Below are 57,671 nucleotides of genomic sequence, written 5' to 3' on the forward strand. Positions count from 1 at the left end.
GGAGAATACGGCGTCCACATCGTATTGCCGGAAGCGCTTGACCAACCCGTCACGGAACGGCTTGTTCTGCAGGTATTCGTCTTCGTCGTCGAACAGCGTGTCCTGGTTGGTCTTTTGCAGCGGCTCACCGATGAACACGAAGCGGTGCTGGCTTTTGTCCTGCTTGAACAGGTCATCCAGCCAGCGCAGCTGCCAGCGCCAGGAGGTCTTGCCCGTGGCGTCGAGGAACACGAACAGGCTGTTGCCGGTGTGGAGCGAGTAGAAATAGGGGCCGAAGTGTTCGTAGAAGCGGAAGCTGCCGAAGTTGCTGAATTCGTTGTCGCCGAAGGTCAGCAGGTAGGGCACGTGGAGCCGGCTGAGGGTGCGGAAGATGGCTCGGTATTTGTCTTCACCGCCGCTGCTCACGGCGTTGCCCGCGGAGATCACGAAGTCCACGTCGGCGTCGTTCAGCATCGGGATGATCTTGCGCTCGAACACCCCCACCGAATTGTTGATGTTGCCCACCACCGCAAAGCTGTAGGAGTCCTGACCATCCAGGGACTGGTGCAGCCGGTCGATCTGGTCGGTGTGGACGCCTTCGTAGTTGGGCTCGAAAAAGTCCAGATAGATCTTGTAGCCGATCACCAGAATGACGGTCAGCAGGCAGAGGTAGAACAGCGCCTTGAGCGGTTTACGTTGGATCATCCCCGGTCCTTGTGAGCGCGGCATCCGCCTCCCGACGCTGGCGGCGTCCGGCCGACAGCTCCACCTGCATCAGGATCAGTCCGATGATCATGCCCAGGTAGATCGTCAGGAACCGCCAGGCAATGGTCACCAGCACCAGGTGGCCCGGACTGAGCAGCGTTCTGAAAAAGGTACCGAAAACCCCCTCGGAAATGCCAGAGGCGCCGGGGGTCGGGGCGAAATACATCACGAATGTGGTCACGAACAGCAGGCCCAGGACCGTCAGGTAATCCACATCGTACCCCAGTGTCAGCATCAGCAGGGCAGGAAATGAAAACAGGCTGATCAGGAACGTCAGGGTGAACAGCACCGACAGCGCGACACAGTGGCGTGGCCCCCTGAGATAGACCTTGAACGCCCGTGAGAAACGGGTCATCTCCCGCTTCATATGGAACTGCCAGCGCTTGTGCCGGCGCGGGCCGATCAGGTGAGCCCGTCGCAGGCCCTGCAGTACCTGTGTCAGCAGCAGGATCAGCCAGCGGGTGCGCCAGAGCACCACCGCAAAAAAGCCCAGGTAGAGGGCAATAAACACCGCCAGCAACTCGGAAACCCGGCCGATGATGGCGCGGCCCTGCAGCGCATCAAGCCAGAGCAGGCAGGCCGGCGTGACCGTAAAGATGAAGGCGATCGCCAGCACGGTCCGGATGGTGGTCGCCGCGGTGGCCGTCCCCAGCCGGACGCCGTGTCGCCGCAGGTACCAGATCTGTGCCACGCCGCCGCCGGTGGCCATGGGGGTGACGTTGGAGAAAAAGATATTGATGAAAACCAGCCGCACCATGTGCCGGAACGGAATCGTGTGCCCCAGGGCCCGCAGCGTGTAGTAGAGCCGAAGACCATCCGACAGCCAATAAACCAGCAACAGAAGGAGCGCCCCGACCAGGAACCAGGGATTGAGCAGCCGCTCGTCGAACTGGAAATTGCGCTCGGCGAACTGCGAATAGATGGTCCAGGTCCCGGCTATGCTGAAGAGAAGAAACAGCAGCGTGAAGCCGGCCAGACGCCATCCGGAACCTTCGGGTTGTTGTCGGGACTCGGCCATGAGGGCTCTCTGTGTGGGTGCAGCGGAAGTGTACTGCGAGTGCAGGGGGCACTGGCAAGTCTCTGAGACATCAAGAAATGTGGAGCATGTGCTGGATTCGGGCGGGAACGACCGGCGTGCGCCATCACGAAACCCCGGCCGGTGCGGATCCGCCGATGGCGCCTGAGCCGGTATGGCGCTGACAATCAGCAGGTTACAAAACTGTCAGGCGCACCAGGCCGGCTTCTGGCGTCCCCCTTGCATAGGTCGCTTCGGGGCGGTGGGGAACCACCGTGGGAAACACCGATCATCAATGGATGAGATCACGTCCCGGCACCACGGCTCGGGGCGTTTATGAGGAGAAAGGCCATGTCACGGCTGGTTATCTTTACCGACCTCGACGGCACCCTGCTGGATCACCATACCTATACCGCAGAGCCGGCGCGTCCGGCCTGGGAAGCGGCCGAGGCGGCCGGTGTTCCCTGCGTCTTCAACACCAGCAAGACCCGGGCGGAAGTCGAACAGCTGCAGGAAAAACTGGGCCTGCACGAACCCTTTATTGTCGAGAACGGCGCGGCCGTCTGGTTCCCGGGGGACACGGAGTTGCCGCTGCCGCCCGACGCCCGGCCCACCGATGGCCTGTACTGCAAATTGTTGTCGATTCCCCGTACGGAAATTCTCGAGATCCTGGCGCCGCTGCGCCACCGCTTCCGGTTCCGCGGCCTGTCCGATATGGGTGTCAACGAGCTGATGGAGCGCACAGGGCTGGAGCGCCAGCAGGCCATCCTGGCGTCGCAGCGGGAGTTCAGCGAGCCGCTGGTGTGGATGGATACCGAAGATGCACTAAAAGAGTGCGTCGAGGCGCTGGACGCGCTCAATCTGCGCCTGGTGCGCGGCGGCCGTTTCCATCATGTGATTGGTGCCTGCGATAAAGGGCAGGCCATGAGTTGGCTGCTGGCGGTCTACCAGAATGCCTTCGGAGACGCCATAACCTCCATGGCGCTGGGGGATAGCGAGAATGATGTGGACATGCTGTCGGCCTCGGACATCCCGTTTCTGGTGCGCTCCCCGGTGCATGCACCACCAGAGATCCCGGATCGGCCCGAAGTGTGCATTACCTCTCACTGTGGCCCCGAAGGCTGGGCGGAAGCGGTGACTTCCGTACTGGAGCAGGAGGGCATTGGGAGCCTCTGATTCCCTCCTGAGCCGCCTCTGTAAATCCCGGAGGGCGCGCCCTGAAGGCCGCATCTGCGGCGTTGCAGCTCTTGCCAAGGGCTAGGGCCATTGGCGGCGAACTGCGCCTTGCAGCTACAGCCTTCAAAACGCGCAGAGGCAACTCACGAGAAAACCAGAGGCTCCAAACAGCGCCGGAAAAAAACATCAAGTAAGGCGCTCGACAAAGAGGATAAGGCTATGGGTGATTTCTACCAGAACGGCATTGTGACCACGCTGCACAACCTGTCACGTCGCCCACTGGAGGATCTGGAAGCGGAGTTGGTGAAGTTCTCGAAGGTGCGGCCGATGGCGCTGATCCTTCCGTGCCTCTACTCGGAACTGGAAACCGAGGCCATGCCCCGGATCCTCGAACACCTCAAGCAGGTGCCGTATCTGAGCGAGATCGTGATTGGCCTGGACCGGGCTAATGAAGCGCAGTACCACCACGCGCTGGAATTCTTCTCGGCCCTGCCACAGCGCCACAGGGTCCTTTGGAATGACGGCCCAAGACTGCGCCAGATCGACAAGGAGCTCAAAGGCGAGGAGCTGGCACCCAACGAACCGGGCAAGGGGCGCAACGTCTGGTTCTGCATGGGGTATGTGCTTGCGTCCGGTCGCGCGGAATCCATTGCGCTGCACGACTGCGACATCGTCACCTACGACCGGGAACTGCTGGCACGCCTGATCTACCCGGTCGCCAACCCCAACTTCAACTACGAATTCTGCAAGGGCTTCTACGCCCGGGTGGCCGAGGGCAAACTCAACGGCCGGGTCAGCCGGCTGCTGGTGACACCGCTGCTGCGGGCCCTCAAGAAGGTACTCGGTAATCTCGACTACCTGGATTACCTGGACAGCTACCGGTATCCGCTGTCCGGCGAGTTTTCCTTCCGCAAGGACGTCATGACCGATATCCGCATCCCCAGCGACTGGGGTCTGGAAATCGGGGTGCTCAGCGAGATGAAACGCAACTACAGCACCAACCGGCTGTGCCAGGTGGACATCGCCGATTGTTACGACCACAAGCACCAGAACCTGTCGCCGGAAGACGATAGCGGTGGCCTGTCCAAGATGTCCATCGACATCTCCAAGGCGATCTTCCGTAAGCTGGCCACCAACGGCATCGTGTTCAACCAGGAGTCGTTCCGGACCATCAAGGCGACCTATTTCCGCATCGCCCTGGATTTCGTGGAAACCTACCGCAACGACGCTGAGATCAACGGCCTCAAGTTCGACGTGCACCAGGAAGAACAGGCGGTGGAGCTGTTCGCCCGCAACATCATGAAAGCCGGCGTGTACTTCCTGGAAAACCCGATGGAAGCCCCGTTTATCTCCTGCTGGAACCGGGTGGCCAGCGCCTTCCCGGGTGTGATGGACCAACTGCACGATGCCGTCGAGAAAGATCTGGAGGAACACATTCCCAAGAGCAACGCTCGACGGTCCTGAGGATGAATGAGCAGAAGGACTCACCCATGAACGACCCAGAGGCCCTACCTTCGCTGGCGCAGCGTGTTCAGGCCCACTTGCAGTGTCTGTATCCGGCGGAGGATATCGACGCCCTGGCGACCCGCTGTATCGAGGTGTTCGGCGTGGCACCGGACGCCCCGACGCCCGGTCCCCATCGCAACAACTGGGGGCCCGGCACGGCGATGCTGATCACCTACGGGGATTCGGTGCGCCGGGACGGGGAAGCGCCGCTGCAGACCCTGACGCAATTCTGCCGGGCCCATTTCGCCGGCATGATCTCGACCGTCCACGTGCTGCCGTTCTTTCCGTACAGCTCGGACGATGGCTTCGCGGTGATGGACTACACCACGGTGAATCCGTCGCTGGGGCAGTGGGAGGATCTCACCGAGCTGTCCCGCAGCTTTCAGGTGATGACGGATCTGGTGATCAACCACTGCTCCAGCCGCAGCCTCTGGTTCGAGAACTACAAGGCCGGCCGGGATCCCGGGAAGCGCTACTTTGTTGAAGTGTCGCCGGACGAGGACCTGTCGGACGTGGTCCGGCCCCGAACCTCGCCGCTTTTGCGGGCGGTGGAAACGGTCGGCGGTGAAGGGCACGTGTGGTGCACGTTCAGCCACGACCAGGTGGATTTGGATTTTGCCAACCCGGATGTGCTGCTGGAATTCCTCGGCATCATCAAGCTCTACATGGACCGCGGCATGCGCTGGTTCCGACTGGATGCGGTGGCCTTCCTGTGGAAAACCATCGGCACCCCGTGCATCAACCTGCCGGAGACCCACGAGGTCATCCGACTGATCCGCCTGCTGGTGGAACACCGGGATCCGGACGCGGTGATCATCACCGAGACCAACATCCCCAACCAGGAGAACCTGACCTACTTCGGCAACGCCAACGAAGCCCACATGATCTATAACTTCTCGCTGCCGCCGCTGCTGCTGCACGCCATGCTCAGCGGGAACGCCCAGCACCTCAAGCACTGGCTGATGACCATGCCGCCGGCGCAGCAGGGCACCGCCTACCTCAATTTCATCGCCTCCCACGACGGCATCGGCCTGCGCCCGGTGGAAGGGCTGCTGACCGATGAAGAGCGGGACCGGATGATCGACACCCTGGTCCAGTCCGGTGCCCGCATCACCGCGCGGACGGGGGCCTCCGGCGAAGTGCGGCCCTATGAAATCAACATCAGCCTGTGGAACGCCATGGCCCGGACCGAAACGTCTGGCGAGAACGACGGCCTGCAGTTCGCCCGCTTTATCTGCGCCCACGCCATCATGATGGCGCTGGAGGGCATGCCCGCGTTCTACATCCACAGCCTGCTGGCCACCGAGAACGACGAGGCCCGGGTGGAACACACCAGCCAGAACCGCTCCATCAACCGCCACGTGTGGGATGCGGACGAGCTGGACAAGCTGTTGGAAAGCGACACGCACCACCGGGACGTGTTCAAGGCCCTGCGCCGCCTGCTGGCCATCCGCACCCGGCAAGGCGCGTTTCACCCCAACGCCACCCAGTACACCCTGCACCTGGGCGATGGGCTGTTCGCCTTCTGGCGGCAGAGCATCGACCGCCGGCAGAGCATATTCGCCATCCATAACATCAGCGGGCAGGCGCAGGTATTCAATCTATCGGAACTGAACCTGATCGTGACGGATCAGTGGAAGGATCTGGTGAGCGGGGAGTCGTTCGAGGACCGCATGAAGCCGGTGACATTGGAGCCGTATCAGTTTATCTGGTTGAGTAATCGGGATTGAGGCGGGGTTTTCAAGAGATCCCTGAATAATGTAGCCGACGCTTCAGCTTCGGAGCAGGCCCGCGGCCTGCCGGGATCAACGATCAACCCGGGGCACCTTCGGCGCCTCAGGGCGTAGGTTGGGCTGACGCAGGAAGCCCAACAAACCCGGCTTATGGCCAATCTCATCCAATCCAGTGGCCGCCAAGTCGGTTTTAGAAAACCCAGGCTACAAACATTCTCGCCTTAACGGCAAAGTCCGATGTCCGATCATTGTTGGGCTTCCTGCGTCAGCCCAACCTACGTGTTCCGCTGAAAATGTAGCAGATGCTTTACCTTCTGAGGCGCCGCAGGTGCCCCAGACGAAGCACGGCAGGCCTCAGGCCTGCTCCGAAGCTGAAGCGTCGGCTACATTTCATGGAGTCGATACGGGGTCTCAGTGCCCATAAACCATCATATTCGTATTGCTGATCACAAAATCCTCAAACTGCACGGTGCCGATACTGGTGCCGCCCACCTTGAACACGGGCATGTCGATGTCGGCGCGGAACTCCACGTCGTGGATCGATAGCCCTTCGTGACCGCTGCTGCCACTGGTGCCCTGGGACAGCTTGGCGGTGGCGCTGGCCATGCCGAAATGCCCGGCCGTATCCTCACCCCAGCGGTTGTGAATCTGCAGGCCCTCGATGCCCACGCCGGCAAAGTTGAACAACAGGATGACGTCGCCCACATCCCAGTCCAGGGAGCCGTCGGTGATCTCGAAGTGGGTGTCCAGCTGCAGCTCCGAATCCGACACCGTATCGCCGTTGGCCAGCGTGTGGGTCGCATCGCCGGCATTGCGGATGACGATGTCCGTCGGCCCGAGATAGCCTTCCAGATGAATGTTGGAGAACAGCGTCGTGCTGTCCACCGGGCCTTCGGCTTTCACCGAGCCGATGTCCAGGGCGAAGTCCACCGAGTGCAGGTAATCGGCCAGGGAGGTCGGGTCGCCGCTGTCGACCGGGCCCAGGTGAATCACCGCATCGCCCGAATTGAACTGCTTGCCGAAGCTGCCGCCAACGGCGTACTTGGCGAGGGCGTCGGCTACATCCGGGTTGCTGGTGTCCAGTTGGCCCGCATTGGCGCGCCGTGCGATTTCCGAGAAACCGTGTTCCAGCACTTCGCCGTCGCCGGCCACATCCACGGTCAGCTTCATGTTGTCCATGGCGGAGCCGTCCATATCGGACAGCGACAGGTCGTAGATGCTCAGGGCGCCTTCGTCGATGTAGGAAAATCGATCCAGGTCGATGCGGGTGGCCAGTTCGATGGTCACCCCCGACTGGCCGGTCACCTGGCTCATGCTTTTGTCGTCGAGTGCTTCGATGTCAGCCAACGTGTAGGGCGAGATGACGAACAGGGGCAAGCACAGGGCTGTACGCTGCAGTCCGGTCATGATTCTTTCCTTGTCGCGGCGTCTTGTGCGCCACGTTTTTATCGTTGTTGTCCGCGCCGTTCAGGCCGACGACGCGAAGGTTCCGTGTTGTTGTCTGCATTTGCGCCGGACTGCGGGCTCAGGGCAAATGACACAGAGTTACATTAAAGGGCAGGGTGTGTCGGGTCTGTGACCGGATTCACGTCCCGGGCACGGTTTGAGGATCGATGGGCACATAGCGGCTGATGATGCCGTCCAGCTCGCCGGATTGCCGCAGATCGAGCAGTGTCTGGTTGAAGGCCTCGACCAGGGGCGCCCATTGTGGGGCAAACATCAGGCGGTAGTCCGTGACGTCCAGTTTTACCGGTTCGATGTGGAAGGCATTTTCCCAACCATGCTGGCGGATCAGCCACTGGCCGGCGCGGGCGTTGGCAATGCCGCCGTCGAAATGGGCACCGGCGTTGAGTCGCTGCAGCATCTCCAGTGTATTCGGCACATCGACGCGCCGAATGTCGCCCGCCTCGAACAGCGGTTTCAGGGCCGGGTGGTGGTAGCCCAGGTTCGCCAACAGGGTACGGCCTTTGAGGTCGTTGATCGTGTGGGCATCGATGGGCGCGTTGCGGGCACTGAAGATGACATCGTGGGCTTTCACGACGCCATCGGTAAACGCAAACCGGTCGGGATCCGGCGTCCATTCAATGGCTCGCATGGTGGCATCGAGGCGACCGGTTAACAGGAAGTGGTTGACCCGCTTCGTCGGAATCTGGCGGGTTTCCAGGGTCAGGTTCTGGCGTTTGGCCAGCACCTGCATCACGTCCCACATGATGCCCGAGACCCGGCCGTCTGCATCAATGATGGTGTAAGGCGGGTAGCCGCCCGGCGCAATGTTGAAGCGAATGACTGGCGGCAGTCCGTGCGCATGCTCTGCCGGGTCCATGGCCTGAACGACGTTGATCCCGAGCATCCAGAAGCCGATGACAAGCAGGAAGAGCCGGATCTTGATTCGGTGACGACTGCCGTGCATTAAAGCCCACTTGTTGCCGGTTTAAGGGAGCCAGGAGTTTTGCATAGTGCCAACCGGGCCACAGGTCTAATATAGCTAACAGGGGAGGACGTAAGAGGCCCAGACGACAAAAGATTGCAAAATCTGATTCCACGGCCGTCGGCCACAGGGCATCCGGCCAGGGCCTGGGCGCGTATCAACCGCCAGGAGGAATCGCCATGAGCCTGAGATTATTTGCCGGCCATTGTCCCGGGCGCGCTGCCTGGCTGGTCATCCTGATGGTCCTCATCACGGCCCCGGTCGCCTTACAGGCCGACGACACCGCCGCGCGTGAAGCCGTTGAGCGGGTCATCCGGGCCCAACTGAAGGCGTTCTCCCGGGACGATGACGAAAAGGCCTTCAGCTTTGCCTCGCCGGCCATCCAACGAGGGTTCGAGAGCCCACAGGCCTTCGGTGATATGGTTCGTGAGCGCTATCCGGCGGTGTACAGCGCCAAGACAGTGAGGTTCCGCGAGCAGGTGCCGCACGAGGGTTTTGTCGTGCAGCGGGTCCAGTTGCGAGGCCCCAACGGCCTTTACTGGGACGCCTACTACCGAATGGAACGTCAGGACGGCGGGTGGTGCATTGGCGGTGTCGTGCTGGAGCAAGTGGCCGGAGGCATCTGAGGGGTAAACGCGCCTTTTTTAGTGGCGACCTACGTGGTTGCCGGCGTGTCTTGCTCCAGGGCCTGGCGAATCAACGTTTTCTGGTGTTCGGCAAACTGGACGATCTGTTCTTCCGCGGCATCGGTGTTCCGCGCCAGAACCGCCTGGGTGAGCCGGGCGAAGAACGCGGCCGTACGATCCAGATCCTGGCGGTAGCGGTCGGCACAGAAATAGTAGGTGCGGCTGACCGCCGGTTTGAAGTTGGCCAGAGCCTCGGTCAAATAAGGGTTGCGAACCACCGCGCAACAGGCATCCATCACATCAAAACTCGCCTGGACCACCGCCAGGATGTTCGGCGGCTTGGCGTATAGCCGCGTCGTTGCCTGCTTGATGGCGGCCAGCAAACCATCCCGATCCCCTTCTTCCCAGCGTTCGCAGAGCCGCCGGGCCAGCATGATCAGTAAATGCATATACACGTCATAGAGTTCGGCGGCGTGGCTGGCGTCCAGTACCGTCGCTGACGCGCCCTTGCGCGGCGTGATGTCCACCAGATGCCAGCGTTCCAGGGTATACAGCGCTTCCTTGACCGATGCCCGGCTGACGGCCAGGTCACTGGCGATGGTGGCTTCCTGGATGCGTTCGCCCGGCTGGATGTCGCCGGTCATCAGGCGTTCGGCCAGGTAGTTGGCGATCTGCTCGGCCAGCGTGTTGGGGGCCTGGAAATCCATAGACGTTGTGTTGCCCTTGAAGAGAGAACGGCCGTCCCGGCAGGGGCGGAAGTCACCATCCTACCGTGCAGCGGGGCCAAAAGGCAGGCCCCTCGGGCCATGTGGCTTTGATCGATCATATTTTGCCCGCTTCGTTTGACTATTGCTATATTGTCAGACAATATAGCAATCAAGGTTGAGCGACGATCTCCCATCACCGAATAACAGTGAGCGTCGCTGGCCAACGGATTCCAACAACAAACCCGTCACCACACGGAAAGGGATCGCTCACGACAAAGCGGCCCCGACAAGCGAGGTAAAGACGTGAGTACACAACAAGCCACCCTGGAACAGTCACCCACCCGCCGGCGGCTCCTGTTGCGCCTGAAGAAATACAGCTTCGTGATTGCGCTGTTGCCCCTGGCGTTGCCTCTCCTGCTGCTGAGCGCGGGCGAAGCCACCGGCTGGATCAACCTGTTCGCCTGGGGCGTGCCGGTGGTCGTCTTCGGCATTATTCCGCTGCTGGACTTCATGCTGGGGCAGGATGCCCTGAATCCCGACGAGCAGGCCGATGTCCCGCACATGAACAGCGAGGCGTTCTACCGTTTCCTCACCCTGGGCTGGGTGGTCGCGTTCGCCGCCATACTGGTCTGGGGCATGCAGGTGCTGGCCAGCGGCGTGTTTTCACCGGTTGGGATGATCGGTTGGACCGTTTCGATCGGCATTGTCGGCGGGCTGGGCATTAACGTGGCCCACGAGCTGATTCACAAGGACGCCCGGCTGGAGACCTGGGCCGGCGGGCTGCTGCTGTCCCTGGTGAGCTACGCCGGCTTCAAGGTGGAGCACCTGCGCGGGCATCACGTGCACGTGTCCACCCCTGAAGACGCGTCCTCGTCACGCTACAACCAGTCGCTCTACCAGTTCCTGCCGCAGGCCTATGGCCGCAACTTCATGAACGCCTGGCGGCTGGAGGCGAAGCGCCTTGAGCGCAAGGGGCATTCGCCGTTCAGCTGGCGCAACGAACTGATCTGGTGGTACGGCATCACGCTGCTGACGCTGGTGGGTTTCACGGTGGCGTTCGGCTGGCTGGGCGCGGCCTTCTTTATCGGGCAGAGCTTCATTGCCTTCACCCTGCTGGAAATCGTCAACTACCTGGAGCATTACGGTCTGCACCGCCGCAAGCTGGAGAACGGTCGCTACGAGCGCACCACGCCGGCCCACAGCTGGAATTCCAACTATTTCCTGACCAACGTGTTCCTGTTCCATCTGCAGCGCCACAGTGATCACCACGCCTATGCCAAGCGCCGCTACCAGGTGCTGCGCCATCACGATGTCGCGCCTCAGCTGCCGGCGGGCTATGCCGCCATGGTGGTGCTGGCGCTGGTGCCCCCGTTGTGGATGCGGATCATGAATCCGCGGGTGGAGGCCTACTACGAGGGCGAGGAGCATCAGTTGGCTTGAGCCGAGAGGGGCCGGTAGGTTGGGCTGACGCAGGAAGCCCAACATCTCAAGCCTGCAGCTAACGCCTGGTTGACGTGATTCGATGCGGTATCCAGCTTTTGTATTCTTTCCAGAACACCGGGTTATGATGATTTTGTCCGGCAAGGTTCATGTTGGGCTTCCTGCGTCAGCCCAACCTACGTGGCCGCCCCATGGGCGGCTCCGAAGGCGCCCGACTTTTATCCGGAAAACCCCGGCGTCGCCTTTTAATTCAAGCCCGGTTGCAATCGTTCAACCATCCTTCTTCTCATCCTCGTCCTGATCTTCCTCGAACAGCCGCTGCAATTCCTCGGCGGCATCCCGGGACGACTGCAGGATCTTGGCGGCATCGTGATGCAGGCCTTTCTCGTGCTGGCGGACCAGGTTGCGTTGGTCGGTGTCGCGGAACAGGCGCACGTACTCCTGGGCCTCTTCACGCTCACGCCCCAGGCTGACCAGCATCTCCTCCGCCATCAGCAGGGCCGAGTGGTAGGTTTCCCGCACCAGCCAGCGCACCCCGGCATCCATCAACAGATGGGCATGGCGACGGTTGCGGGCCCGGGCAAGGATGCGGACGTCCGGAAAATACTGGCGGACCAATCGCACGGCGCGCAGCGAGGCATCAATGTCATCGATGGCGAGAATGAACACGCTGGCTTCGCCCACACGCGCGGCGCGCAGGACGTCCAGTTGGGACGCGTCGCCATAGTGGACCTTGTTGCCAAACCGGCGCACGACGTCGACCTGGTCCGGATTGATGTCCAGGGCGGTGAACGGGATTTTCAGGGACCGGAGCAGACGGCCGCTGATCTGGCCGAAACGCCCGAAGCCGGCAATCACCGCACCGGTTTTTTCATCCTCAATGGTGTCGAACGGCGGTCGGGTGTCGCTGGCAAAGCGTTTGACCAGCGCCTCGAACACAAACAGCGCCAGCGGCGTCAGCACCATGGAAATCGTCACCACGGCGATCAGCTGTTCGTGGAGCTGCCGATCGATCAACTGCAGCTGCGTCGCCAGCGAGAAAATCACGAAGCCAAATTCACCGCCCTGACTCAGCAGCAGGCCCAGCCGCATGGCGCTGATGCCATTCAGCTTACCGCCCCAGCGACCGATCGCCGCGATCAGGATGGCTTTGATCAGCATCAGCAGAGCCGCGCCGGCAATCAGTTTGAGCGGTTCGGCCAGCACCGCACCCAGGTTCAGCGTCATGCCGACGGAGATAAAGAACAGCCCCAGCAGCAGCCCTTTGAACGGCTCGATGTCCGCTTCCAGCTGGTGGCGGAATTCCGAGTCCGCGAGCAGCACGCCGGCGACGAAAGCGCCGAGCGCCATGGACAGGCCCACCGACTCCATCAGAAACGCCGTGCCGGTCACCAGCAGCAGCGCTGCGGCGATGGAAATCTCCCGCACCCGGGTGGCATGAATAAAGCGCAGCGCGTGGCGCAGCAGGTAGCGGCCGGCGATCACGATGGCGCCGAAGATCAGGGCCGCGCGGCCGACGCCGTAGGCGATCTCCTGCCAACTGGCGGCTTCGTCCGCACCGCCGGAGGCGAGGAACGGGATGAACGCCAGCATCGGCACCGCCGCCATATCCTGGAACAGCAGGATGGTGAACGACAGGCGGCCGTGGCCGGTGGCCAGCTCCTTTTTCTCCGCCAGCAACTGCAGGACGAACGCGGTGGAAGACAACGCCAGGCCACAACCGAGCACCACCGCCAGGGTGAGCGGATACCCGGCCAGCATGATCAGCCCGCCGATGCCGACAATGCCGCTGACTACCTGTATCGTGCCCAGTCCGAAGATGGGTTTGCGCAGGGCTTTCAGGCGCGAGAACTGCAGCTCGAGCCCGATCACGAACATCAACAGCACGACCCCGAATTCGGAGATGTGCAGCATGTTGTCCACATCGCCCACCACACCGAGTCCGTGGGGGCCGATCAGTACACCGGCCGCGATATAGCCCAGCAGGGCGCCCAGGCCGGCGCGTTTGAACAAGGGTACGGCGACCACCGCCACGAGGAAGAGAACAACAAGTTGGCCAAGAGGGTTCATGGGTTTCCTTACTGCCGGCAAACCGGAATGGCGGGTATCAGGAGGCACTACGGCTTGAAAGTTTAGCCGACGCGCCCCATGGTTAATGTAGTGGTAAACCGCCTTGTTGTGTATCAGGGCGCCCCGGAATACAACGCGCACGCAAGACGCCGACTGACGGCGTCGTCCAATTTTAATCCTCGAAACGTATAACGAAGTCTTGCTTTGAAAGCGAGTTCGTTCTCATGCGTCACTACAGGAGCCATGACATGACCCCCCATTTTGAGGAAGCCCCCGGTCTTTCCACCGAAATTGATCCGGCGACCGACGGCTATGTGTTCAACCAGACCATGATGCGCATCAAGGATCCTGAGCGCAGTCTGGATTTCTACACGCGCGTGCTGGGCATGCGCCTGATCCGCAAGCTCGATTTCCCCGAAATGCAGTTCACCCTGTACTTCCTCGGCTATCTGGATGACCGGCAGGCGACCACCGTGCCGCAGGGCGATGGCCATCGCACCACCTACATTTTCGCCCGCGAAGCCATGCTCGAGCTGACCCACAATTGGGGCACCGAGGACAAAGAGGATTTTGAATACCACAACGGCAACGACGAGCCCCAGGGCTTCGGCCACATCGGCATCGCCGTGCCGGACGTCTACCAGGCCGCCGAGCGCTTTGAATCACTGGGCGTACCGTTCCAGAAACGTCCGGACGACGGCAAGATGAAAGGCTTGGCCTTCATCCGCGATCCGGACGGTTACTGGATCGAGATCCTGCAGCCGAACATGCTGGAGCGTCAACGCAAGGAAGCGCAAGAGGGCTGAGGCCCGAATCACAAGAAAGGCCGGGCATGTCCCGGCCTTTTTTGTGGGTTATCGGAAGGGAAAGCGTTCACCCCGGATTATCGTGGGTAGGTTGGGCTGACGCAGGAAGCCCAACATTCGAGGCTTGCGACCGCCTCCAGGCAGAATCGATTTGACTCGGTACGCCGCTTTACGCTCGTTCTGGACTCCCAGGATCGACGATGTTGTTCGGCATATTTTGTGTTGGGCTTCCTGCGTCAGCCCAACCTACCGAGGCCGGTCACTCGTCCCGAGCCGGCGCTCCATTTCTCGACGCCACCAACACCGACACCGTCAGCACCACCGCCCCGATGATCCCAAGGGTGCCCAGCGACTCTCCAAGGATCATCCACGCCAACAGCGCCGCAAACAGCGGCTCCAGCGTCACGATGATGCTGGAGGTGGTCGCCGGTGTGGTCTCCATGCCCCGGAAGAAGCAGACATAGCCCACGCAGGTCGGCACGATGCCGATGTAGGCAATCAGCAGCCAGTCGACTCCATCCAGGGCGCCCAGTCCGTCGAGGCTGCCGGTCAGGTACGCGATGGGCGCCAGCACGATGGCGCCGGTCGTAAAGCAGATAAAGGCCGTCCCGAACACCGATCCGCTGCCGGACACATGCCGGCTGGTCAGGGTGAACGCGGCATAGACCGCCGCCGCCAGGACGGCAATCATCACCCCGCCCAGACGGGTGGCGTCAGGGTTGCTGATATCCCCGGAGACCAGCATCAGGGTGCCGACAATCGCGCTGATCAGCGCCAGAACGGTGGTCAGTGTGGGACGCTCGCCCAATAGCGGTGCCGCCGCTATGGCGACAAGAACCGGCGCCAAGCAGAGCGTGATCAGGGTGGCGATACCCGCCCCGGTCAGGTCGACGGCCCACAGGTAAGCCCCCTGATAGCCCGCCTGCAAAAAGCCCAGCCCCACCAGTCCGATGAACAGACCCCGGCTAAGACGGAACCCGCCGGGCTTGCGCGTGTGCCACATCAGTACACCAAAAAACGGGCAGGCCACGCACAGGCGCAGGAAAGCCAGGGCCAGCGGCTCCAACTCACTTCGGGTAAACAGGGTTTTGGCGGCAATGCTGGTGGTCGCCCAGAGCGCGGCCGCGATGGCGATCAGGATGGCACCGCGCACGGCGGCATTCTTCGAGGATAAAACGGTCATGACTCAAATCTCGTCCGGTTCAGAAAGAAAAGGTAAAGAGACAACAACCGGACAGGCGGGTGCGGCGCTTTACGTTCTGTTAAAGAGCGAGTCGCTGCGTGATCCAGTCCATACCCGGTTCAGGACCGGACAGGCGGTGGTGTGCGTTTTCCGAAAAGGTGGGTCAGTTTCATCATGCCGCGAGATTAGCGGGAATCGGCGGGTGTGGCAACCTGCGGGGGCCGGCTCCCGCAGGGTCAAGCCGGTTGCGGCTTACTGGACGGTGATGTGGCTGCGGTTGCTGTCCAGTGTGGCGGCGCCAATACCGTCCACCTTGTCCAGGTCGGCGACGGTCTTGAACGGGCCGTTGGCCTTGCGGTAATCGATGATGGCCTGGGCCTTCACTTCACCGATGCCATCCAGTTGCTCGGACAGGGTCTTGGCGTCGGCGGTGTTGATGTTAACGGTGGTGGCTGCCTTGTCCGTGGCGGCACTGTCGGCCATGGCGGCGCCGGAAAGCAGGGTAGCGAATACGAAAAAAGCTGAGATGAGGAATTTCATGAAGTCTCCATGGGTAGTTGCAGTTTGTTGTTCAGCGAAGAACGCACAGCGTGCAAACCGGCCAGGATCGCAAAGCGCAGCCATCGTCGGTGCTCCGGCAGGGAGCTGACGAGGAGATGGTCAGGAAGTGAGTGTCGGTTAGAGAAAAAAGACAGCTGAGATGGAATCCGTGAGAAGTGTTAAGTCACGGATGCGGGCCCACAATCCTTGTGCACCCGTTCCGTGGCTTAAAAGCCCTGATCCGTTGGGCTGAAATATCCCTATAGCGCCTGATCCTTCAGGCTGAATCCGTCCCTGAGCGACCTGATCCTTCAGGTTGTCCTTTCCCTGTGTGCCTGTTCCGTCAGGCAGTAACTTCCTTGTGCTGCGTCCGTGCAGTTCTGCGTCCTTGCTGAAAACAAGCTTACTGGATCGCGGGATTTGGCAAATCGGACATTCACGCTCGCGCGTGTGCGAAATGGATTACACGCACGTAATCGTTTGGAAAGGTCGGTCGTCAGATTCCCTCAGGCCTTGCGTGACGCGGCGTTCAGGTTTGTCAGCAAGTCATCGCCGGACAGGTTTTTCAGGGTGCCCGCCTCGGCCTGGCGGACCAGATCCACCAGGCATTGATTCACCGGCGCAGGGCGCCCCAGACGCCGGGCCAGCTGGACCACTTCGCCATTGATCCAGTCCACCTCCGTGCGTCGTCCGGCCTGCAGGTCTTCCCACATGGACGAGCGCGCCAGCGGGTCGATTGAGAGCATCGCCTGGGCCAGCCGCTGGAACAGCCAGTCGGGCAGCGACATCACCATGGGAATCAGCGGCATGGGGACGGCGGCCAGTTTGACGGTGGGAATATTCGCCGCCCGCAGCAACGCCAGCGTTTCCCGCTGGGCCCGTGCCAGGCAGAGGCGGTAGGCCCGTTGTGAGAGTTCCGCCTTGAGCGGCAGACCCGACAGGGCATTGATCGGATTGTTGAGGTTGAGCAGCAGCTTCGACCACAGCACCGCCCGCATATCGGACTGCAGGCTCAGGGGCAGGCCCGCTCGGGCAAAGGCATCCTCCATGGTCGACGTGATGGCCGGATGCCGCGCCGCCATCAGTTCTCCTTCCGTACCGTGGTGGAAATGGCCCGGCGAGCGCTGCAGCACGTTAAAGGGCACCATGCCCGGCAGCACCACCTGCTCCGGCAGCAACGGCGCCAGCCGCTCGGCATTGGAAATCCCGTTCTGCAGGCTGATGACGACGGTACCAGGGGCCAGATACGGCGCCATGGCCTGGCCGGCTTCCTCGGTGGCGGCGGATTTGACGGTGAGCAGCACCAGATCAGCGCCGGCGACAGCTGCCGGATCGGTGGTGTAATGCTCGGGCGACAGCGTCAGGGTGCTGTCGACGCCCTGGTAGTCGCTGACGCGCAAGGGGTGCGTCTGGAACAGCGTGGCCAGCCGGTCGCGGCCGATCATCACCACATCGGCGCCCCCGGCCAGCAGGCGACCGCCCAGGTAGCAGCCAATGCTGCCGGCGCCGAAGATTGCGATGCGGGGAGTCTGGGCCATGAACGTCTTCCGGTTATTGTCGTGCCCGACAACATAGCCGGAATTGTCACCGTCGTCTGTAAACCGATTGACAGTTGCCGTTCAGTCCGGCTTTTTCGGGCGCTGCTGGGCCGCCGCCTCGCGAATCTTTTCCATGGTGATTTCCCGCACGGCGGCCTGGCTGGCCCGAATATGCGCGGTCAGTCTGGCGGCGGCTTCGGCCGGGTTGTTGTTGGCCAGGGCATCGAGGATCTCGGCGTGCTCTTCGTAGGTGGCGTCCACCCGGTCGCTGCGGGTGAAGTCGAGTCGGCGGATGACGCGCAGGCGCTCGGTGATTTCCTGGTGGATGCGGGTCATTTCCTGATTGCCGGCGGCCGCGACCAGGTCGCAGTGAAAATGTTCGTCCAGCGCCCGAACGGTGCTGCCGAAGGCCCGTTCCGATGGGTGGTCCGGTCGCCAGACCGCATTGAGCTGGCGCAGGACGGCCGGCGCTGTGGTCTGGCGGCATAGCTTGTGAACGGCCGCCCGCTCCAGGGTGATGCGCAGGTCGTAGAGTTCATCCACCTTGCGGGAATCCAGCGGCTGCACCTGCCAGCCGCTGCGGAACAGCACCTCCACGTAGCCTTCCCGCTGCAATCGGTAAAGGGCTTCGCGTACCGGCGTGCGACTGGCGGACAGCCGGGTCGCCACGTCCCCCTCACTGAACTTGTCGCCGGGAATCAGCCGGAATTCGAAGATGTCTTCCTTCAGTGCCTCATAGACCCGGTCCGCAACGCTGCCCCGTCGACGTGGTGGGTCATTGCCCGTTTCGGTTTCACGTGTCTTTGCCATAACGACCTCAGGCCGTGGTCTGTTTCAGGCTTTCGACATAGGCGCGCCAGCCCCCGAAATGGGTGACGTCCAGCGCTCCTTCGAAGCCATAGCCTTCGCAGACGAAGCCGTTGACCCAGGTGCCGTCCGCCAGTTCCACGTTGCCGATCCCCAGGGGCGGTGGCACCAGATCCACAAACGAGCCGAAGGCGGCCGCCGGCACGCGCCACACCTCCACGATAATGGCCGCACCGTCGTCGGCCGCCACCCGGCGCAGGCCGGGCTTGGCCGGTGTGGTGCCGGGCAGCGCATAAAGCCGGTAATTGGAGGTGGTGGTGGTTTCTGCGATGCACTCCGCCTCGCGCTCCAGCAACTGCCCGTTCAGGGGCATGCCGCTCAGGTGGGCGCCGACGACCGCCACATCGATGGTCGCTTCACCGTCGGCGGACGTTGGCAGCGTTTCTTTGGGGCGAGGCCGACCGGTGGCCCCCAGGGTTGTGGGATGGCTGTTCAGCCAGCGTATGGCGAGCTGCTGCAGGTCGCTGTCCCGCCAGGCGCCGCTGATCAGCGTCAGTCCGAAGGGCTGGCCGTCGGTACGGAAACCGGCGGGAATGGCCAGGGCGCTCATGTCCGCCAGGTTCACGAAGTTGGTGTAAGTGCCCAACAGGCTGTTCACGCCCACCGGATCGGTCGCGACTGCTTGCCGGGTGGGTGTGATCGGCGCGGTCGGCACCAACAAACCGTCCACATCGCTCAGCAGGTGATCGATGGCCTTGAGCAGCGCCTCTCGCCGGTAGATTGCATTGAAGGTATCGGTGGCCGAGAAGTGTTTTGCCTTCTCAATGATCCCGCGCACAACCGGGTTCATCCCATCCGCATGCTCTGCCATAAACGATTCAACCGCCGCATGACGCTCGGCCACCCACGGCCCTTCATAGAGCAGGGCAGCCAGCTCGAACAGAAGGGAGAAATCCATCGGCACCAGCGTGACGTCCAGCGCACTCCAGCGCCGCAGCAGGGTGTCCCAGGCTGCGGCGTTGCGGGCATCGCCGAACCAGTCGGGATCGGCGGGAACAGCCAGGCGACGGATCGGGCCGGGGTGTCGCAGGGCCGGCGTCGATGCAAACGCGGGCGGCGCGCTGCGGGAATAGGGATCGGCAGGCTCCTCGCCGCGGATCAGCTCGAACACCTCACCGGCATCGCCAATGGTCAACGCAAACACGGAGACGCAGTCCAGCGACCGGCAGGCGGGCACCACGCCTTCAATGCTGATGGCGCCTTTGGTGGGCTTGAGACCGACAATGTTGTTGAGCCCCGCGGGCACCCGGCCAGAGCCTGCGGTGTCGGTCCCCAGCGAAAACGGCACCAGCCCGCGGGCCACCACCGACGCGGAACCAGAGCTGGAGCCACCGCTGACAAACTCGGGATTGAAGCTGTTAGGCACCTCACCATAAGGCGAGCGGGTGCCCACCAGACCGGTGGCAAACTGGTCCAGATTGGTCTTACCCATAATGATCGCGCCGGCCGCACGCAACCGGCTCACGGCCGCGGCGTCCTTCTCCGGCGTGTAGGCGAAAGCGGGGCAGGCCGCGGTGGTGGGGAAGCCGGCCACATCGATGTTGTCCTTCACCGCGCAGGGGATGCCATACAGCGGCAGCCTTTTCCGATCGCCGCCCGCCCGCTCCAGGCGATGCGCCAGGTCTGCCAGCGCCGCCTGCAGCTGATCGTGGGTCAGTCGGCTGATCCAGGCCGGATCGTCGTCGGCGAGCTGGTCCAGCAGTCGGTGCAGCAAATCCGCCGGTGTCTTCTGGTGCTGGTAGGCCTCACGCCACTCGGCGAGCGTCCATCCTCGAAGGTCGGTCATGGGAACATCCTTTGTGGTCAGCGGAGAGGGAGGCGTGGCTCCCTTGTATACAAGAGCCTTTCGCAAGCCGCGTGCCATTCTGGAGCCATGCTCGGAAAGCCTTGAAAAACAAGCGGCTGGCGATTCGTTGCACGGGATGGTGCGCCGACGCATGCACTGCACGTGAGCAAGGAGTGATCACCGGCGCCATCACGGTGCGTGTCAAGGGGCTTAGGCGGCCGTATTCGAGATGATTCAGTAACCCTATACCGATATTGAAGTTTTCGGCCTGCAGCCCGGAGACCGGACTTTCGGTAGCGTTGCACTTAAATGGTGCGCAAATGGGCCGCCTGTCTTCAATCGGGGCGCCTGCAGCGTTGCGGGAGCAGGGGTTGTCTGCCTTGTATACTAGTTAACTTACTGAAATGTAATCGATAATTGGGTGCTGGAATGCTGGATGCACTGCCGTGGGATGCGTTTGAAGCATTGGAAAACCCAACCAGGATAAAAGGACGCATTCCATGAAAATCAAAAAGCAAATAACAGCAGGTTTATCTGCGCTGGCTCTTACTCTGACCGTTTCCGTTTCTGCCCCGGTGGCTGCGGCCGACGAAGGCCCGATCAAGATCGGTATCCTTCACTCCCTGTCCGGCACCATGGCCATCAGTGAATCCACCCTGAAAGACACCATGCTCATGCTCATCAAGGAGCAGAACGAGAAGGGCGGCCTGCTGGGTCGCAAGCTCGAGCCGGTGGTGGTGGATCCGGCCTCCAACTGGCCGCTGTTCGCCGAGAAGGCCCGCGAGCTGCTGGCCAAGGACAAAGTCGACGTCATCTTCGGTAACTGGACGTCCGTCTCCCGTAAATCCGTACTGCCGGTGGTCGAGGAACTGAACGGCCTGCTGTTCTACCCGGTCCAGTACGAAGGTGAAGAATCTTCCGAAAACGTGTTCTACACCGGTGCCGCGCCCAACCAGCAGGCGATCCCGGCGGTGAATTACCTGATGAACCAGGTCGGCGTGAAGCGCTGGGTCCTGGCGGGCACCGACTACGTCTACCCGCGCACCACCAACAAGATCCTCGAGGCGTACCTGAAGGATCACGGCGTGGCCGATGAGGACATCATGGTCAACTACACGCCGTTCGGTCACTCCAACTGGCAGTCCATCGTCTCCGACATCAAGACCTTCGGCAGCCAGGGCAAGAAAACCGCCGTGGTCTCCACCATCAACGGCGACGCCAACGTCCCGTTCTACCGCGAGCTGGCCAACCAGGGCATCAAGGCCGAGGACATCCCGGTCGTCGCTTTCTCCGTGGGTGAGCAGGAACTGTCCGGCATCGACACCGGCCCGCTGGTCGGTCACCTGGCCGCGTGGAACTACTTCATGAGCGTCGACACCGACGCCAACTACGACTTTATCGACAAGTGGGTCGCCTACACCGGCAAGGAAGACGCCGTGACCAACGACCCGATGGAAGCGCACTACATCGGCTTCAACATGTGGAAGGAAGCGGTCAAGAAGGCCGGCACCACCGACGTGGACGCGGTTAAGGACGCCATCATCGGAGTATCCGTACCGAACCTGACCGGCGGCTACGCCACCATGATGCCGAACCATCACATCACCAAGCCGGTGCTGATCGGCGAGATCCAGGACAACGGTCAGTTCTCCGTCGTCTGGCAGACCCCGTCCACCGTTGCGGGCGATGCGTGGTCGGATTACCTGCCGGGTTCGAAGGACCTGATCAGTGACTGGCGCAAGCCCCTGCACTGCGGCAACTACAACGTCGTCACCAAGTCCTGCGGTGGCAAGTCTGAAGTCGCTGCCGAGTAAGGCACCATCCGGTGCGGGTGTCCTTCGGGGCACCCGCCCACCTCAAGGCACAGGGCGGGCGTTTCCGAAAGGGACTGTCGTCGGGTTGTCACAGCCCTTTTTCGAAGCGTCGCCGCCTCAAGGATTCACATTGGATAGGACGCAACCATGAGCATCATCCGATCGCTCAAACAGCTGCTTATTGTCTGCCTGCTGTCGTTGCCGGTGCTGGGGCACGCCCAGGCCAACGACGAGCAGGCTCAGTCGTTACTGACCCAACTGGCGGACGCTTCCTACGCCCAGAAAGGGAAGATCGCCGGTGAGATCGCCCGCAGTGGCGACGAGCGGGCCCGGGGCTGGCTGGAAGCCTTCTCCGCCGGCAAGCTCGCGAAAATAGAACCTTCTAAAGGTGACGCTGAGGGCTCCGGCAAATTCGTCATCGTACTGTCCAACCGCGGCCGCAACTGGAAAGTCCAGGATGCCCTGACCGGCGACGACCTGGGGGAGATCTCCCGCCGCGATCTGGATACCATCCGCGTCAACAACTCCCTGCGCAGCGAGATCGACGGCATCCTCTCGGTCATCGACCTGACCGTGAACGACGCCGACAAGCGTCTGGAAGCGGCCCGGGGCCTGCGCGGCAACGTTGATGAGGCCATGGCCAAGAAGCTGACCGAGCTGATGGCCAGCGAGGAAGACGCCGACGTCAAGGCCACGCTGAACGAGGCGCTGGCGATCTACAAGGTGGAAGAGCAGGGCGACCTGAGTGCGGTGAAGACGCTCTCCGGCAGCCTCAACTCTGAAGCCCGCGCGGCCCTGAACAGCGCCACCTACAGCGACGACCCGGCCCTCAAGAAAGCGGCCGAGGACGCGCTGGCCTCCATCGAAACCAAACTCAAATGGAATCGCGCGGCCGAGACCCTGTACTTCGGCCTGTCGCTCGGTTCCGTGCTGGTGCTGGCGGCCATCGGCCTGGCCATCACCTTCGGCGTCATGGGCGTGATCAACATGGCCCACGGCGAGCTGATCATGCTCGGCGCCTACACCACCTGGGGCATGCAGCAGATGCTGCCGGGCCAGCCGGGACTGGCGCTGGTCCTCTCCATTCCGGCCGGCTTCCTGGTCTCTGCGCTGGCGGGCGTGGCCATCGAACGCAGCGTCATCCAGTTCCTGAAGGGCCGCCCGCTGGAAACCCTGCTGGCCACCTTCGGCATCAGCCTGGTGCTGCAGCAACTGGTGCGGACCGTCATTTCCCCGCTCAACCGCACGGTGGTCACGCCGGACTGGATGAGCGGCTCCATCATGGTGAACGAGGCCCTGTCCCTGACGCTGAACCGGCTCTACATCATCGGCTTCGCGCTGGTCGTGTTCGTCGGCCTGATGCTGATCATGCGCAAGACCCGCCTGGGTCTCGAAGTGCGCGCCGTCACCCAGAACCGCGCCATGGCCCGCTCCATGGGCATCAAGGCCACCAAGGTGGACATCATGACCTTCGCACTCGGCTCCGGCGTCGCCGGGCTGGCGGGCGTGGCCCTGTCGCAGATCACCAACGTCGGTCCCAACCTGGGCCAGAACTACATCATCGACTCCTTCATGGTCGTGGTGTTCGGCGGCGTCGGGAACCTGTGGGGCACGCTGGTGGCCGGTCTGTCGCTGGGCACCATCAACCAGTTGCTGGAACCTTGGGCGGGCGCCGTCCTGGCCAAGATCCTGGTGCTGGTCTTCATCATCCTGTTCATTCAAAAGCGCCCGAGGGGACTCTTCCCCCAGAAAGGCCGCGCTGCGGAGGGTTGAGGCATGTGGTTAACGAAACCCTTTAATGAGCGGTCTACCCAGATCTTCCTGGGCGTGCTGTTCCTGGCCGTTATGGCCGTTTCCGTCCTGCATCTGGTGATGCCGGAAGGCAGCGCCCTGTACGTGAGTTCCTACACCGTCACCCTGCTGGGCAAGTATCTGTGCTACGCGCTGCTGGCGGTGGCCGTCGATCTGGTCTGGGGCTACCTCGGTATCCTCAGCCTGGGCCACGGCGCCTTCTTTGCCCTGGGCGGCTACGCCATGGGCATGTACCTGATGCGCCAGATCGGCGATCGCGGCGTCTACGGCGACCCGACCCTGCCGGACTTCATGGTGTTCCTGAACTGGGACTCGCTGCCCTGGTACTGGTACGGCTTCGACATGGCCTGGTTCGCCTTCATCATGGTGCTGCTGGCCCCGGGCCTGCTGGCGCTGGTGTTCGGCTTCCTCGCCTTCCGCTCGCGGGTGACCGGCGTGTACCTGTCGATCATCACCCAGGCGCTGACCTTCGCCCTGATGCTGGCCTTCTTCCGCAACGAGATGGGCTTCGGCGGCAACAACGGGCTGACCGACTTCAAGGACATTCTCGGCTTCGACCTGCGCACCGACGCCGCCCGCCTCGGCTTGTTCATCGCCACCGGCATCGCGCTGGCGGTGGGCTACGTGATCTGTCGCGCCATCGTCACCTCCAAGCTGGGCCGCGTCAGCGTGGCCTGCCGGGACGCCGAGGCGCGCACGCGGTTCCTCGGCTATCGGGTGGAGCGGGTGCAGCTGTTCGTGTTCGTGGTCTCCGCCATGCTGGCGGGTGTGGCCGGAGCGCTCTATGTGCCGCAGGTGGGCATCATCAACCCCAGCGAATTCTCGCCGCTGTTCTCGATTGAGATCGTGGTGTGGGTGGCCCTCGGCGGCCGCGCGACGCTCTACGGGGCGGTCATCGGCGCGATCATCATCAACTACGCCAAGACCGTGTTCACCGGCATCCTACCGGACGCGTGGCTGTTCGCCCTGGGCGCGTTGTTCGTGCTGGTCACCGTGTTCCTGCCCAAGGGCATCGCCGGCCTGCTGCCGGGCCTGAAGAAGAAAACGGATGATGAATCCGAAGCACCCACCAGCGGCAAGGAGGCCACCGCATGAGCATCATGAGCGAGCTGACCCACCGCGACCGGGTCTTTGATTTCCTGACCCCGACGGCGTCCCCGGTGGACGTCCGTCACGGGCCGATCCTCTACCTGGAAGACGTCACCGTCAGCTTCGACGGCTTCCGGGCCATCAACAACCTGAACCTGACCATCGACGACGGTGAACTGCGCTGCATCATCGGTCCCAACGGCGCGGGCAAGACCACGATGATGGACATCATCACCGGCAAGACCCGCCCGGACATGGGCTCGGTCTGGTTCGGCAGCCGTCACAACCTGCTGACGATGAACGAGCCGGACATCGCCAGCCTCGGCATCGGCCGCAAGTTCCAGAAGCCCACCGTGTTCGAGGCCCTGACCGTGTTCGAAAACCTCGAGCTGGCCATGGCCACCGACAAGCGGGTGCTGCCGACCCTGACCGCCCGACTCACCGGCGAGGCCAAGGCCCGCATCGACGAAGTGTTGACCACCATCGGCCTCACCGACCTGCGCCACCGCGAGGCGGGCATCCTTTCCCACGGCCAGAAACAGTGGCTGGAGATCGGCATGCTGCTGATGCAGAAGCCGCGCCTGCTGCTGGTGGACGAACCCGTCGCCGGCATGACCGAACAGGAAATGGAGCGCACCGCCGAACTGCTCACCAGCCTGGCGGGCAAGCAGTCCGTGGTCGTCGTCGAGCACGACATGGGCTTCGTCCGCTCCATCGCCCGCACCGTCACCGTCCTGCACCAGGGCAGCGTGCTGGCGGAAGGTTCCATGGACGACGTGTCCAACGATCCCAAGGTGATCGAAGTCTATCTGGGGGAGGGCGCCTGATGCTCAAGATCGAAAAACTCAACCAGTTCTACGGCGAGAGCCACACCCTCTGGGACCTCGACCTGGACGTGCCCCAGGGCCAGTGCACCTGTGTCATGGGCCGCAACGGCGTGGGCAAGACCACCCTGATGAAATGCGTCATGGGCGAGGAAAGCGTCAAGGACGGCAGCATCCTGTTCGCCGGCGACGTGGAATTGACCCAACGCAAGATCGAGGACCGCTCCCGTCTGGGCATCGGCTATGTTCCTCAGGGGCGGCAGATTTTTCCGCTGCTGACCGTCGAGGAAAACCTGCGCACCGGCCTGGCCGTGCGGCAGGACGGCAGCAAGACCATCCCGGAACGGGTCTATGAGCTGTTCCCGGTGCTCAGGGAAATGAAAAACCGCCGCGGCGGCGACCTCTCCGGCGGCCAGCAACAGCAGTTGGCCATCGGCCGCGCGCTGGTGATCGAGCCGCGCCTGCTGATCCTCGATGAACCGGGCGAGGGTATCCAGCCCAACATCGTCGCCCAGATCGGCGAGGTCATTCGCAAGCTGATCGAGGAGGACGGTCTGACCGTGTTGCTGGTGGAACAGAAACTGCCGTTTGCCCGCAAGTACGCCGACCGTTTCGCCATCATGGACCGGGGCCGTCATGTGGCTGACGGCGAGATCGCCGAGCTGTCCGACGCACTCATCAAGCAGCACCTGACCGTATGACGATTTTTGCACCCCTGAACACGCCGCTGCCCAACGACCGCGAGTCCGCCAACGACTCGGGCCACCGCTTCGATACCGGGCGGCGCTGGGCGGCGTCCATCGAACTGGGTTTCGAGGCCCGGCGCGAGTCGCTGCAGCGCATCACCCGACTGGTCCGCCGCCGCCACTACGGCCCGCTGCGGGTCCAGAAGCCGTTCTACCCGGAAGGCCGTGACGGCTGCTGCCACGTGTACCTGCTGCATCCGCCGGGCGGACTGGTAAGCGGCGACGCGCTGTCCATCACCGCCTCCCTGGCGGAAGGCGCGCACGCGCTGCTGACCACCCCGGCCGCCGCCAAGCTCTACAAGGCCGACAGCCACGGCGTCGCCTGGGCGCAGCACACGCAGCTGAACGTGGCCGACGGAGCCACCCTGGAATGGCTCCCCCAGGAAACCCTCGCCTTCGACGGCTCCCGGGGCGAACAGACCACCACCATCGACCTCACCGGATCGGCCCGCTGCATCGGCTGGGAAGTGCTGGCCCTCGGCCGCCCGGTGGGGGATTTGCCGTTCGTCAGCGGCCATCTGGAACAACGCTTCCGCCTGACCCGCGACGGTCGCCCCCTGTGGATCGAACGCCAGCCCATGGACCCGACGCATCCCCGGTTCAAAGGCCATTGGGGGCAGGGCGGCAGCACCGTCCAGGCCACGCTGTGGGCGGTGGGTTTAGAGGATGAAAACGAAGCCATCGACGCCCTGCGCGAGCAGATCACCGCGTCCCCGAGATGGGCGGTCACCCGCCGCCGGGGCGTGTTGCTGCTGCGCTACATCGGCCACGAACGCAACGAAGCCTGGGCCATTTGCCAGCTGGCCTGGGAAATCCTGAGACCGAGATTGACGGGTCAGGAAGCTCATATACCGAGAATCTGGATGACCTAGGAACGTAGGTTGGGCTGACGCAGGAAGCCCAACAATAGGCAGGCACCGGACGTTCCCGTTATCGAGGACGGGCCTGGAGCCTGGCTTGACGATCATTGGATTGGACGAGATTGGCCGCTAACCCGGTCTGTCGGGCTTCCTGCGTCAGCCCAACCTACGAGCTGGGCCATTTGCCAGCAGGCCTGGGAGATCCTGAGGCCGAGATTGACGAGGCAGGAAGCTCATATACCGAGAATCTGGATGACCTAGGAACGTAGGTTGGGCTGACGCAGGAAGCCCAACAATAAGCAGGCACCGGGCGTTCCCGTTATCGAGGGCGGGCCTGGAGCCTGGCTTGACGATCATTGGATTGGATGAGATTGGCCGCTAACCCGGTCTGTTGGGCTTCCTGCGTCAGCCCAACCTACGAGCTACCAGACACTCGAATGGCACAAGGCTGAAGACATGCATCCCCTCTCCCCTTGAGGGAGAGGGCCAGGGAGAGGGGTAGGCGCCAAAGGCGCCTGATAGAGATTCGGAGTTAACCGCTCCCCCCTCTCCCCAACCCCTCTCCCTCCAGGGGCGAGGGGCTAACGACCCGAGACCGATAGCTCGGGGATAACAGGAGGGGATGTCGGTTGGGTGGCGCAGGCATGAGAAAGGCAAGAGGTTGAACAGATGCATTCCCTCTCCCCTTGAGGGAGAGGGTCAGGGAGAGGGGTAGGCGCCAAAGGCGCCCGATAGAGATTCGGAGTCAAACGCTCCCCCCCCTCTCCCCAACCCCCGCTCCGCGCCCCGGCCCATTGCCGGAGGCAACGGGCGTTCCGGCGGGCGAAGCGTTGCTTCGCTTGATCCGCCTTCACCCCACCAGGGGCGAGGGGCTAACGACCCGAGACCGATAGCTCGGGGAGAACAGGAAGCACGATCCAATGTAGCCGACGCTTCAGCTTCGGAGGCGTCGCCAGACGCCCGGCCAACATCCGGCGGCCCCATGGCCCGCTCCGAAGCTAAAGCGTCGGCTACACCAGAAAAGACATAAGAACATCGCAAACAACGGAGTTACGACGATGGAGCTCACCCCCAGAGACAAAGACAAGCTGATGCTGTTCACCGCAGCACTGCTCGCCGAGCGCCGCAAGGCCAAGGGCCTCAAGCTCAACTACCCGGAATCCGTGGCCCTGATCAGCGCCGAAATCCTCGAGGGCGCCCGCGAAGGCCGCACCGTCGCCGAACTCATGAGCCTGGGCACCGAAGTGCTGACCCGGGACGACGTGATGGAAGGCGTCGCGGAAATGGTCGACGAAGTGCAGGTCGAAGCCACCTTTCCGGACGGCACCAAACTAGTCACCGTCCACAACCCAATCGTCTGAAGGCCGATGAGAAGCTACCTGCGTTGCCATTGCGGCGTTAAAAGAAGACTCAAAATGCTCATTTATTCGCACATAAACTGCGCTTTTTCGCCTTCTTTTGCCTTGCACTGGCAGCCTCGCCAACGCTTCTCACCGGCCTTTACAGGAGGCTTTTTATGATTCCCGGCGAATACCACATCAAGGACGGCGACATCGAACTCTGTGCCGGCCGCGAGCGCATCACCGTCGAGGTGGGCAACACCGGCGACCGCCCGGTGCAGATCGGCTCCCACTACCACTTTGCCGAAGCCAACCCGGCGCTCACCTTCGACCGCAATAAGGCCACCGGCTACCGGCTGGACATCGCCGCCGGCACCGCGATCCGCTTCGAACCGGGCCAGACCCGCGAAGTCACCCTGATTCCCTACGCGGGCAAGCGCGAGATCTACGGCTTCCGGGGTGAGGTCATGGGCAAGGTCGACGATAAGGCATGAGCTTTAGAGACGGGCGGGCAGTGGTGATCGGGACCGTCGGCAGCAGGGATGCTGCCGTCGAGCGTCCAGGGATGGACTTGCAGCGTGTCCCGAGCACCACTGACCGCACGGCTCCGGCACAAGTTTCAAGGATATGAGGCAGACAATGAAAATCAGCAGACAAGCCTACGCCGACATGTACGGCCCCACCGTGGGCGACCGCGTGCGGCTCGGGGACACCGAACTCTGGATCGAGGTCGAGAAGGACCACACCCACTACGGCGACGAGGTTAAATTCGGCGGCGGCAAAGTCATCCGTGACGGCATGGGCCAGAGCCAGCGCTGCGACGACGCGGTCATGGACACCGTCATCACCAACGCCCTGATCCTCGACTGGTGGGGCGTCGTCAAAGCGGACGTTGGCCTCCAGAAAGGCCGCATCGCCGCCATCGGCAAGGCGGGCAACCCGGACACCCAGCCGGACGTCGAGATCTTCATCGGCCCGGGCACTGAAATCATCGCCGGGGAGGGCAAGATCCTCACCGCCGGCGGCATCGACCCGCACATCCACTTCATCTGCCCGCAGCAGGTGGAAGAGGCCCTGATGAGCGGCATCACCACCATGCTCGGCGGCGGCACCGGGCCGGCCACCGGCACCAACGCCACCACCTGCACGCCGGGGCCGTGGCACATCGGCAAGATGCTGCAGGCAGTGGACACGCTGCCCATGAACATCGGCTTCCTCGGCAAGGGCAACGCCTCCCTGCCGGAAGCGCTGGAAATTCAGGTGGAAGCAGGCGTGATCGGTCTCAAGCTGCACGAAGACTGGGGCACCACCCCGGCCGCCATCGACAACTGCCTGACCGTCGCCGACAAGTACGACGTGCAGGTGGCCATCCACACCGACACCCTGAACGAATCCGGCTTCGTCGAAGACACCCTGGCCGCGTTCAAGGACCGCTGCATCCACACCTTCCACACGGAAGGGGCGGGCGGCGGCCACGCGCCGGACATCATCACCGCATGCTCGAAAGCCAACGTGCTGCCGTCGTCCACCAACCCGACGCGGCCCTACACGGTGAACACCATCGACGAGCACCTGGACATGCTGATGGTCTGCCACCACCTGGATCCGAACATCCCGGAAGACGTGGCCTTCGCCGACTCCCGCATCCGCCGCGAGACCATCGCCGCCGAGGACATCCTCCACGACATGGGCGTGATCTCCATGATCTCCTCCGACTCCCAGGCCATGGGCCGGGTGGGCGAGGTCATCTGCCGCACCTGGCAGACCGCCCACAAGATGAAAGTCCAGCGCGGCCTGCTGCCGGAAGACCAGGAACTGGGCGCCGACAACTTCCGCGCCAAGCGCTACATCGCCAAGTACACCATCAACTCCGCCATCACCCACGGCATCGCGCACGACGTGGGCTCGGTGGAAGTGGGCAAGCTGGCGGACCTCGTGCTGTGGAGCCCGGCCTTCTTCGGCGTGAAGCCCGCCACCATTATCAAGGGCGGCATGATCGCCGCGGCGCCGATGGGCGACCCGAACGCCTCCATCCCCACGCCGCAGCCGGTGCACTACCGCCCCATGTTCGGCGCCTACGGCAAGGCCGCCAGTGCCACCCGCCTGACCTTCGTCAGCCAGGCCGCACTGGACGCCGGCATCGACAAGGCGCTGGGGCTGGACAGTCCGCTGTCGGCCTGCAAAGGCGTACGCCAGGTGCGCAAGAGCGACATGAAACTCAACGACGCCTGCCCGACGCTGACCGTCGACCCGCAGACCTACGAGGTCCACGCCGACGGCGAGCTGCTCACCTGCGAGCCGGCCACCGAGCTGCCGCTGGCCCAGCGTTATCACCTGTTCTGAGGACGCCCGCATGATTGAACTGACACAACGCATCGCCCCGGTCGAGTCGGCGGAAATCTTCGACAGCCTGACCCTGCCGTTCGAGCTGCGCATCCGCGGCCGCCTGCGGGCCACCACGGACAACGGCACCGACGTGGGCCTGTTCCTGGATCGCGGCCCGGTGCTGCGGGACGGCGACTGCCTGCAATCCGCCGGCGGCGAAGTGGTCCGCATCCGCGCCGCCGACGAGCCGGTGGTCACCGCCCAGATCCCCGCGGGCCTGCCGCTGGCGCGCCTGTGTTACCACCTGGGCAACCGCCACGTGCAGCTGGCCATCGGCACGATTGATGAGACGCTCGATGGGGGCTCTGGGCAGTCCGGCTGGGTCCGCTTCCCGCCGGACCACGTGCTGGAAGAGCTGGCCGAACGCCTCGGCGCCACCCTGAAGCACCATCAGGCCCCGTTTGATCCCGAGCCGGGCGCCTATTCCCAGGCGGGGCACTCGCACGGTCACTGTCATGGCCATGGGCATAGCCATAGCCACGGAGAGAGTCACGGCCATTCGCACGATCACGACCACGGTCACGATCACCCGCACAGCCACGGACACGGGAGCGATCATGTCCACTGAGGCATCGCCCATGGCGGATCTCAGCCTGCTCGGCCTGCTGCAACTGGTCAGCCCGGCGCTGCCCATCGGGGCCTTTGCCTGGTCCCAGGGGCTGGAAAGCGCTTTCGAGCTGGACTGGGTGCGCAATGAGGCCGACCTGGGCCAGTGGCTGGCGGGCGTGCTGGACGACGGCCTGACCCGCTGCGAACTGCCCGTGCTGGCACGCCAGCAACAGGCCTGGGCCGACGGCGACACCGCGACCCTGGCGCAGTGGAACGACTGGCTCCACGCCACCCGGGAAACCGCCGAACTGAGCGACGAGGACATCCGCCTGGGCTCGGCGCTCACGCGCCTGCTCACCAGCCTGGCGCTGATGCCGGAAGACGGCCAGATGCCCCACGAGCCGGGCTACGTCACCGTCTTCGCCTGGGCCGCGCACCAGCGCAGCGTGCCCGTGCGCCAGACCCTGCTCGGCTTCGCCTGGGCGTGGCTGGAAAACCAGCTCGCCGTGGCCTGCAAGGCGCTGCCGCTGGGGCACACCGCCGCCCAGCGGCTGACCGAACACCTGCGCCCGGCACTGGTAAATGCCGTGGATAACGCTCTGGTGCTGGAGGATGACGAGCTGGGCCCGATTCTGCCGGGTTTGGCACTCGCGTCCGCACACCACGAAACACAGTATTCGAGATTGTTCAGAAGTTAGGAGGACTTCGACTGAGGTGCGCAGACAGGCACCCAGCTTCCGGGACGCGCTGTACATACGTCCCTGTACGCTACCCACAGCATCCCTGCTGTGGGATGTCCCGGAAGCTGAATGCCTGACTGCTTCGACGCCCGGTGGAGGCCTTTGAAAACAAACAACGATGAGGAACACACCATGAAACATTGTCTGCGAGTCGGGGTCGGTGGCCCTGTCGGTTCCGGTAAAACCGCCCTGCTGCGCCAGCTCTGCCTGGCCCTGCGCGACCACTACAACATCGCCGTGGTCACCAACGATATTTACACCCGGGAAGACGCCGATTTCCTGCTGCGCCACGAAGCCCTGGAAGCCGACCGCATCCTCGGCGTGGAAACCGGTGGCTGCCCGCACACCGCCATCCGCGAGGATGCCTCCATGAACCTGGCGGCCATCGACGACCTCCAGTCCCGCCACCCGGACCTGGAACTGGTGCTGGTGGAATCCGGCGGCGACAACCTCTCCGCCACCTTCAGCCCGGAACTGTCGGACCTCACCCTGTACGTCATCGACGTCTCCGCCGGCGACAAGATCCCCCGCAAGGGCGGGCCGGGCATCACCAAGTCCGACCTGCTGATCATCAACAAGATCGACATCGCCGAACAGGTCCACGCCTCGCTGGAGGTGATGGATCGGGATTCCAAAAAGATGCGCGGCGAGCGGCCGTTCGTGTTCACCAACCTGTATGACGGGATAGGGCTGGAGACGATCATCAGCTTCATCCTGGAACGCGGAATGCTTCCGGAACGTCGCCCAGAGAACATTGAAGCCAGCGCCTGAGACCGGCCCAAACCAAACGAATTGGATTGCAGTTAAACGGAGATAACCATGACACGACTCACCAAAACCCTGCTCACCGCCGGCCTCATGCTGACCGCCACCGCCGCTTCCGCCCACCCGGGCCACGGCCAGGGCGGCTTCACCAGCGGCCTGCTGCACCCCATGCTGGGCCTCGACCACCTGCTGGCCATGGCCGCCATCGGCTTCTGGAGCATGCGCCAGAGCGGCTGGATGAAACGCGGCACGCCGCTGTTCATGATCGGCGGCATGTTCCTGGGTGCGGGACTGGCCTTCGCAGGCCTGAACATCCCCGGCGTCGAAACCGGCATCGCGCTGTCCGTCATGCTGGCGGGCGTACTGATCGCCACACTGGCGAAGCTGCCAACGGCTGTGGGTGGATCGCTGGTGGCGGCGTTTATGGTGTTCCACGGCTTCGCACACGCGGCTGAAATGCCGGCCGGGTCGCATTTCCTGGCTTACATGGCGGGCTTTGGCATCGCGACGCTGGCGATTGCGTTTGCAGGTCGTGGCCTTGGTGCATTGCTGATGAAGACCGACAACCGTGTGTCACAAGCAATTGGCGCAGCCCTGGCAGCAACTGGAGCCTTCCTGGTAGCTTGAGGTTAGCCTAAAAAGCCTCTCTCCCCTTGTGGGGTGGAGGCGGATAGACACGAAGCACCGCTTCGTCCGCCGGAACGCCCATTGCCTCAGGCAATGGGCCGGGGCGCGGAGCGGAGGTTTGGAGAGAGGGGGAGCAGGCGCCAGCCTGCCCATGAATCCCCAAGTAAAAGGGCGCGAGCTACCCAACTCGCACCCATTCTTTTTGCCCCAAATCAATTCCCCGGAACTCGTTCCTCACAAAACCTGCAGCAATAAGCTACCCTTCCAGAATCATTCAATTAGCTCCCAACCTTGTTTCACATCATTTTTAAGACGTGAGCGCCAAAGGTGTTTTAGGGTGAAACAGACGAGGCACGGAGTGCCCACTGTCTGAGGATAAAAAAATGGACTTTGCTCCCGTCTTACAACCGTTAATCCACGCCCTCTGGTACCTCATCCCGCTGGCCATCCTCGGCGGTATTATTAAGTCGCCACAGTTCAAAGGCTGGGTCGGCGAAAGCCTGGTTAACCTCTCGGCACGCCTGTTTCTCGACAAGAACACCTACCACCTGATCCGCAACGTCACCCTGCCCACCGAAGACGGCACCACCCAGATCGATCACATCATCGTCTCGCCCTACGGCGTGTTCGTGGTGGAAACCAAGAACATGAAAGGGTGGATCTTCGGCAGTGCCAAACAGCGGTACTGGACGCAGAAGATCTACAAGCATTCGCAGAAATTTCAGAACCCGCTGCATCAGAACTACAAGCATGTGAAAACGATCCAGGCACTGCTGGGGCTGGGCGATGCGCAGGTGCATTCGGTGGTGGTGTTTGTGGGGGATGCGACGTTTAAGACGAAGATGCCTGCAAATGTGACGCGGGGCGGTGGGTATTTGCGTTTCATCAAATCATATCCGGATTGGATACTGACGGCGGAACAGGTTAAAAGCGTATTGGAGACGATTGCTTCTGGCCGATTGGCGTCTTCGTTGAAGACTTATCGCGAACATTTGAGGCATGTTCAGCGTCTCGTAACACAGAAGAATGGCACGACGGACTTCGGTGGAGTCACTCCTGAGGACAGGTTGGTTCAAAGGAAAAGACCATCGCGGAGTCGTTGGATAATCAAGCCCATTCAGGCTTCCCAGCCCTCGGAAGCGACATATTCGGAGTTGCCGAAAGTAATAAGCAGTGCTTGCCAAGCGGGGGTTGCTGCTGAGCGTGCATTTTCGCGTCAGTACGTGGAGGTGGAGGGACTCGGAAAATGGCGGTCAGAGCGGCGCTTGGTGGAATGTATTAATCATAGGGTGCGGGCGGAAACTCAGTCCCGTGCAGGGTATTTTGGCCTTAAGTCAGTTCAACGACGTTATCAACTTGATGTTTTCTGATGACAGTTAAGACATAGTTCTGTTCCGGTTTTTCGCAGAATTTCAATAACTTCATTCATTAAATAATCAAATTCGAGCACTATAGAAAAGAGGGTTTAAATATGAGTTTGGACGTTTTAAGGAATAAATTGGTTCAACGATTTGATGAATTCGACCGAGGAGACCGTGGCTGGTTTGCTATAACTCGAGTACATGTCTCATCGTCTTGGTTAAAGGCGATAGCTGAATATATAGAGTATCGTAGCATGGGGAATCCCATAGAATTTGACGAACGGGATTATCAGCAGTTAGCGACCATTATAGAAACCGATAATGATAACCCTGGTCAGCAGCTTCGCCGCCATCATCTGTTGGTGATGGATAAGCCACTTCGTCTTTTGCGACGCGAGAACGGCCAAAGTTGGCAAGTTATTTCTCTAACTGAAAGAGGAAGGGCTCTCGCTTTAGCAGATGATCCAGCTGAGGTTTTGGAGGAAGCACTCACAGAGATTCGCTTCGCCGTTGAACCATGGTCACCGACTAGTCGAGTTGAGCAATATAGTGAATTCGACGTCCAGATCTATGAAGCTACAAAGCGAGTTCTAGAACGGACAGATGGATATATTGACCGCAACGAGTTCGATTTCTTCGTATCGAGAATTAAAAGGATGTCTGAAGTTAATTGGGCCTCCAGAGCTATTTCTCAATATCGAGAATTATCCGAGGAACAACAGCAGACCTTGCATGAATTGGTTCGGGATAGAATTCCGGGAGACAAGGCATATTACAATTGGCGCGATGTAGCGCTACATACATTTTCGCTTTTCTCTCTTGGCACAAGCATGGTTCGAAATAGGACTCATCTTTTTCTAACTTCCCGTTGGGCTGACGATTTCTTGATTAGTACTCGTTCTGGAGTTTCAAAGATCAGGATCCCCGATCCCGCTAGCTCAGAACATTTACTTGTTCCTCCCGCCGCGCCAGCAAGTAATGATGGGTCTGATGCAGAAAGTTTTGTGGCAAAGGTCTTTCGCTCGCAAGGTTGGACTGTGGCGTTTTATACAAATCGTCGGGGTTTCGGTTTCGATCTATGGGCGAGAAAAGAGGATAAGGCGATGGTGATAGAAGTTAAAAGTAGCGTAGGAGATCTTGGTTCAGTGAATTTGACCTCTGTTGAATATCAAGCTGCAATTGAGCATGGTGAGAACTTTGCCTTAGCATTGGTTGAGAACTTGGAATCTGAGGATCCAAATCTTTCGATAATTATGAACCCGATTAGCAGCCTAAAGATCGTCGAGCGCCAAGAAGCTACATACTCAATTTCTCGAGTTGAATGGTTAAGGGTGTTGAGTGGGGAAGTCTGAAGATGGGGGGGTATCTCCAGACTGTACCCATATTTTGGCAAGCTTTAAATGAGATGCTAATTAAGTTTTTTCAAATAGCAAGTATTGGTGATGTGTAACTGTCCCCTTGTCACGGATTCCGTGGCTTTCACAATGTTCAACGCTTTCTGAAAACCAATCCTCAAAATGCAGAAAGCGTTCGCCAATTTGTTGAAGTGCTGCAGCCATATCGCATTTAGTGCTTTTCCCAACATGAATCGCAAACAAGCCACCACGCTTGAGACGCTGTTGCGCTTGCCTAAATATGTTTTCATATATCGCAAAGCTTTTCTTTTGACGTTCGTCAACGAAATCCGCAGGGCGAGTTAGAAAATCTTCTGCCTCCCAACCGGAAAACCAGAGTCGCATCCAGTTTGCTGTGTGAAAGCGGGTACTATCGAAGAATGGAGGTGAAGTAATAATCGCATCGAGCTCGTCGACGGAATCTGGCCAGACTTTTGTCACGTCCTGATAGAATGATTCACCATACGTTGTGGGTATATCTTCCGCCGCAGATATGCAGCGGTTTACTTTTTGGCGGAGGCGTTCAATTAAGCTGCGATATTCCGCTTCGCCCGTAGGAGAAAATGGTGTAATTGGGTGTGAACGTCGGCTAAGTGCATAGGGGCGATTGCCATGAAGAATATGCAGCATAGAAGCGAACACTATAGCGGATGAGCCTGACTTGGGCTTGTTTTGAAGGAAATAGTCGCGGGCAATAAGAATCTCTTGAAGAGTATCCTCGTGAAAATACGATTCAAGCGCTCCGTTGAAGCGGATCGCCTCAATGTTTCTTGTTGAGCGTTTTTTATTTTTTTCACTTTCGATCAGCGATTCCAACTTATCGAGAAGGAGTTCGACGCTTTCCCAGTTAATTTTCTCTAGCTTGGCGCGAGATATAGCAACAGCAGCGGGACTGATGTCGAAGCCAAAAGCTGTATGTCCACGCAATCTAGCTTCGAACGGAATTGTTCCTACACCGGAAAAGGTATCTAGTACTCTTCCTCCACTTTCAGGCATCAGAGCGTCAATAAGTGAGCGTGCGATCGCAGGCTTGAGCTTCCCTTGGTAAGAGCACATCGAATGCCAGGAATGCCCCCAGTTTCGACGAGCCATCAAGCCTTGTTGATGAGGAAGCGTTGTCTTAAATTTCTTCCAACCGTCGAACCGAGCTGAGGTGTCGGATAGAGCAGGGTTAATTGACTGGGAAGCAGTCTCATATTTAAATACTTGCAATGTTTGGCTTAAAGGTCGCCCGTCGCGCGATTGACGTTCTCTTAGAGTTATTGTTTCGTTCAGCTTGAAGCGAGTGCCCTCTAACATTTCGGCGAGTATGTTTTGTGTTGGAACGTGAACACCACTGTAGACAGAGTCGCCCAAATCAATTGCTATGATTCCCCCTTCTTTAAGAAGCTTTGGTAGATTCGAGAGTACATCATGCATGTCATAAAAATAGTTCTCGACCATTGCAGGGATGCGCGAGTCGTAAGCAACTTCATTTAACGTGTTTACTGTTTGTTCGAGCAAGGGCGAGTGGAATCGCGCTTCGATTTTTCGTGCTTCGATGAGCTTGCCTTTGGTGACATCATTGATTCCACTTGTGATTGCTGCATCACGGTACTTACGTAGATCAGCTTTAGTGGCGAGATGGCGTAGGAACCAAAGTTCGATCTTTGTGTTGCGGAAGTAGTTAGTACCATTGAGGTAGGGCGGCGACGTGATTATGGCATCAACTTTTGTCGACAATGCCGTATGGATTGAGCGCGCGTCATCTGCTACAAACTGTGTGCGGCCGGGAGCAGCAATCGCATCGATTAGATCGCTAGCAATAAGGTTTAGGCTAGATGAGAGCTCTTCAAAAAAACTCGGTATTCCTTTCGAAAGCTCCTTGTCATTCATAAAACGTAGATCGCCTCGGCGAACTAAGAATGAGCACGGTACTAAGCAGCGCAACACGCCGACGACAAAAAAACGGCCCAAGACTGGGTCATCTTTTTCAAATCGATCGGCAAGGCTTCTTGCCTGCAAAACAGCTTCATAGGATTCTTCAGAAAAGTAAGGGCGGTCTCCAAAGGCTGTCGAAAATACAACGCGCAAACTCTCGTCGGACTTAGTTCTGCTTATTATGAGTCTTGCATTTTCGGCGATTTCGTGAAGTCGAGAGGCAATGCGATGGCGCTCTTTTGTACTGAGAGTTAGAGCAAGAGCTTTGGCTTCAATCACATACTGACAGGCGGGATTGACCTCTGAGTAATACCCAACTCCGCCGCGCATTGCAGCGACCAGTGCTGTTGTGCCTGAACCACAAAATGGATCAAGAATATCTCGGGCATCTGGAGAGAAGGTTTCTATGATTTTCGAAACAAACTCTGGAGAGTACCCTTCTAAGTATGGGTACCATTCGTGAAGCGGACTCCCGCGCCCACCGCGGAATGTTGATTGAATTTGGAAGAATGCATCATCCTTCTTCGGTTCCAAAAGGGCTCGTTTACGGAGGAGGTCGCGGACATATGCCGTCACATGTCGGTTCGCTTTGGCCGCGGCTAACTCAATATCCACATACTGATCGTGTCCAATGAGGCGTCGAACAGTGTGGCTGCTAAGCGGTTTCACAAAATCAAAAAGCTGCCTGTCTTCTTGAGAGAAAGGAACTGTCAGGCCAGATTTGGTCTTTCCGGAGGATGGGTAATCGGAGAAATAAATAGTCTTTGATGTCTGCATTAGTTACCCCTAGTTTTCAGAAGAGTGTAACTACCATAATCAGGCCTGGCAAGTCGAGAAAAAGAATTGGGCGGTAAATGGGGGTAACCCCCCCCCGAAAAAATGATGGCGGCGGGGTCAGAGTGCATAGTTAGTGATCAACTCTGACTCCATAGCCTCGTAGACAGAAAACCGAGTCTGATCGTTTTTCCGCCACTGATCATTGAAGCAGCAGAGCTTCACTCTGCTGCTTCCGATTCATAATTTTCCTCATCTTGCTCTTTAGCAGACTGCCTCTTTTCGATCTTCGGAGGCGGCGGTGTCCAGGCCTTCAACCACTGGCCGGCTTCTTGATAGAAATGCGGCACCGCCTTCTCAAGCTCTTCAACGAATACCTTTCGCCCACTGAACTTCCCTGCCAAGTCGACCTCATACACCACTTCGAATGTTGTGGCGGTGGTGTTTGATGTTTCGGATTCGATGAGTTCTGGGGCTTCTCGAAGATCCTTTAACGGCTGGTATGTGGCTTCGGCTTTCCCTGGGCGAGTTGCCCTAATGAAGAATCCAGCCGCATTGGTCTTCTTGAGCTGGCGCAGCAGCCAGTTAGCTCTCGCTTTTGTACTCTGTTTGTCTTTAGGGGCGGCGAGTCGCATGGAGCAATAGATCATCCGCCGTTGGAGATCGGCGGTCACTTCGAGATCCGCAGCGGTGTTGATGATGCTGAGTGCACATTGGAGAGAGGGGGCTTTGCTGAAAGCTTCTGCGTCATCTTTAACGCGCTTTGCAGGATCAAGGCGGTGATCGTTCTTCAGTTTTAGCGAGACATCGCTACCGGTAAGTCGAGACATGATTAGGCACAAATCACGCTGCTCCTGATGCCAGGCCGCGATGGTGTTTTGTACTTCGTCGCTCGTTTTGGCCAGCGAGGCGTTGCTTTTGACCTTGTTGACCACGTCCTTCCACTCTGCATTCATTTGATCGAAGTGGCTGATGCCGGAGCGATCGCTCTCGAAGTAACGCTGGATTTCGTTGAGGATGAAAATCTGATCCTCGTCTTCAACGCCATCGTTTTTCAGGAGCAGGGCGCATTGGGTTCTCACAAAGGCCCAGGACCAGTGGAACAGACTGACCGATTTCGTGGCGTTCTTCGGTAATGAGACCGGGTGATGCGTTGGCAGGGCAGAGAACTGGTTGGTGATGGTAATAACGGCGTCGATTTTGTGAGCCTTCGCCTGCTGAAGATATCGAGATATTTGCTCTTCAGTAACGGACTCGTTCCCGATCTTCGCCTCAATGAGCGCTCGCCATTCCTTCTTGCCGGTTCTGAGAATCAGAAGCCCGTCGGGTCGATCTTTAGGTTTGGGCGCTTTTTTGTCAGCGCTCTCGAAGACGACTTCGGTCCACGCCTCCAGCGTTGCCCGAGACCCAACTCGAATGCCAATCGACTTCAGTAGAGCTTGCCGGAGTTCGTAGACGGCTCGCATGCCCGCCAGCAGCACGGATGCAGATTTTTGTTCTCTTGCACTATCAGCAACGATGGGGATGAGACGGGCGGGTTCACCGCTTGCTAGGAATTCGGGACGGTCAGACACAGCGCGCTCCTTTTTGTTATTGATACCTTCCTAGTGTGTAGCCTAGTACGGCATTTGAGCGTTTGCTTGGGTTTTGAGCTGTTCAGTGAAAAGGATGTAAAACCGCGAAATGAGGTTTCTCCTGCTTCTAGGAGGATAAAAGCCTCAAAGTTCTGAACTGTTGAGGCTTAATTGATGGCCAGACCCCGAGGTTACTTACCAACGGCATAGGTCGTTGCTGCAACGGCCGCAGTCGCGGCGACCAGTGTCCAGAACCAGTTCCCGTCGGTGGCTTTATACGTAAAGTAAGCAGCGGTTGGAGCAGTGATGCCGCAGGCCGCAATTTGATGGCTCTTGGGCTCCAATCCAGCTACTCGACGAGCAAATGCTTCACAGTTTGAGCTGAACAAACAGTACTTCAACTTGCCGATGTGTTGCCGTGCTCTGAGAACAATGATTTCGGGGGGCAGCATTGATTGGAAAGAAGCTCTGGATACCGGCTTGTTTCCAACTGCTTCATTCCAAGTGCGTTCTTGGACTAAACCCTTCGCAGCGGAGTTGTCAATAACCATCGGTGCACCAGTCTCGTCATACCTATCCGACACGATACCGTAGTGTGTGTAGGTTGAATGTCGAACGGCGATGATAGAGCCCGGTTTGTGCGAATTTTGAGTCATGTTTTTTTACCTTTTTTGCTGTAAAATATGCCTATTAAGTTAATACGCGCCAATTTTATAAAAATGCCTCACAGGCAAAGATGCCTGTGAGGTTAGGTCGATTGTGTATCAATTGGAGGTTACGTGCAAGCAGGATCTACATACGCGGCTGTGGTCGGCGCAGTAATTGGGAAACTTAGGTCCGAACGAGCAATTGGTCAGGGCGATTTAGCGGCTGCTGTGGGGGTGGGGCAGCCAGCTTGGTCACGTATAGAAAAGGGAGGCAGTGCATTGACGGTTGACCAGTTGGCTAGGGCGGCAGCTGCGTTGAACTGTTCACCTTCTGATGTCCTCCAAATGGCCGACAAAACTGTCTTGGAGATGAAGAGTCAAAACTTCCAAGTTTCCTATGATAAACCGAAGAGAGGATCTCCGGAGAAAGACAATACCGGCCTCCTGCTCTTGGGAGGAGCTGCGCTCGCTGCTTTGATAATTGCCGCAAATAAGAACAGTTAACGGATAACCGGGACAGATCTATTTTCGTTGCCGCCACCTTTGGTATTGCTCAGAGGCCCGCCGACGAGCGCAACGCCCATTCTCTGTTCTACATGGCTGATCGTGGCCCGTACCCCGGCAAGCGCGCACAACCCAACGGCGTGGGCGGCCCGGCTGGAAACACCTCGCCGCCGCCCGGGCAAATTCGGGCTGGCCGGGCCCGCTAAATCCGGTACCCTTGAGGCATCAACCATTCCCCGCCAGGGACGACGTCGAGCCATGTGCGAACTGCTGGCCATGAGCGCCAACACCCCCACCGACCTGTGTTTCAGTTTCACCGGCCTGACCCGTCGTGGCGGGGCCACCGGTCCCCACAAGGACGGCTGGGGTGTGGCCTTTTACGAAGGGAAGGGCGTTCGGGCCTTCCACGATGTGGATGCCAGTGCCAATTCCCGCATCGCCGAGGTGGTCCAGACCAGCCCGATCAAGAGTGAGGTGGCCATTTGCCACATCCGCCAGGCCAATGTGGGGGAGATCTGTCTCGCCAACACGCACCCGTTTATCCGCGAACTCTGGGGGCGGTACTGGGTTTGTGCCCATAATGGCCAGATTACGGGCTTCCGACCGGCGCCGGGTTACTACGAGCCGGTCGGCAGCACCGACAGTGAAGCGCTGTTCTGCGATATTCTGAATGACCTTCGACGCGACTGCGACCGTGACACCGCCACCGAGGTGATTGTCGGCCGGCTGGTGGAACGGGCCCGGGGTTATGCCCGTCAGGGGGTGTTCAACCTCCTGCTCAGCAACGGGGACTGGCTCTTTACGTTCTGCAGCACCAAGATGGCGAGCATCACCCGCCGCGCGCCCTTCGGCCCCGCGCGACTGAAAGACGCCGATGTCATCGTCGATTTCGAGTCGGAAACCACCCCTGACGACGTGGTCAGTGTGATTGTGACCGAGCCCCTGACCACGGATGAGATCTGGGACATCTACCGGCCCGGTGAGTGGCGCCTCTGGCGCCAGGGCGAAGTCATCATGCAGGGAAGCGCAGGCCCCAACTAAAAGAGCGCCTGTGCATCGGCGGAGAATGATTTACGAATTAGCAGCGAGAATTTGCCTGAATTTTTGGAGGGTATGGACATAGACTTCAGGTACCATGACCAAGAAAATTTATGGATGAGCTTGTGCCCTTCTAAATTTGTAAAATTCCAAATTATTAGTTTTCCAGAACAAGGATCGTTCGATGCAGACATATGCAAGCACAGCTTGGTGCGGCGATAGACCTTTCAGTTGTGAATTTGCAGTTAGGCCTCCTCACGAAGAACGTTTGCCGGTTCCGGGTAAAGCCTGGCGGGTTACCAAAACGCTTCTCATGATTCTTCTAATCGCTGCACTGGTTGCCAGCATCATCCTCTTTGGTATGGCTGCGTTCGGTTCAGGTCTGAGGCTTTCTGTGATGATTGAAGACCCGCTATTTTCGGCGCTCTACGTGCTAATTGCCGCCATCGTCATGGTTGATGTTGTCGTCAGAATTGACGACAAAAAACAGAGCCAGTTACAGGCTAACGGGTTTCAGAGGCGTGCCAGTCATCGCCTTAAGTCGGAAGCAGCGAGATTGGAAATTCTTGATTTCGAGTGCCGGCCTAGCTCTAGATCTGCTTTGTTGTTTTTTCGTAGTGGTGATGTTAGGCCAAGCAAATGGCGAAAGTATATCAGTGGATTGTCCAACTTTAAGGGCGTGAAGTGGGATGAGGAGGAGCTCGCATATTTCTCACCTTCTTCCTTCCAAGGGAAGATGACTGGAGTACTATTCGTATGTTGGCCGATTATTGTTTTGGGTTGGCCGATCATCGTCCTGCATTTATTTTATCTCGATGTGGATGACATTAACGTTATCGGTTATGCCATTTTCTTTCTTCTGAGCGGAGGAGGGGTTTTTCATTCATTAATTTTCAAGAAACACTATCATGATCATGGTGGCACTAAGAAATTCGCGCTGAATCGGCGAACGGGACTGGTTACTTTATATGAGAGCGGTGAAGAGGTTTTTTGTCATCGATTCATTGATTTTAACTGCTATTTTAAACAAGAGTATTTCGGTGGCCGAACTGGGTGGGTGAGAAGTTTACATATGGCTTATCGAAATGAAGATTATCCCTATGACCATGTCGTGAATTTGGCGACATTCGTGAGCAATACGTCGGCCCGTGCCTATTTGGAGGTTTGGGAGATCATCAAGTGCTACATGAATACAGCGCTTCCACTTCCGGAGTCTCTGTTTCTGGCCTCAAGAAGACCGTTTGATCCCACGACCGCCGCTTACGATTCAGAGCATGAGACTTCCCCGCTCGTCACTTCAAATATGAGTGATAGCGAGTTTCAGCACCTTCTCCGTAAAGTTGATGATGTAGATAATGAATGTCGTCAGACCGCATATTAATTGACTAGTCTGACGCCTAGTTCCGCTACATTAGAATCCAGAATCCGCGCAAATGATAAAGGTGTCAGAACGCATATTTATTGCGGTATCAGAAACAGACAAAAGCCCCTCCTTTTGGAAGGGCTCACGGAGTGTGTGACTGCCAGTCGTCAATTCCGAAAAAGCCTGCCAGTTGGCTGGCGACCGTGTCGGGGGCCTCTTCCGGCGGGAAGTGCCCGCACTGCTCGATCACGCCGCCCTCAACCCGGTCGGCGATATCCCGCATCGTAGTGTAGAGCCGGTTTCCAACACCGCCGTCTGCACCCCAGGCCATTACCGGCATGGCCAGCTTTTTGTCGGCGCGCTGTCGGTTCTGTTCGAGTCCCCCGGCATTGAACAGGGTGCGGTAGTAGGCAAACGCGGCCCGCATGGCGCCCGGCGCGCTGAATAGGCGCGTGTATTCATCCAGGTCCTCCGGGGTGATGGCGGCGGGGTTGCGTGCCTTGGTTCTGAACAGCCAGTCGAGATAGGGCCGCTCGCGCCCACGGATCAACAGTTCCGGGAGGTCGTCCAGCCGGTTGAAGCCGAAGTGCCAGGTCCGCACATTGGTGGTCTCATCGGGAATGCCGCCGGGGCCGGCCGGGCTGATGCCGGGCAGGGCTGCATCGTAGAGCGCCAGTCGGCGGATATCGTCCGGCCAGTCCGCGGCCCAGGCGTAGGCGATCCAGGCGCCGATATCGTGTCCGGCCACATTCAGGGCGCCGTTGTCGGTCAGTCCCAGGTGCCCGGCAAACCGGTGCAGGTCGTGGGCGACCGTTGCCAGGTCATAGCCGCCGAGTGGTTTGTCCGAGTCGCCGATGCCCCGCGGGTCGACGGCAATCACCCGGTGGCCGCTTGTCGCCAGCCTTTCCATGACATGGCGCCAGGTGTACCAGCTCTGCGGCCAACCGGCGATCAGCAGGATGGGGTCGCCCGCACCGCCTTCGACATAGTGCAAGCGGATATCATCCAGAACGGCGTAGTTGCGGCTGAAGCGGTTCCAGAAAGAACCGGGGTCAAACGCAGGCAAGGGGGCTGTGGCGTGCGCGTTTTGCTGAATCTGTTCAGTCATGGGTAAAAGCCTCTGGTCTGGAAAGGTGCATCAAGCGGGGGATGGCGCCCGGCGTCGAAGACGCCACAGGGCGAGCAGGGCGAAGGCAATCAACACCATGATGGCCGCCGTAAAGGCGATGCCGGCGTCCCGCAATCCAAATGCCTCGACGGCGAGCCCGAGACTCACGATCGGTACCGAGATGGCAATGTAGGCAATCACGAACAGGAGCGAGGTCACCTCCGCCTTTTTCCCGGACGGGCTGGCGCCGGCCAACGCCGCGATACTGGCAGCAAAAATGGCGCCCTGGCCGGCACCGGCAATCAGCGCGGCCGCGATCAGTGCCAGCAGGGCGCTGCAGGCAATCGACAGCCCGAGCAGCCCGACACCGATGAGCAGTGCCACGCAGGCCAGGGGCAGGCGCATCGAGTCCGGTATGCGACGCTGCACCGTCTGGCCGGCGAGGGAGGCGGCAAAGACGGTGAAAACCACCACGCCGATACCGGCCCGATTGGTCAGGCCCAGAACCTGACCCATGACCGCCGGAGCCAGCGAGGTAAACAGGCCGAGTACCGCGAAGCCGGCAAAGCAGCCCACGGCGGCCGGCAAGAACAGTGGGCGAACTTCCGGCGGCAATCCCAGGGGCTGCCGACGCAGTTGCAACCGGGGCGGCGGTGTCACGGTTTCGGGCAGCCGCCACAGCAGCACTGCGGCGACCAGGATCAGGGCCAGGTGCAGCAGGTAGGGGAGGTGAAGCGGCCAAAACGCATATTGGGAAAGCAGGCCCGAGAGCAATGGCCCCATTCCCAGGCCGCCCATATTCGCGACGCCGGCGGCCAGTGTTGCCCGGCCGCGTTGTTGCAGGGGCGCCAGCTCGATCACCGCTATGGTCGCCGTCGCGGTGAACAGGCCCGCAGAGATGCCCGACAGCAAGCGGGCCAGCAGCAGGATCGGGAGCGAGCCCTGGTACAGGAACAGCAGGGCGCTCAGGGCGGACGCGATCAGGCCGGCGAAGAGTACCGGACGGCGCCCGACCTGGTCCGACCAGGGGCCGGTGGTCACCAGTGCGCCCAGAACCCCCACGGCGTAGGTGGCAAAGATGATCGAGACGGTGAGATTGCTGAAGCCGAAGGCTTCCTGGTAGAGCGGATACAGCGGCGCCGGCACGGTGGTGCCCGCCATGTTGATGGCGAATATCAGCGCCATCAACAGAAAATAATGCGATGGGAGTGGCTGCGACTCTGTGTCGTCGGTGTGTCTGTTATCGACGGGCATACGGCCTGTTTCCTGTCAGGAGATCATCGTTGGTTCGATGGTCTGGTGTGCCACCGGTCAGGTGGCTGTTCGGGTGAGGTGAAGTGTCACCGATGCGCTGCCTTGCCGGTAGACGGCTGACGGGAAAGACTGTTATACACTTGGCGTATGAGCCAACTGAATAGCCTGACAATAGACCGTATAGAGCTGATGCGGACATTCGTGCGGATCGTCGATAGCGGCAGTCTCTCGGCGGCTGCCCGGCAGCTCGGCACGACCCAGCCCACCATCAGCCGCCGCCTGAAGACCCTGGAGAAACTGCTGGGAACCGAGCTGATCCTGCGCAGTACCCACGGCCGGAAGCTGACCGACGATGGCGAGCGCTGCTATGCCCACGCGAGAACGCTGATCGAGCAGTGGTCCGAGCTTGAAGACGGCCTGCGGGGTGCGGGAGAGGAACCGATGGGGCGCCTGCGGGTGCGCGCTCCCCATGCGTTTGGCCAGGATCAGATGATCCGGCCACTGAGCCGTTACCTGCAGCGCTATCCCGGGGTGTCCATCGACTGGATGCTGAACGATCATTCGCCCGATTTTATCGCCGACAACATCGACTGCGCGATCCATGTGGGCAGCGTGACGGACCCTTCGGTGATCGCGGTTCTGCTGGCGGAGGTGCCGCGTATTGTGGTTGCGGCGCCGGGGTTGCTCGAGCAATCCCCGCCCATAGAACAGGTGCGGGATCTGGAACGGCTTCCCTGGGTTGCCTTGAGCACCTATTACCGCAACGAGGTGACCCTGGTCGATCGGCGGGCTGACCGCTCACAGCAACTCAATATCCGGCCCCGGGTCAGTACCGACAGCCTCTATGCCCTGCGCCAGAGTGCGCTCGAAGGCTTGGGGGTCGCAATCGTGTCGACATGGATTGTGCAGGAAGACCTGGAGGCCGGGCGCCTTGTCCGTATCCAGCCCCAGTGGTGTGCGCATCCGCTGCCCATTTATCTGCTGTACCCCTACGCCGCCTATTACCCGGCCCGGCTGCGCACCTTTATCGACCTGATGCGCGAAGTCATGCCAACGATGGCGGGCACACGCCCACCGGGTGTGTAGAGACGGTTTTTGGTAAGAAGCCAATCATCGAGTGACGATTGGCTTCTTACCCCTGCGCGATGTCCAGAACCTGATGACGAAACCATTGGTGAGCCGGGTCGTCCTTCATGCGTGGGTGCCATAACGCGTAAAGCTCAATGGCTTCCATCTCGAGCGGCGGCGTAAACAAATCCAGCGTTGACTCGAAACGGCGTAGAAACCGGCTGGGCAACGTACAGAGGTGATCGCTGTTGGCGATGATCGCGGGAGCGAGCGCGTAGCTCTGTACGGAAAGGCTGACTCGTCGGGAGCGACCCAGTTCGTCAAGGGAGCGATCCACACTACCCGCATAGCCATGGCCGCTGTTTGACACCACGACGTGTTCGCAGCGGCAGAACTCGTCCAGCGAGATCGGGTGAGTGCCTCGAGGGTGATGGCGGCGCTGGGCGGTGACGAACCGATCTGTAAACAGCTTTCGAGCGATCAGCCCTTCATCCGCCATTCCAGGCGAACCGATGACCAGGTCGATCTCGCCCCGGTCGAGCTTCTGCGCCATGGTCTCTGGATCGGGCAGCACGAACGTCATCCGGATGTTGGGCGCCGTGCGGGTTAAAGCGGGGACCAGGTCCGGCCCCAGCATGATCGCCGGGTTGTCATAGCCGGCGATGACAAATTCGCGGTTGCTTTCAGCGGGGTTGAACGTTGGAGCATGGCCAACGAAATCGCGCAGATCGCTCAGCAGTTGGGGCAGCGTTCTCCCCAGCTCCTCGGCGCGAGGCGTCGGCACCACACCACGGCCAGCCACCGGGACAAACAGCTGATCACCGAAGAGCCTGCGCAGACGGGTCAGCCGTCCGGAAAGAGCCGGCTGAGTGATACTGAGCCTTTCTGCGGCGTGGCTGACATTGCGTTCCTCCATCAGGGCTTCGAACGCTTTCAGCAGGCCAATATCCATTTCATTCAGGCGATCGGGCATGTCGATGCTCTCTCCGTTTGTGGCCATGACAGGGCCGTCCTGAGGCTATCAATCCAGGTGATGCAAGGTATAACGCGGGTTGTTTTCTCAGCAAGCTCAGTCGTCTCTATGATCGGTTGCTGACATGCACCCAAATCAGGAAACGGAAAAATGGCTGTACGTTCGTTCATGCTTCTCACATTGGTGTTGGGCCTTTTTGCAACCGGGTCGGTTTTTGCGGCGGAACCATTTTCGCCGGGAATAACGCAGCAACGCCAAGGTGTCGACACCTACGCTTTCAAAATCGGTGATGTTCGCGTCACGGCATTGTCCGATGGCTCGGTGCCCCAGGACCTTCACAAGCTCCTGCATGGTATCTCCGATGACGAGATTGATTCACGACTGGCGTATGCGTACCAGACCAACCCGGTCGAAGTGTCAATCAATGCATTCCTGCTGGAGATCGGCGACAGACTTGCTCTTGTGGATACCGGTTCCGGTGAGCTGTTCGGCCCCGGTTTCGGAGGCAACCTGATTGATAGCCTGCATTCCGCGGGATTCAAGGCCGATGACGTGACGGATGTCCTGCTCACTCATGTCCATTCCGATCACATGGGCGGACTCACCCGAGAGGGTCAGATGGTCTTTCGTAACGCGACCGTTCATGTCGGCAAGCCGGATATGGACTTCTTTCTGGATCGCAAGAACGCGGAGCGATCCGGCTATGACATGCACTACTTCAACCAGGCTATCCAGATCATGACGCCCTATGTTGATGCCGGGAAAATTGATGCCTTTGACAAGAGCACCGAAATCCTTCCCGGGGTCACCGCTGCTTTGCATCCGGGGCATACCCCGGGCAGCGCGTTCTTCAGGTTGGAGAGCAAAGGGCAGAGCGTGACATTCATTGGCGACATCATTCACGTGGCCGCGGTGCAGTTGCCGGATCCCTCGGTGACTATTGCCTACGATGTCGATCCGGATAAGGCCATTGCCGTGCGCTCCAAAGCGTTCTCAACTTTCGCCAGGCAATCTGAATTGGTCGCCGTGCCCCACATGCCCTTTCCGGGTGTTGGCCACATTCGTAAAGCGCGGGAAGGCTACGATTGGGTGCCCATCAATTATGGCAACCGTGATTCCAGGTAGTCGATCGAACCGGATTCCCCCGTTTGGCGGGGGACATCCAGGACGCCGGGGCCTCTGCCCCGGCGTCCTGGATGGAACAAACCCCGGCGAAGCCATCATTCCCAGATCCCTGCCGTCTAGGGGGTGTTGGGGCGGTCTTTGAGGTCGACCATCGGTGCGGTGAAAAGTTGACCGTTCTTCGTGATGACATGCCAGACGGTTCCCGTGACGATCACATTCTCGTGGTCGGGTACGTGAGGCGTCATCACGTCTGATGTGGTCTCTGTGGGAAACCCGGACCAGCGGTTATTCAGCTTAGACCTTCTTCATCAAGTGCACGGGCTACGGAGGGCAAACGCTTCATACGTGAATAATAGCGTTGCAGCCCTTGCGAGAGTTCGAGCCCTGTTCTCGAAGACGCCATCAGGCTCCAGAACAAGTAGAAATCGGCAATCGTAAGCTGCTCGCCTATGAGATAGTTTTTATCGCCCAGTTGGTGGTCTAGCAGGGAGAACGCTTTTGCCAGCTTTTCTCGAGCCCGTTCTTTTTCAATTTCCGGAAAGTTCCTGAAGAAGGGGGCATAGCTGCCATGGATTTCGGAAGACATAAAAGCCAGTGCTTCCAACGTTCGCCATCTTAAGAGGTTTGTTTGGGGAAGCAGCTTGCCGCTGATCTCCGCAATATATTGAAGGATAACCATATTCTCCGTGAGTATTTCTCCATCGTCGAGCTCAAGTGCCGGGATGTAGCCTTTGGGGTTGATTGACAGAAAATCACGGTGGTCTTCGGTTTGTTTCTCAGGGGTGATGCTGATCAGCGTGTAGTCCAGGCCCGCTTCGATAAGTGCCATATGATCGGCAAGGCTGCAGGCGCCCGGGAAGTAATAAAGAATCATCGTGGTCTCCATATCATGGTCGTCGTCCCCATCGGTTCAGTTTGAGGACGCTTCGTGAGTGGGAAACTCAAAGGTATGGAGAGCCATAAATCCCGTCAAAGCATATATTTAGGAGTAAGTCCTATGAATATGACTGCCTCAAAAGCGAGTGCTGAATGCAACGGTATAAAAGAAATGCTCAGCCGGGTCGGCAAGAGATGGACCGTTCAAGTGGTGGCGACCCTTCATACCGGCCCGCAACGCTTTAACGAGATCGTGCGGAAGGTCAATGGCATCTCGCAACAGATGCTGACGAGAACGCTTAAATCCCTGGAGCGTGATGGCCTCCTGGATCGAGTCGTTCTTACAGGCTCGCCACCCGGGGTCGAATACTCCCTCACTCCACTCGGCTATTCCTTGGCCGAACACTTGCGGCAACTGGCCGAATGGACGATCACACATCAGGAAAGGATCGAGAGGAATCGTCTTGAGTACGACAACTGCGGGCAGGCGTAGCAGGGCTCGCTGACCAGGGGCCAAGACTGCAGAACTGGTGCGGATTTATTTTTCACCAAAGGCGTCACTTCGTCGTTGTCCCCGCCAGTCCCTCCCTCCTGCTGAATTCCACCTGAACCCCAACATCTGTCGGGTACCGACGTGTTCCGGACATCGTTATGTTTGGCGGAATAACGAATGCTGTCAGGGAATACTCGAGAATGTTGTTGTCGCAAACGTGGTTCAGGGGTTTTTGCGTGGTGTTGTTGGCCGCGGTATTGAGTGCGTGTGGCGGTGGTGGATCGGGCGGCTCGTCGGATGCGTCCACGTCGACCCCGCAGGCTGCACCGACCGTGAGTTTGAGCATCGAGTCGGTCAAGACGTTCCGGTTTGACTGGGCGGATGTGGCGGGTGCGACGGAGTACCGGTTGCTGGAAAATCCGGACGGCATGTCCGGGTTTACGCAGGTGGGTGAGGCGATCGAGCCAGGCGCGGAGACGTTGGGGCTGACGGTGCCGCTGTATGCCCGGGTCAATGCGCAGTACATCCTGCAGGCCTGCAATGCCGGGGGATGTGTGGATTCGGACACGCTGTCGGTCAGTGGTCACCTGGTGTCGGGGATTGGCTACGTCAAGGCGAGCAATACCGATGCCGGTGATCTCTTTGGCGTTGCGGTCAGTTTGAGCGCGGATGGCACCACGCTGGCGGTTGGCGCCTATTTTGAGGGCAGCGCGGCGAAAGGCGTGAATCAGGATCAGGACGACAACTCGGCCGATAACTCCGGTGCCGTGTATGTGTTTGCGCGCGAAGCCGGCACCTGGTCGCAGCAAGCCTATCTGAAGGCCTCGAATACGGACGCCGGTGATGGCTTTGGCTACGCGGTCAGTTTGAGTGCGGATGGCGCCACACTGGCGGTTAGCGCGATGGGTGAGGCCAGCGCCGCGCAGGGCGTGAATCAGGATCAGGACGACAACTCGGCCGATGGTGCCGGTGCTGTCTACGTGTTTACCCGGGAATCCGGCACCTGGTCCCAGCAGGCTTACCTGAAAGCCAGTAATGCGGATGCCTCCGATGCCTTTGGCAACTCGGTCAGCCTGAGTGCTGATGGCGCCACGCTGGCGGTCGGGGCCTTTCATGAGCGCAGTGCCGATCGCGGTGTGAACGCGGATGAGAGTGACAACTCGGCCGTCGAAGCGGGGGCCGCGTATGTGTTTGTCCGCGACGCTGACAACTGGTCTCAGCAGGCCTACCTCAAGCCCAGCAACATGGATGCCCATGATGCCTTCGGCGCGGCTGTCAGTCTGAGTGCGGATGGCAATACGCTGGCGGTCGGAGCGGAGCAGGAGGCCAGCGCTGATCGAGGCGTGAACGCCGATCAGAGCGACAACTCGGCCGAGCGGGCCGGCGCCGTATATGTGTTTGTCCGCGACGCCGATACCTGGTCGCAACAGGCTTATCTCAAGGCCAGCAATGCGGACACCTATGATTACTTTGGCACGGTGGTTAGCGTGAGTGCGGATGGCAACACGCTGGCAGTTGGTGCGAATTGGGAAGAAGGCGGCACGACCGGTGTGAATGCTGATGAGAGCGACAATTCCGCTGACTCATCGGGCGCCGTGTACGTCTTTATCCGTGATGGCGACACATGGACCCAGCAGGCCTACCTGAAGGCGAGTAATACGGACGCCGATGACGAATTTGGCGATGCGATCAGTTTGAGTGCGGATGGCGACACACTGGCGGTCGGGGCGAATCAAGAGGCCAGCGTCGCGACGGGCGTCGATAACGACCAGAACGACAACTCGGCCTACTATGCTGGCGCCGTGTACGTCTTTACCCGAGAAGCGGGCACCTGGTCGCAGCAGGTTTACCTGAAGGCGAGCAATACGGATGCGGGGGATTCCTTTGGCAGGGCGGTCAGCCTGAATTCGGATGGCACCACGCTGGCGGTAGGCGCGTACAGTGAAAGCAGCGCCGCGAGGGGCGTGAATGACGACCAGAGCGATAATTCCGCAGGCGGAGCCGGCGCGGCTTATCTTTTTTGAGGATGGGGCAGGCCCCCGGTAGCGGCTGCCCGGTAGCAATGAGTCTGACTCGGGAATACTTTGGCCCTCACGCTGTGCGTTGAGGGCTTTTTTGTGGGCCATGCGTGGGCTCGGGTTGCTGGCCTCCATGCGCCTTATACCGGCAGGTGCCGGCACCTTTACCCTTCCCGGAGATCATGGCGCGTTCGCCTGTGGTGAGCTCCACGGCAAACATGAAGCGGTTACTGGAGGCGGCATTCACCACCAGCGCCCGATTGCGGTTCGCATCAACAATGATGGAAAGTGGGTCTATGATGTCATGACGATGTGTTGACTGCGCCAGTTCAGGAACGTCGTATCGCTGGACAACAAAAACAGGGTGGCCGATCTCCGGGCCGCCAACCGCGAGATAAGGAGAACGTGATGCCATCAGCCGAAGCCTTCAAAGCCGCACGCCAGCAGTTGCTGGACCTGCGCGAAGATTACGACCGCGCCTACGAGACCTTCAAATGGCCAGAGCTGGACCAGTTTAACTGGGCACTGGACTGGTTTGATGATTACGCGAAAGACAATGACAAGATAGCGCTCTGGCTGGTGGATGCCGACGGCACAGATCAACGCTACAGTTTCGAGCAGATGCGGCAACGCTCCAACCAGGTGGCGAATTTCCTGCGCGGTAATGGGCTCGGTCGGGGCGATACGTTGCTGATCATGCTCGATAACGTCATCGAACTCTGGGAAACCATGCTGGCGGCCATCAAGCTGGGTGCGGTGGTCATTCCTGCCAGTACGCTGCTGTCGCGAAAGGATCTCGGAGACCGTCTCGCGCGCGGCGGTGTCACCCACATCCTCTCCGCCGACGACTACGTCCAGAAATTCGAGGGCGTGGCCGAGGGCCTGACCCGTATCGTGGCCGGTGAGGCAAGCGGATCCTGGATGGGCTACGACGCCTCGTATCAATCGCCTGTCACATTCCAGCCGGAGGGTGTGACCCTCGCTACGGACCCGATGCTGCTTTATTTCACGTCGGGCACAACGTCGCAGCCCAAGCTTGTGTTGCATACCCACCAGAGCTACCCCGTGGGGTCGTTGTCCACCATGTACTGGCTTGGCCTGCAGCCGGATGACATCCACTTCAACATCAGTTCGCCGGGCTGGGCCAAGCATGCCTGGTCCAATCTGTTCGCGCCGTGGGACGCCGGCTGTACGGTCTTTATCTACCGGCAGCCACGCTTTGATGCGCCCGCCACGCTGCAGGTGATCGCCGACAAGGGCGTGACCTCCCTGTGCGCACCGCCCACGGTCTGGCGCATGCTGATTCAGGAGGATTTGTCAGCCTACGACGTCAAGCTCCGGAGTCTGGTGGGCGCGGGCGAGCCGCTCAACCCGGAAGTCATTGCACGGGTTGAGAAATACTGGGGACTGAGAATCCGGGACGGCTATGGCCAGACGGAGACCACGGCCCAGATCGGTAATCCGCCGGCCCAAAAGATGAAGTCCGGCTCGATGGGCCGGCCATTGCCCGGCTACAAGATTGCCCTGCTCGATGCCGACGACAACGAGCAGAACGAGGGTGAGATTGCCATTGATGTGCGCCAGCAGCGACCGCTTGGCTTGATGCAGGAGTACCGCGACGACCCGGCACGCATGGCAAAGGCGCTGCACGACGGCTTTTATCGCACCGGCGACGTGGCCAGCCGTGACGAGGATGGCTACTACTGGTACGTCGGCCGAGCGGACGATGTGTTCAAGAGCTCGGACTATCGGGTCAGTCCCTTCGAACTGGAGTCCATCCTCATTGAACACGAATCCGTAGCCGAGGCGGCGGTCGTGCCCGCACCCGATGAGGTGCGGCTGAGTGTGCCCAAAGCCTATGTCGTGTTGCGCCGCGACTACGAGCCCGGCCCGGAGGCGGCAAAGGCCCTGTTCGCGTTCGCCCGCGAGCGCATGGCGCCGTATATGCGGATCCGGGAGCTGGAGTTCGCGGAGTTGCCCAAGACCATCTCCGGCAAGATCCGTCGTGTTGAGCTGCGCGCCCATGCCGCGAGCGGGGACCGCGGAGACTTTGCCTATACCGAAGCCGATTTCCCGGATTTGAAGGGCTGATCCGCGAGAATCAGGGCCCCGAGTCCCCTTCGAAAGAGGGGCCGGGGCTCTGCGCCGGATCGTCCTGTGTGGCTTGGCGACTCAGGACAGAACCTGCCCGCCATCCACTACCAAGGTCTGGCCGGTCATCCACCGCGCCATATCGGAAGCCAGGAACAGCGCCACGTCGGCGACTTCCTGCGGGGCCATGGCTCCCGCCAGGCTAACGTCCTTCAGGCCCAGTCACCCAGCCACTTCTTCTTGGCCTTTTCCACTAAATCCCGGGCGTCGTGGTTCCAGGGGTGGAAGTTGCGGCTGTAGAACCGGAAGTAGGAGGGCAGCAACTTGCGGAACACGCCGGGTTTGCCCCACATGTAATTCACGGCGCCCAACCAGGATTTCACGTTGCCCAGTTGGCCGTCCTCTTTCATCAATTGCACCACGTGCAGGGTGCTGAACAGCGGGAACATGATGCTGACCTGCATCATCTCCGTCACCCGGACAAACTCGCTGCCGCCAATGGCCTTGTAAACGTCAAAGGCGACGGCCTTGTGCTCGGATTCCTCGATGGCATGCCAGGCCCAGATGGGGGCCATGCGCGGGTCCATCTGGTCCAGGGCATCGTACTTGAGCAGGAATTCCTCGGCCATCAGGGCGGTGAAGTGCTCCACCGCCACCGTGTGGGCCAGCTGGCGTTCCGGGCTCAGGTTCTTGCGCATCCAGTTCATGAAGGCCTGGATTTCCCGGTCCAGCCGGGCCAGGTTCACGCCACGCTCCTGCAGGAAGCCGTTCATCAGGTCGTGCTCCCGGGAGTGGTGCGCCTCCTGGCCGATAAAGCCTTTCACGGCCTTTTTCAGTTCCGGGTCGGTGATGCGGTCCTGGTAGTGGCGCACTGAATCAATGAAGAAGCGCTCCCCCGCCGGGAAGCTGGCGGACAGGGCCGCCAGCAACAGGGTTTTTACCGGGTCGTTGTCCCACCAGTAGCGGGGCACGCTGTCGCCACTGTCGGCAAAGTCGAAACCGGGACGGCGGACCTTGGGAATGTGGACCTTGGGCGATGTGGGCGCGGTGCGCGGGGAATCGGCCTGGCGTTTATCGGCGGTTTTCTTGAGGTGTGGGGGAACCACGGCATTCATATCGGTGCTCCTTTCTCAAGCCCGGTAACGGGTTGTCACTCAATATGGCCTCTACGGTACTGGTGAATGCCCGGTCAGCGTGAGATTCTGCACGGACATTGTACTTATCATTGGTGGCCAAGTGACGGCTAACACTCTGTTAACGCAGACCAAGGAACAGATGGCCGCTCTGCCGGCCTGGGCGCGCCAGCGCACTCAGGCGTCAACGTATCCCCGTGCGTTTCTGGATGTCGCCAACGCTTACGGGGTAGCCCGGGAAGATCTGCTGGCGCTGGCGGGGGTATCGGCGGAACGGGTGGATGATCCCGGCGGCAAGGTGTCGCTGCAGGATGTCTGGTGCATCGCCGCGGCGGTAGTGGTGCTGACCGGCGACGAGTCGCTGGGGTTTGCCACTGGCGACCGCATGCCGCTCACCGCTCACGGCAGTCTGGGATATGCGCTGTTGTGTGCCGGTACACCCCGGGAAGCCATCCGCATTCTCGAGCGTTTCTGGCATCTGCGTGGGCGCGGAGCGCTGTTATCCGTGGAAGAACGCGATGACGGCGGGTTTCTGGAGCTGATGCCGGAATTCGCCGTGCCGGCCCGGATCAACCAGGTGATGTTCAGCTCCATGCTGACCAGTGTCTACCGTGGCATGGCGTTTCTGCTGCCGGGCATGCCGGTGACCGTGTCGATCTGGTTGCGTGGCCCCCAACCGGCCGGCTTTGAACGCTGGCAGTCCCGTTTGCCGGAAGTACGTTTCAACATGCCGCGGGCAGGGCTTTCCCTGCTGGGTGACACCCGCGTGCTGGACCGGCCCCAGCCTACTGCAGACCCGGAGGCGCTGAGCGCAGCACTGCTGCAATGTGAACGGGAAAGTGCCCTCAGCGAGGAGGCCGACAATACGTTGCGCAGCACCCGCGCGGCCCTGGTACCAGGGCTGGCGGGTTATCCATCGCCGGAGGATCTGGCCGAGACCCTGCACCTGACCCCGCGCACCCTACGCCGCCGATTGCACGAACAGGGTTACAGCTATCAGCAACTGCTGGAGGAAGCGCGCCGGCGCGACAGCTGTCAGCTGTTGCAGGACCCGGAACTGGAAATTCGCCGCATCGGCGAAACCCTGGGCTATCTCAACCCGGCTAACTTCACCCGGGCTTTCAAGGGCTGGACGGGACTGTCGCCGCGGGAATGGCGCAAGAGATACGCTGGAGGTTGAGTGGGTTGCCCTGTTCAGCCAGGTGGTTTCGTCAGACACGGCGCTGTCGGTTCAGGTGGGC

Annotated in this window: 51 protein-coding genes (1 of these 51 only partly in view); 30 read left to right on the forward strand and 21 right to left on the reverse strand. The window is 60.1% G+C overall.

All coding sequences use genetic code 11. The features are described 5' to 3' along the window. On the reverse strand, positions 1–684 hold the start of the coding sequence (locus EB809_RS12085) for a glycosyltransferase (RefSeq protein ID WP_123635079.1). 1,542 nt of this gene lie to the left of the window's left edge; only the first 684 of its 2,226 coding nucleotides appear in the window; its start codon is at positions 682–684; its stop codon lies off the left edge, out of view. After that, entirely contained in the window at positions 671–1,762 is a 1,092-nt protein-coding gene (locus tag EB809_RS12090) for a YbhN family protein (protein WP_123635080.1), read from the reverse strand. Before EB809_RS12090 ends, EB809_RS12085 begins: the two co-directional genes overlap by 14 nt. A gap of 348 nt (positions 1,763–2,110) precedes the next feature. Here EB809_RS12090 and EB809_RS12095 point away from each other — a divergent pair, with 348 nt between their 5' ends. The 3 genes from EB809_RS12095 (at position 2,111) to EB809_RS12105 (ending at position 6,171) form a co-directional block, all read left to right on the forward strand. Next, on the forward strand, positions 2,111–2,935 hold the full coding sequence (locus EB809_RS12095) for an HAD-IIB family hydrolase (protein WP_123635081.1): 825 nt from the start codon (positions 2,111–2,113) through the stop codon (positions 2,933–2,935). A gap of 219 nt (positions 2,936–3,154) precedes the next feature. Further along, on the forward strand, positions 3,155–4,399 hold the full coding sequence (locus EB809_RS12100) for a glycosyl transferase (RefSeq protein WP_123635082.1): 1,245 nt from the start codon (positions 3,155–3,157) through the stop codon (positions 4,397–4,399). A 26-nt stretch (positions 4,400–4,425) separates the two neighbouring features. Further along, complete coding sequence (locus EB809_RS12105; protein WP_123635083.1) at positions 4,426–6,171, forward strand: alpha-amylase family glycosyl hydrolase; 1,746 nt, start codon at positions 4,426–4,428, stop codon at positions 6,169–6,171. Between the two features lie 414 nt (positions 6,172–6,585). Here the strand turns inward: EB809_RS12105 and EB809_RS12110 are convergent, their stop codons facing one another. Together EB809_RS12110 and EB809_RS12115 are read right to left on the reverse strand one after the other, a co-directional pair. After that, on the reverse strand, positions 6,586–7,581 hold the full coding sequence (locus EB809_RS12110; protein ID WP_223807936.1) for a DUF6160 family protein: 996 nt from the start codon (positions 7,579–7,581) through the stop codon (positions 6,586–6,588). 178 nt (positions 7,582–7,759) lie between these two features. Continuing rightward, complete coding sequence (locus EB809_RS12115; protein ID WP_123635085.1) at positions 7,760–8,584, reverse strand: substrate-binding periplasmic protein; 825 nt, start codon at positions 8,582–8,584, stop codon at positions 7,760–7,762. 197 nt (positions 8,585–8,781) lie between these two features. Here EB809_RS12115 and EB809_RS12120 point away from each other — a divergent pair, with 197 nt between their 5' ends. Continuing rightward, positions 8,782–9,228 carry a DUF4864 domain-containing protein gene (locus tag EB809_RS12120; RefSeq protein WP_223807937.1) on the forward strand — a complete coding sequence of 149 codons (447 nt, stop codon included), beginning with the start codon at positions 8,782–8,784 and terminating at the stop codon, positions 9,226–9,228. A 29-nt stretch (positions 9,229–9,257) separates the two neighbouring features. Here EB809_RS12120 and EB809_RS12125 read toward each other — a convergent pair whose 3' ends face one another. Beyond that, a complete protein-coding gene (locus tag EB809_RS12125; protein WP_123635086.1) occupies positions 9,258–9,935 on the reverse strand; it encodes a GntR family transcriptional regulator in 678 nt (225 codons plus the stop codon). A gap of 303 nt (positions 9,936–10,238) precedes the next feature. On the opposite strand from EB809_RS12125, the gene EB809_RS12130 reads away from it, so the two are divergent. Continuing rightward, positions 10,239–11,375: an alkane 1-monooxygenase gene (locus tag EB809_RS12130; RefSeq protein ID WP_123635087.1), complete on the forward strand. Its 1,137-nt coding sequence runs from the start codon at positions 10,239–10,241 to the stop codon at positions 11,373–11,375. Between the two features lie 270 nt (positions 11,376–11,645). Here EB809_RS12130 and EB809_RS12135 read toward each other — a convergent pair whose 3' ends face one another. Further along, positions 11,646–13,445, reverse strand: a complete 1,800-nt coding sequence (locus tag EB809_RS12135; RefSeq protein ID WP_123635088.1) for a monovalent cation:proton antiporter-2 (CPA2) family protein — start codon at positions 13,443–13,445, stop codon at positions 11,646–11,648. A 248-nt stretch (positions 13,446–13,693) separates the two neighbouring features. Here EB809_RS12135 and gloA point away from each other — a divergent pair, with 248 nt between their 5' ends. After that, positions 13,694–14,251 carry a lactoylglutathione lyase gene (gene gloA / locus EB809_RS12140; protein WP_123635089.1) on the forward strand — a complete coding sequence of 186 codons (558 nt, stop codon included), beginning with the start codon at positions 13,694–13,696 and terminating at the stop codon, positions 14,249–14,251. Between the two features lie 259 nt (positions 14,252–14,510). Here gloA and EB809_RS12145 read toward each other — a convergent pair whose 3' ends face one another. The 5 genes from EB809_RS12145 to atzF all read right to left on the reverse strand — a co-directional run bounded on the left by EB809_RS12145 (position 14,511) and on the right by atzF (position 20,165). After that, positions 14,511–15,434, reverse strand: a complete 924-nt coding sequence (locus EB809_RS12145) for a DMT family transporter (protein ID WP_123635090.1) — start codon at positions 15,432–15,434, stop codon at positions 14,511–14,513. Between the two features lie 252 nt (positions 15,435–15,686). After that, positions 15,687–15,974 (reverse strand): ComEA family DNA-binding protein, encoded by a 288-nt coding sequence (locus tag EB809_RS12150; protein WP_123635091.1) that lies wholly within the window; start codon positions 15,972–15,974, stop codon positions 15,687–15,689. A gap of 506 nt (positions 15,975–16,480) precedes the next feature. Then, positions 16,481–17,512: a 2-dehydropantoate 2-reductase gene (locus EB809_RS12155; RefSeq protein WP_123635092.1), complete on the reverse strand. Its 1,032-nt coding sequence runs from the start codon at positions 17,510–17,512 to the stop codon at positions 16,481–16,483. Between the two features lie 81 nt (positions 17,513–17,593). Continuing rightward, a complete protein-coding gene (locus EB809_RS12160; protein ID WP_123635093.1) occupies positions 17,594–18,322 on the reverse strand; it encodes a GntR family transcriptional regulator in 729 nt (242 codons plus the stop codon). Between the two features lie 7 nt (positions 18,323–18,329). Beyond that, the gene (gene atzF, locus EB809_RS12165) at positions 18,330–20,165 is read right to left on the reverse strand and encodes an allophanate hydrolase (RefSeq protein ID WP_123635094.1); all 1,836 of its coding nucleotides are present in this window, start codon (positions 20,163–20,165) and stop codon (positions 18,330–18,332) included. Positions 20,166–20,665: 500 nt separating this feature from the next. Here atzF and urtA point away from each other — a divergent pair, with 500 nt between their 5' ends. The 15 genes from urtA to EB809_RS12240 all read left to right on the forward strand — a co-directional run bounded on the left by urtA (position 20,666) and on the right by EB809_RS12240 (position 36,429). Further along, positions 20,666–21,979, forward strand: a complete 1,314-nt coding sequence (urtA, locus tag EB809_RS12170) for an urea ABC transporter substrate-binding protein (protein ID WP_123635095.1) — start codon at positions 20,666–20,668, stop codon at positions 21,977–21,979. Between the two features lie 147 nt (positions 21,980–22,126). After that, entirely contained in the window at positions 22,127–23,752 is a 1,626-nt protein-coding gene (gene urtB, locus EB809_RS12175; protein WP_123635096.1) for an urea ABC transporter permease subunit UrtB, read from the forward strand. A 3-nt stretch (positions 23,753–23,755) separates the two neighbouring features. After that, on the forward strand, positions 23,756–24,886 hold the full coding sequence (urtC, locus tag EB809_RS12180) for an urea ABC transporter permease subunit UrtC (RefSeq protein WP_123635097.1): 1,131 nt from the start codon (positions 23,756–23,758) through the stop codon (positions 24,884–24,886). Further along, on the forward strand, positions 24,883–25,707 hold the full coding sequence (urtD, locus tag EB809_RS12185) for an urea ABC transporter ATP-binding protein UrtD (protein ID WP_123635098.1): 825 nt from the start codon (positions 24,883–24,885) through the stop codon (positions 25,705–25,707). The genes urtC and urtD overlap by 4 nt, the downstream gene beginning before the upstream one ends. Then, a complete protein-coding gene (gene urtE, locus EB809_RS12190; RefSeq protein WP_123635099.1) occupies positions 25,707–26,405 on the forward strand; it encodes an urea ABC transporter ATP-binding subunit UrtE in 699 nt (232 codons plus the stop codon). Before urtD ends, urtE begins: the two co-directional genes overlap by 1 nt. After that, positions 26,402–27,322 (forward strand): urease accessory protein UreD, encoded by a 921-nt coding sequence (locus EB809_RS12195; protein ID WP_123635100.1) that lies wholly within the window; start codon positions 26,402–26,404, stop codon positions 27,320–27,322. The genes urtE and EB809_RS12195 overlap by 4 nt, the downstream gene beginning before the upstream one ends. Before the next feature lie 1,046 nt (positions 27,323–28,368). Then, complete coding sequence (ureA, locus tag EB809_RS12200) at positions 28,369–28,671, forward strand: urease subunit gamma (RefSeq protein ID WP_111494800.1); 303 nt, start codon at positions 28,369–28,371, stop codon at positions 28,669–28,671. A 155-nt stretch (positions 28,672–28,826) separates the two neighbouring features. Continuing rightward, positions 28,827–29,144 carry an urease subunit beta gene (locus EB809_RS12205; RefSeq protein ID WP_123635101.1) on the forward strand — a complete coding sequence of 106 codons (318 nt, stop codon included), beginning with the start codon at positions 28,827–28,829 and terminating at the stop codon, positions 29,142–29,144. A 145-nt stretch (positions 29,145–29,289) separates the two neighbouring features. Continuing rightward, positions 29,290–30,993 carry an urease subunit alpha gene (gene ureC / locus EB809_RS12210; RefSeq protein WP_123635102.1) on the forward strand — a complete coding sequence of 568 codons (1,704 nt, stop codon included), beginning with the start codon at positions 29,290–29,292 and terminating at the stop codon, positions 30,991–30,993. A 10-nt stretch (positions 30,994–31,003) separates the two neighbouring features. Next, complete coding sequence (gene ureE, locus EB809_RS12215) at positions 31,004–31,603, forward strand: urease accessory protein UreE (RefSeq protein WP_123635103.1); 600 nt, start codon at positions 31,004–31,006, stop codon at positions 31,601–31,603. Continuing rightward, positions 31,593–32,282, forward strand: a complete 690-nt coding sequence (locus EB809_RS12220; protein WP_123635104.1) for an urease accessory protein UreF — start codon at positions 31,593–31,595, stop codon at positions 32,280–32,282. Before ureE ends, EB809_RS12220 begins: the two co-directional genes overlap by 11 nt. Positions 32,283–32,456: 174 nt before the next feature. Then, complete coding sequence (ureG, locus tag EB809_RS12225) at positions 32,457–33,095, forward strand: urease accessory protein UreG (RefSeq protein WP_123635105.1); 639 nt, start codon at positions 32,457–32,459, stop codon at positions 33,093–33,095. A gap of 48 nt (positions 33,096–33,143) precedes the next feature. After that, positions 33,144–33,716: a HupE/UreJ family protein gene (locus EB809_RS12230; protein WP_123635106.1), complete on the forward strand. Its 573-nt coding sequence runs from the start codon at positions 33,144–33,146 to the stop codon at positions 33,714–33,716. Between the two features lie 383 nt (positions 33,717–34,099). Then, positions 34,100–35,086 carry a nuclease-related domain-containing protein gene (locus EB809_RS12235; RefSeq protein WP_223807938.1) on the forward strand — a complete coding sequence of 329 codons (987 nt, stop codon included), beginning with the start codon at positions 34,100–34,102 and terminating at the stop codon, positions 35,084–35,086. A 101-nt stretch (positions 35,087–35,187) separates the two neighbouring features. Continuing rightward, positions 35,188–36,429 (forward strand): protein NO VEIN domain-containing protein, encoded by a 1,242-nt coding sequence (locus EB809_RS12240; protein ID WP_123635107.1) that lies wholly within the window; start codon positions 35,188–35,190, stop codon positions 36,427–36,429. Positions 36,430–36,489: 60 nt separating this feature from the next. On the opposite strand, the gene EB809_RS12245 is transcribed toward EB809_RS12240, so the two are convergent. The 3 genes from EB809_RS12245 to EB809_RS12255 form a co-directional block, all read right to left on the reverse strand. Beyond that, positions 36,490–39,168, reverse strand: coding sequence for a DNA methyltransferase (locus tag EB809_RS12245; protein WP_123635108.1), 2,679 nt, complete (start codon positions 39,166–39,168; stop codon positions 36,490–36,492). A 218-nt stretch (positions 39,169–39,386) separates the two neighbouring features. Beyond that, entirely contained in the window at positions 39,387–40,739 is a 1,353-nt protein-coding gene (locus tag EB809_RS12250; RefSeq protein ID WP_223807939.1) for a hypothetical protein, read from the reverse strand. Positions 40,740–40,930: 191 nt separating this feature from the next. Next, on the reverse strand, positions 40,931–41,395 hold the full coding sequence (locus tag EB809_RS12255) for a lecithin retinol acyltransferase family protein (RefSeq protein WP_123635109.1): 465 nt from the start codon (positions 41,393–41,395) through the stop codon (positions 40,931–40,933). Between the two features lie 150 nt (positions 41,396–41,545). Here EB809_RS12255 and EB809_RS21285 point away from each other — a divergent pair, with 150 nt between their 5' ends. The 3 genes from EB809_RS21285 (at position 41,546) to EB809_RS12270 (ending at position 44,309) form a co-directional block, all read left to right on the forward strand. After that, entirely contained in the window at positions 41,546–41,890 is a 345-nt protein-coding gene (locus tag EB809_RS21285; RefSeq protein ID WP_223807948.1) for a helix-turn-helix domain-containing protein, read from the forward strand. Between the two features lie 258 nt (positions 41,891–42,148). After that, entirely contained in the window at positions 42,149–42,931 is a 783-nt protein-coding gene (locus EB809_RS12265) for a class II glutamine amidotransferase (protein ID WP_123635110.1), read from the forward strand. A 181-nt stretch (positions 42,932–43,112) separates the two neighbouring features. Further along, positions 43,113–44,309 (forward strand): hypothetical protein, encoded by a 1,197-nt coding sequence (locus tag EB809_RS12270; RefSeq protein WP_123635111.1) that lies wholly within the window; start codon positions 43,113–43,115, stop codon positions 44,307–44,309. 124 nt (positions 44,310–44,433) lie between these two features. On the opposite strand, the gene EB809_RS12275 is transcribed toward EB809_RS12270, so the two are convergent. Both EB809_RS12275 and EB809_RS12280 read right to left on the reverse strand, forming a co-directional pair. Then, a complete protein-coding gene (locus tag EB809_RS12275; protein WP_123635112.1) occupies positions 44,434–45,399 on the reverse strand; it encodes an alpha/beta fold hydrolase in 966 nt (321 codons plus the stop codon). A gap of 30 nt (positions 45,400–45,429) precedes the next feature. Further along, the gene (locus EB809_RS12280; protein ID WP_223807940.1) at positions 45,430–46,653 is read right to left on the reverse strand and encodes an MFS transporter; all 1,224 of its coding nucleotides are present in this window, start codon (positions 46,651–46,653) and stop codon (positions 45,430–45,432) included. Positions 46,654–46,842: 189 nt separating this feature from the next. On the opposite strand from EB809_RS12280, the gene EB809_RS12285 reads away from it, so the two are divergent. Beyond that, complete coding sequence (locus EB809_RS12285) at positions 46,843–47,739, forward strand: LysR family transcriptional regulator (protein ID WP_223807941.1); 897 nt, start codon at positions 46,843–46,845, stop codon at positions 47,737–47,739. A 46-nt stretch (positions 47,740–47,785) separates the two neighbouring features. Here EB809_RS12285 and EB809_RS12290 read toward each other — a convergent pair whose 3' ends face one another. Continuing rightward, on the reverse strand, positions 47,786–48,694 hold the full coding sequence (locus tag EB809_RS12290; protein ID WP_223807942.1) for a LysR family transcriptional regulator: 909 nt from the start codon (positions 48,692–48,694) through the stop codon (positions 47,786–47,788). 150 nt (positions 48,695–48,844) lie between these two features. On the opposite strand from EB809_RS12290, the gene EB809_RS12295 reads away from it, so the two are divergent. Beyond that, positions 48,845–49,819: an MBL fold metallo-hydrolase gene (locus EB809_RS12295; RefSeq protein WP_123635114.1), complete on the forward strand. Its 975-nt coding sequence runs from the start codon at positions 48,845–48,847 to the stop codon at positions 49,817–49,819. 289 nt (positions 49,820–50,108) lie between these two features. On the opposite strand, the gene EB809_RS12300 is transcribed toward EB809_RS12295, so the two are convergent. Beyond that, positions 50,109–50,693 (reverse strand): glutathione binding-like protein, encoded by a 585-nt coding sequence (locus tag EB809_RS12300; RefSeq protein ID WP_123635115.1) that lies wholly within the window; start codon positions 50,691–50,693, stop codon positions 50,109–50,111. A gap of 123 nt (positions 50,694–50,816) precedes the next feature. On the opposite strand from EB809_RS12300, the gene EB809_RS12305 reads away from it, so the two are divergent. After that, the gene (locus EB809_RS12305) at positions 50,817–51,188 is read left to right on the forward strand and encodes a winged helix-turn-helix transcriptional regulator (RefSeq protein ID WP_123635116.1); all 372 of its coding nucleotides are present in this window, start codon (positions 50,817–50,819) and stop codon (positions 51,186–51,188) included. A gap of 332 nt (positions 51,189–51,520) precedes the next feature. Then, a complete protein-coding gene (locus tag EB809_RS12310; RefSeq protein ID WP_223807944.1) occupies positions 51,521–53,212 on the forward strand; it encodes an FG-GAP repeat protein in 1,692 nt (563 codons plus the stop codon). A gap of 67 nt (positions 53,213–53,279) precedes the next feature. Here the strand turns inward: EB809_RS12310 and EB809_RS12315 are convergent, their stop codons facing one another. Further along, on the reverse strand, positions 53,280–53,621 hold the full coding sequence (locus EB809_RS12315) for a hypothetical protein (RefSeq protein WP_123635118.1): 342 nt from the start codon (positions 53,619–53,621) through the stop codon (positions 53,280–53,282). Here EB809_RS12315 and EB809_RS12320 point away from each other — a divergent pair. Next, on the forward strand, positions 53,615–55,297 hold the full coding sequence (locus tag EB809_RS12320) for an AMP-binding protein (protein ID WP_123635119.1): 1,683 nt from the start codon (positions 53,615–53,617) through the stop codon (positions 55,295–55,297). The two genes, EB809_RS12315 and EB809_RS12320, sit on opposite strands and share 7 nt — an antisense overlap. 81 nt (positions 55,298–55,378) lie before the next feature. On the opposite strand, the gene EB809_RS12325 is transcribed toward EB809_RS12320, so the two are convergent. Together EB809_RS12325 and EB809_RS12330 are read right to left on the reverse strand one after the other, a co-directional pair. After that, positions 55,379–55,486: an SDR family oxidoreductase gene (locus EB809_RS12325; protein WP_223807945.1), complete on the reverse strand. Its 108-nt coding sequence runs from the start codon at positions 55,484–55,486 to the stop codon at positions 55,379–55,381. A gap of 23 nt (positions 55,487–55,509) precedes the next feature. After that, positions 55,510–56,412: a metal-dependent hydrolase gene (locus tag EB809_RS12330; protein ID WP_123635120.1), complete on the reverse strand. Its 903-nt coding sequence runs from the start codon at positions 56,410–56,412 to the stop codon at positions 55,510–55,512. A gap of 121 nt (positions 56,413–56,533) precedes the next feature. Here EB809_RS12330 and EB809_RS12335 point away from each other — a divergent pair, with 121 nt between their 5' ends. Then, complete coding sequence (locus tag EB809_RS12335) at positions 56,534–57,610, forward strand: AraC family transcriptional regulator (protein WP_223807946.1); 1,077 nt, start codon at positions 56,534–56,536, stop codon at positions 57,608–57,610. The last annotated feature ends 61 nt before the right edge of the window (positions 57,611–57,671 follow it).

Origin of the sequence: Marinobacter sp. R17 (genome assembly GCF_003789045.1) — a bacterium.
GTDB classification, from domain to species: Bacteria; Pseudomonadota; Gammaproteobacteria; order Pseudomonadales; family Oleiphilaceae; genus Marinobacter_A; species Marinobacter_A mangrovi.

Bases quoted from the DNA above. Each gene is read 5' to 3' on its own strand.
- EB809_RS12090 (WP_123635080.1), bottom strand. From the start codon at position 1,762: ATGGCCGAGTCCCGACAACAACCCGAAGGTTCCGGATGGCGTCTGGCC.
- EB809_RS12095 (WP_123635081.1), top strand. From the start codon at position 2,111: ATGTCACGGCTGGTTATCTTTACCGACCTCGACGGCACCCTGCTGGAT.
- EB809_RS12100 (WP_123635082.1), top strand. From the start codon at position 3,155: ATGGGTGATTTCTACCAGAACGGCATTGTGACCACGCTGCACAACCTG.
- EB809_RS12105 (WP_123635083.1), top strand. From the start codon at position 4,426: ATGAACGACCCAGAGGCCCTACCTTCGCTGGCGCAGCGTGTTCAGGCC.
- EB809_RS12110 (WP_223807936.1), bottom strand. From the start codon at position 7,581: ATGACCGGACTGCAGCGTACAGCCCTGTGCTTGCCCCTGTTCGTCATC.
- EB809_RS12115 (WP_123635085.1), bottom strand. From the start codon at position 8,584: ATGCACGGCAGTCGTCACCGAATCAAGATCCGGCTCTTCCTGCTTGTC.
- EB809_RS12120 (WP_223807937.1), top strand. From the start codon at position 8,782: ATGAGCCTGAGATTATTTGCCGGCCATTGTCCCGGGCGCGCTGCCTGG.
- EB809_RS12125 (WP_123635086.1), bottom strand. From the start codon at position 9,935: ATGGATTTCCAGGCCCCCAACACGCTGGCCGAGCAGATCGCCAACTAC.
- EB809_RS12135 (WP_123635088.1), bottom strand. From the start codon at position 13,445: ATGAACCCTCTTGGCCAACTTGTTGTTCTCTTCCTCGTGGCGGTGGTC.
- gloA (WP_123635089.1), top strand. From the start codon at position 13,694: ATGACCCCCCATTTTGAGGAAGCCCCCGGTCTTTCCACCGAAATTGAT.
- EB809_RS12145 (WP_123635090.1), bottom strand. From the start codon at position 15,434: ATGACCGTTTTATCCTCGAAGAATGCCGCCGTGCGCGGTGCCATCCTG.
- EB809_RS12150 (WP_123635091.1), bottom strand. From the start codon at position 15,974: ATGAAATTCCTCATCTCAGCTTTTTTCGTATTCGCTACCCTGCTTTCC.
- EB809_RS12155 (WP_123635092.1), bottom strand. From the start codon at position 17,512: ATGGCCCAGACTCCCCGCATCGCAATCTTCGGCGCCGGCAGCATTGGC.
- EB809_RS12160 (WP_123635093.1), bottom strand. From the start codon at position 18,322: ATGGCAAAGACACGTGAAACCGAAACGGGCAATGACCCACCACGTCGA.
- atzF (WP_123635094.1), bottom strand. From the start codon at position 20,165: ATGACCGACCTTCGAGGATGGACGCTCGCCGAGTGGCGTGAGGCCTAC.
- urtA (WP_123635095.1), top strand. From the start codon at position 20,666: ATGAAAATCAAAAAGCAAATAACAGCAGGTTTATCTGCGCTGGCTCTT.
- urtB (WP_123635096.1), top strand. From the start codon at position 22,127: ATGAGCATCATCCGATCGCTCAAACAGCTGCTTATTGTCTGCCTGCTG.
- urtC (WP_123635097.1), top strand. From the start codon at position 23,756: ATGTGGTTAACGAAACCCTTTAATGAGCGGTCTACCCAGATCTTCCTG.
- urtD (WP_123635098.1), top strand. From the start codon at position 24,883: ATGAGCATCATGAGCGAGCTGACCCACCGCGACCGGGTCTTTGATTTC.
- urtE (WP_123635099.1), top strand. From the start codon at position 25,707: ATGCTCAAGATCGAAAAACTCAACCAGTTCTACGGCGAGAGCCACACC.
- EB809_RS12195 (WP_123635100.1), top strand. From the start codon at position 26,402: ATGACGATTTTTGCACCCCTGAACACGCCGCTGCCCAACGACCGCGAG.
- ureA (WP_111494800.1), top strand. From the start codon at position 28,369: ATGGAGCTCACCCCCAGAGACAAAGACAAGCTGATGCTGTTCACCGCA.
- EB809_RS12205 (WP_123635101.1), top strand. From the start codon at position 28,827: ATGATTCCCGGCGAATACCACATCAAGGACGGCGACATCGAACTCTGT.
- ureC (WP_123635102.1), top strand. From the start codon at position 29,290: ATGAAAATCAGCAGACAAGCCTACGCCGACATGTACGGCCCCACCGTG.
- ureE (WP_123635103.1), top strand. From the start codon at position 31,004: ATGATTGAACTGACACAACGCATCGCCCCGGTCGAGTCGGCGGAAATC.
- EB809_RS12220 (WP_123635104.1), top strand. From the start codon at position 31,593: ATGTCCACTGAGGCATCGCCCATGGCGGATCTCAGCCTGCTCGGCCTG.
- ureG (WP_123635105.1), top strand. From the start codon at position 32,457: ATGAAACATTGTCTGCGAGTCGGGGTCGGTGGCCCTGTCGGTTCCGGT.
- EB809_RS12230 (WP_123635106.1), top strand. From the start codon at position 33,144: ATGACACGACTCACCAAAACCCTGCTCACCGCCGGCCTCATGCTGACC.
- EB809_RS12235 (WP_223807938.1), top strand. From the start codon at position 34,100: ATGGACTTTGCTCCCGTCTTACAACCGTTAATCCACGCCCTCTGGTAC.
- EB809_RS12240 (WP_123635107.1), top strand. From the start codon at position 35,188: ATGAGTTTGGACGTTTTAAGGAATAAATTGGTTCAACGATTTGATGAA.
- EB809_RS12245 (WP_123635108.1), bottom strand. From the start codon at position 39,168: ATGCAGACATCAAAGACTATTTATTTCTCCGATTACCCATCCTCCGGA.
- EB809_RS12255 (WP_123635109.1), bottom strand. From the start codon at position 41,395: ATGACTCAAAATTCGCACAAACCGGGCTCTATCATCGCCGTTCGACAT.
- EB809_RS12265 (WP_123635110.1), top strand. From the start codon at position 42,149: ATGTGCGAACTGCTGGCCATGAGCGCCAACACCCCCACCGACCTGTGT.
- EB809_RS12270 (WP_123635111.1), top strand. From the start codon at position 43,113: ATGCAGACATATGCAAGCACAGCTTGGTGCGGCGATAGACCTTTCAGT.
- EB809_RS12275 (WP_123635112.1), bottom strand. From the start codon at position 45,399: ATGACTGAACAGATTCAGCAAAACGCGCACGCCACAGCCCCCTTGCCT.
- EB809_RS12280 (WP_223807940.1), bottom strand. From the start codon at position 46,653: ATGCCCGTCGATAACAGACACACCGACGACACAGAGTCGCAGCCACTC.
- EB809_RS12285 (WP_223807941.1), top strand. From the start codon at position 46,843: ATGCGGACATTCGTGCGGATCGTCGATAGCGGCAGTCTCTCGGCGGCT.
- EB809_RS12290 (WP_223807942.1), bottom strand. From the start codon at position 48,694: ATGCCCGATCGCCTGAATGAAATGGATATTGGCCTGCTGAAAGCGTTC.
- EB809_RS12295 (WP_123635114.1), top strand. From the start codon at position 48,845: ATGGCTGTACGTTCGTTCATGCTTCTCACATTGGTGTTGGGCCTTTTT.
- EB809_RS12300 (WP_123635115.1), bottom strand. From the start codon at position 50,693: ATGATTCTTTATTACTTCCCGGGCGCCTGCAGCCTTGCCGATCATATG.
- EB809_RS12305 (WP_123635116.1), top strand. From the start codon at position 50,817: ATGAATATGACTGCCTCAAAAGCGAGTGCTGAATGCAACGGTATAAAA.
- EB809_RS12320 (WP_123635119.1), top strand. From the start codon at position 53,615: ATGCCATCAGCCGAAGCCTTCAAAGCCGCACGCCAGCAGTTGCTGGAC.
- EB809_RS12315 (WP_123635118.1), bottom strand. From the start codon at position 53,621: ATGGCATCACGTTCTCCTTATCTCGCGGTTGGCGGCCCGGAGATCGGC.
- EB809_RS12325 (WP_223807945.1), bottom strand. From the start codon at position 55,486: ATGGCCCCGCAGGAAGTCGCCGACGTGGCGCTGTTCCTGGCTTCCGAT.
- EB809_RS12330 (WP_123635120.1), bottom strand. From the start codon at position 56,412: ATGAATGCCGTGGTTCCCCCACACCTCAAGAAAACCGCCGATAAACGC.